The sequence below is a fragment of the Ancylobacter defluvii genome, assembly GCF_018390605.1.
Lineage (GTDB): Bacteria > Pseudomonadota > Alphaproteobacteria > Rhizobiales > Xanthobacteraceae > Ancylobacter > Ancylobacter defluvii.
Window position 1 is genome coordinate 1 of the sequence record NZ_JAHBGD010000010.1, and the last position, 55668, is coordinate 55668.

General features: G+C 69.5%; 55 protein-coding genes (1 of these 55 only partly in view). 30 read left to right on the top strand and 25 right to left on the bottom strand.

Annotated features, from left to right (window positions below; all coding sequences use genetic code 11):
- Window positions 1–339 precede the first annotated feature (339 nt).
- The 9 genes from KHC24_RS06960 to KHC24_RS07000 all read right to left on the bottom strand — a co-directional run bounded on the left by KHC24_RS06960 (window position 340) and on the right by KHC24_RS07000 (window position 6054).
- On the bottom strand, window positions 340–1059 hold the full coding sequence (locus tag KHC24_RS06960) for a rhomboid family intramembrane serine protease (protein ID WP_213361533.1): 720 nt from the start codon (window positions 1057–1059) through the stop codon (window positions 340–342).
- 121 nt (window positions 1060–1180) lie between these two features.
- On the bottom strand, window positions 1181–1819 hold the full coding sequence (locus tag KHC24_RS06965) for a glutathione S-transferase family protein (protein WP_213361534.1): 639 nt from the start codon (window positions 1817–1819) through the stop codon (window positions 1181–1183).
- Window positions 1820–1845: 26 nt separating this feature from the next.
- Entirely contained in the window at window positions 1846–2427 is a 582-nt protein-coding gene (locus KHC24_RS06970) for a cob(I)yrinic acid a,c-diamide adenosyltransferase (protein WP_213361536.1), read from the bottom strand.
- Between the two features lie 8 nt (window positions 2428–2435).
- A complete protein-coding gene (locus KHC24_RS06975; protein WP_213361538.1) occupies window positions 2436–2639 on the bottom strand; it encodes a twin transmembrane helix small protein in 204 nt (67 codons plus the stop codon).
- A gap of 50 nt (window positions 2640–2689) precedes the next feature.
- Window positions 2690–3166, bottom strand: coding sequence for a TspO/MBR family protein (locus KHC24_RS06980; RefSeq protein WP_213361540.1), 477 nt, complete (start codon window positions 3164–3166; stop codon window positions 2690–2692).
- 238 nt (window positions 3167–3404) lie between these two features.
- A complete protein-coding gene (locus tag KHC24_RS06985) occupies window positions 3405–3860 on the bottom strand; it encodes a baeRF12 domain-containing protein (protein ID WP_213361543.1) in 456 nt (151 codons plus the stop codon).
- 107 nt (window positions 3861–3967) lie between these two features.
- Window positions 3968–4651: a GNAT family N-acetyltransferase gene (locus tag KHC24_RS06990; RefSeq protein ID WP_213361550.1), complete on the bottom strand. Its 684-nt coding sequence runs from the start codon at window positions 4649–4651 to the stop codon at window positions 3968–3970.
- Window positions 4648–5139 carry a MarR family winged helix-turn-helix transcriptional regulator gene (locus KHC24_RS06995; protein ID WP_213361552.1) on the bottom strand — a complete coding sequence of 164 codons (492 nt, stop codon included), beginning with the start codon at window positions 5137–5139 and terminating at the stop codon, window positions 4648–4650. The genes KHC24_RS06990 and KHC24_RS06995 overlap by 4 nt, the downstream gene beginning before the upstream one ends.
- Before the next feature lie 84 nt (window positions 5140–5223).
- Window positions 5224–6054 (bottom strand): YihY/virulence factor BrkB family protein, encoded by an 831-nt coding sequence (locus KHC24_RS07000; protein WP_213361695.1) that lies wholly within the window; start codon window positions 6052–6054, stop codon window positions 5224–5226.
- 285 nt (window positions 6055–6339) lie between these two features.
- Between KHC24_RS07000 and KHC24_RS07005 the strand changes: the two genes are divergently transcribed.
- The 7 genes from KHC24_RS07005 (at window position 6340) to KHC24_RS07035 (ending at window position 12930) form a co-directional block, all read left to right on the top strand.
- The gene (locus tag KHC24_RS07005) at window positions 6340–7638 is read left to right on the top strand and encodes a glutamate-5-semialdehyde dehydrogenase (protein ID WP_213361554.1); all 1299 of its coding nucleotides are present in this window, start codon (window positions 6340–6342) and stop codon (window positions 7636–7638) included.
- 50 nt (window positions 7639–7688) lie between these two features.
- On the top strand, window positions 7689–8336 hold the full coding sequence (locus KHC24_RS07010; protein WP_213361700.1) for a nicotinate-nucleotide adenylyltransferase: 648 nt from the start codon (window positions 7689–7691) through the stop codon (window positions 8334–8336).
- Window positions 8337–8405: 69 nt separating this feature from the next.
- Window positions 8406–8861 (top strand): ribosome silencing factor, encoded by a 456-nt coding sequence (gene rsfS / locus KHC24_RS07015; protein ID WP_213361560.1) that lies wholly within the window; start codon window positions 8406–8408, stop codon window positions 8859–8861.
- A 17-nt stretch (window positions 8862–8878) separates the two neighbouring features.
- The gene (gene rlmH, locus KHC24_RS07020) at window positions 8879–9361 is read left to right on the top strand and encodes a 23S rRNA (pseudouridine(1915)-N(3))-methyltransferase RlmH (RefSeq protein WP_213361562.1); all 483 of its coding nucleotides are present in this window, start codon (window positions 8879–8881) and stop codon (window positions 9359–9361) included.
- A gap of 70 nt (window positions 9362–9431) precedes the next feature.
- Entirely contained in the window at window positions 9432–10895 is a 1464-nt protein-coding gene (locus tag KHC24_RS07025) for a murein hydrolase activator EnvC family protein (RefSeq protein WP_246546312.1), read from the top strand.
- Entirely contained in the window at window positions 10892–12241 is a 1350-nt protein-coding gene (locus KHC24_RS07030) for a S41 family peptidase (protein WP_213361565.1), read from the top strand. Before KHC24_RS07025 ends, KHC24_RS07030 begins: the two co-directional genes overlap by 4 nt.
- Before the next feature lie 281 nt (window positions 12242–12522).
- Window positions 12523–12930, top strand: coding sequence for a hypothetical protein (locus tag KHC24_RS07035; RefSeq protein WP_213361566.1), 408 nt, complete (start codon window positions 12523–12525; stop codon window positions 12928–12930).
- A gap of 26 nt (window positions 12931–12956) precedes the next feature.
- On the opposite strand, the gene KHC24_RS07040 is transcribed toward KHC24_RS07035, so the two are convergent.
- Window positions 12957–14003 (bottom strand): alpha/beta hydrolase family protein, encoded by a 1047-nt coding sequence (locus tag KHC24_RS07040; protein ID WP_213361568.1) that lies wholly within the window; start codon window positions 14001–14003, stop codon window positions 12957–12959.
- 232 nt (window positions 14004–14235) lie between these two features.
- On the opposite strand from KHC24_RS07040, the gene KHC24_RS07045 reads away from it, so the two are divergent.
- From KHC24_RS07045 to KHC24_RS07060, 4 genes are all read left to right on the top strand, one after another.
- Complete coding sequence (locus tag KHC24_RS07045; RefSeq protein WP_213361569.1) at window positions 14236–14754, top strand: RNA pyrophosphohydrolase; 519 nt, start codon at window positions 14236–14238, stop codon at window positions 14752–14754.
- A 193-nt stretch (window positions 14755–14947) separates the two neighbouring features.
- Complete coding sequence (locus KHC24_RS07050) at window positions 14948–15664, top strand: TetR/AcrR family transcriptional regulator (protein WP_213361571.1); 717 nt, start codon at window positions 14948–14950, stop codon at window positions 15662–15664.
- Window positions 15661–16920, top strand: coding sequence for an efflux RND transporter periplasmic adaptor subunit (locus KHC24_RS07055; RefSeq protein ID WP_213361572.1), 1260 nt, complete (start codon window positions 15661–15663; stop codon window positions 16918–16920). Before KHC24_RS07050 ends, KHC24_RS07055 begins: the two co-directional genes overlap by 4 nt.
- A complete protein-coding gene (locus KHC24_RS07060) occupies window positions 16920–20099 on the top strand; it encodes an efflux RND transporter permease subunit (RefSeq protein WP_213361575.1) in 3180 nt (1059 codons plus the stop codon). The genes KHC24_RS07055 and KHC24_RS07060 overlap by 1 nt, the downstream gene beginning before the upstream one ends.
- Before the next feature lie 78 nt (window positions 20100–20177).
- Here KHC24_RS07060 and KHC24_RS07065 read toward each other — a convergent pair whose 3' ends face one another.
- From KHC24_RS07065 to KHC24_RS07075, 3 genes are all read right to left on the bottom strand, one after another.
- The gene (locus KHC24_RS07065; protein ID WP_213361576.1) at window positions 20178–20849 is read right to left on the bottom strand and encodes an LON peptidase substrate-binding domain-containing protein; all 672 of its coding nucleotides are present in this window, start codon (window positions 20847–20849) and stop codon (window positions 20178–20180) included.
- Window positions 20850–20931: 82 nt separating this feature from the next.
- Window positions 20932–21858, bottom strand: a complete 927-nt coding sequence (gene trxA / locus KHC24_RS07070) for a thioredoxin (protein WP_213361579.1) — start codon at window positions 21856–21858, stop codon at window positions 20932–20934.
- Window positions 21859–21929: 71 nt separating this feature from the next.
- Window positions 21930–22469: a prolyl-tRNA synthetase associated domain-containing protein gene (locus KHC24_RS07075; protein WP_213361580.1), complete on the bottom strand. Its 540-nt coding sequence runs from the start codon at window positions 22467–22469 to the stop codon at window positions 21930–21932.
- A gap of 111 nt (window positions 22470–22580) precedes the next feature.
- Here KHC24_RS07075 and KHC24_RS07080 point away from each other — a divergent pair, with 111 nt between their 5' ends.
- Entirely contained in the window at window positions 22581–23132 is a 552-nt protein-coding gene (locus KHC24_RS07080) for a DUF1801 domain-containing protein (protein WP_213361581.1), read from the top strand.
- Window positions 23133–23230: 98 nt separating this feature from the next.
- A complete protein-coding gene (locus KHC24_RS07085; RefSeq protein ID WP_213361582.1) occupies window positions 23231–24031 on the top strand; it encodes a gamma-glutamyl-gamma-aminobutyrate hydrolase family protein in 801 nt (266 codons plus the stop codon).
- Between the two features lie 10 nt (window positions 24032–24041).
- Here KHC24_RS07085 and KHC24_RS07090 read toward each other — a convergent pair whose 3' ends face one another.
- Complete coding sequence (locus KHC24_RS07090; RefSeq protein ID WP_213361586.1) at window positions 24042–24716, bottom strand: GntR family transcriptional regulator; 675 nt, start codon at window positions 24714–24716, stop codon at window positions 24042–24044.
- 190 nt (window positions 24717–24906) lie between these two features.
- Here KHC24_RS07090 and KHC24_RS07095 point away from each other — a divergent pair, with 190 nt between their 5' ends.
- Window positions 24907–25128 carry a Trm112 family protein gene (locus tag KHC24_RS07095; protein ID WP_213361588.1) on the top strand — a complete coding sequence of 74 codons (222 nt, stop codon included), beginning with the start codon at window positions 24907–24909 and terminating at the stop codon, window positions 25126–25128.
- A gap of 64 nt (window positions 25129–25192) precedes the next feature.
- On the opposite strand, the gene KHC24_RS07100 is transcribed toward KHC24_RS07095, so the two are convergent.
- Entirely contained in the window at window positions 25193–26458 is a 1266-nt protein-coding gene (locus KHC24_RS07100) for a ubiquinone biosynthesis hydroxylase (protein WP_213361590.1), read from the bottom strand.
- 83 nt (window positions 26459–26541) lie between these two features.
- Between KHC24_RS07100 and KHC24_RS07105 the strand changes: the two genes are divergently transcribed.
- From KHC24_RS07105 to KHC24_RS07150, 10 genes are all read left to right on the top strand, one after another.
- Complete coding sequence (locus KHC24_RS07105) at window positions 26542–27435, top strand: acyl-CoA thioesterase (RefSeq protein WP_213361592.1); 894 nt, start codon at window positions 26542–26544, stop codon at window positions 27433–27435.
- A 305-nt stretch (window positions 27436–27740) separates the two neighbouring features.
- Window positions 27741–28079, top strand: coding sequence for a P-II family nitrogen regulator (locus KHC24_RS07110; RefSeq protein WP_213361593.1), 339 nt, complete (start codon window positions 27741–27743; stop codon window positions 28077–28079).
- A 51-nt stretch (window positions 28080–28130) separates the two neighbouring features.
- Window positions 28131–29495 carry an ammonium transporter gene (locus KHC24_RS07115; protein ID WP_213361595.1) on the top strand — a complete coding sequence of 455 codons (1365 nt, stop codon included), beginning with the start codon at window positions 28131–28133 and terminating at the stop codon, window positions 29493–29495.
- A 355-nt stretch (window positions 29496–29850) separates the two neighbouring features.
- Window positions 29851–31122: an aminotransferase class I/II-fold pyridoxal phosphate-dependent enzyme gene (locus KHC24_RS07120; RefSeq protein ID WP_213361703.1), complete on the top strand. Its 1272-nt coding sequence runs from the start codon at window positions 29851–29853 to the stop codon at window positions 31120–31122.
- Between the two features lie 39 nt (window positions 31123–31161).
- A complete protein-coding gene (locus KHC24_RS07125; protein ID WP_213361706.1) occupies window positions 31162–33804 on the top strand; it encodes a DNA translocase FtsK in 2643 nt (880 codons plus the stop codon).
- A 97-nt stretch (window positions 33805–33901) separates the two neighbouring features.
- Entirely contained in the window at window positions 33902–34582 is a 681-nt protein-coding gene (locus tag KHC24_RS07130) for a LolA family protein (protein ID WP_213361597.1), read from the top strand.
- Between the two features lie 81 nt (window positions 34583–34663).
- Window positions 34664–35482, top strand: a complete 819-nt coding sequence (locus tag KHC24_RS07135; protein WP_213361708.1) for an exodeoxyribonuclease III — start codon at window positions 34664–34666, stop codon at window positions 35480–35482.
- Between the two features lie 95 nt (window positions 35483–35577).
- Complete coding sequence (gene lptM / locus KHC24_RS07140) at window positions 35578–35802, top strand: LPS translocon maturation chaperone LptM (RefSeq protein ID WP_271180634.1); 225 nt, start codon at window positions 35578–35580, stop codon at window positions 35800–35802.
- A 48-nt stretch (window positions 35803–35850) separates the two neighbouring features.
- Window positions 35851–37122, top strand: a complete 1272-nt coding sequence (gene lysA / locus KHC24_RS07145; protein ID WP_213361598.1) for a diaminopimelate decarboxylase — start codon at window positions 35851–35853, stop codon at window positions 37120–37122.
- A 177-nt stretch (window positions 37123–37299) separates the two neighbouring features.
- Window positions 37300–40113, top strand: coding sequence for a TIGR02302 family protein (locus KHC24_RS07150; protein ID WP_271180635.1), 2814 nt, complete (start codon window positions 37300–37302; stop codon window positions 40111–40113).
- Between the two features lie 344 nt (window positions 40114–40457).
- Here the strand turns inward: KHC24_RS07150 and KHC24_RS07155 are convergent, their stop codons facing one another.
- The 4 genes from KHC24_RS07155 to KHC24_RS07170 form a co-directional block, all read right to left on the bottom strand.
- Window positions 40458–41558 carry a cis-3-hydroxy-L-proline dehydratase gene (locus tag KHC24_RS07155; RefSeq protein WP_213361600.1) on the bottom strand — a complete coding sequence of 367 codons (1101 nt, stop codon included), beginning with the start codon at window positions 41556–41558 and terminating at the stop codon, window positions 40458–40460.
- Window positions 41559–41579: 21 nt separating this feature from the next.
- Window positions 41580–42581, bottom strand: a complete 1002-nt coding sequence (locus KHC24_RS07160; protein WP_213361602.1) for a 4-hydroxyproline epimerase — start codon at window positions 42579–42581, stop codon at window positions 41580–41582.
- Window positions 42582–42599: 18 nt separating this feature from the next.
- The gene (locus KHC24_RS07165) at window positions 42600–43838 is read right to left on the bottom strand and encodes an NAD(P)/FAD-dependent oxidoreductase (protein ID WP_213361604.1); all 1239 of its coding nucleotides are present in this window, start codon (window positions 43836–43838) and stop codon (window positions 42600–42602) included.
- A gap of 210 nt (window positions 43839–44048) precedes the next feature.
- Window positions 44049–44945, bottom strand: coding sequence for a dihydrodipicolinate synthase family protein (locus KHC24_RS07170; RefSeq protein WP_213361611.1), 897 nt, complete (start codon window positions 44943–44945; stop codon window positions 44049–44051).
- Between the two features lie 359 nt (window positions 44946–45304).
- Between KHC24_RS07170 and KHC24_RS07175 the strand changes: the two genes are divergently transcribed.
- Together KHC24_RS07175 and KHC24_RS07180 are read left to right on the top strand one after the other, a co-directional pair.
- On the top strand, window positions 45305–45988 hold the full coding sequence (locus KHC24_RS07175) for a GntR family transcriptional regulator (protein WP_213361612.1): 684 nt from the start codon (window positions 45305–45307) through the stop codon (window positions 45986–45988).
- Window positions 45985–46998, top strand: a complete 1014-nt coding sequence (locus KHC24_RS07180) for an aldose epimerase family protein (protein ID WP_213361614.1) — start codon at window positions 45985–45987, stop codon at window positions 46996–46998. Before KHC24_RS07175 ends, KHC24_RS07180 begins: the two co-directional genes overlap by 4 nt.
- Here the strand turns inward: KHC24_RS07180 and KHC24_RS07185 are convergent.
- Entirely contained in the window at window positions 46991–47887 is an 897-nt protein-coding gene (locus KHC24_RS07185; protein ID WP_213361616.1) for a LysR family transcriptional regulator, read from the bottom strand. The two genes, KHC24_RS07180 and KHC24_RS07185, sit on opposite strands and share 8 nt — an antisense overlap.
- Before the next feature lie 114 nt (window positions 47888–48001).
- Between KHC24_RS07185 and KHC24_RS07190 the strand changes: the two genes are divergently transcribed.
- Window positions 48002–49495 (top strand): CoA-acylating methylmalonate-semialdehyde dehydrogenase, encoded by a 1494-nt coding sequence (locus KHC24_RS07190; RefSeq protein WP_213361618.1) that lies wholly within the window; start codon window positions 48002–48004, stop codon window positions 49493–49495.
- Between the two features lie 320 nt (window positions 49496–49815).
- Here the strand turns inward: KHC24_RS07190 and KHC24_RS07195 are convergent, their stop codons facing one another.
- Window positions 49816–49959 (bottom strand): hypothetical protein, encoded by a 144-nt coding sequence (locus KHC24_RS07195; RefSeq protein ID WP_213361620.1) that lies wholly within the window; start codon window positions 49957–49959, stop codon window positions 49816–49818.
- A 103-nt stretch (window positions 49960–50062) separates the two neighbouring features.
- A complete protein-coding gene (locus KHC24_RS07200) occupies window positions 50063–50470 on the bottom strand; it encodes a hypothetical protein (protein WP_213361622.1) in 408 nt (135 codons plus the stop codon).
- 129 nt (window positions 50471–50599) lie between these two features.
- Here KHC24_RS07200 and KHC24_RS07205 point away from each other — a divergent pair, with 129 nt between their 5' ends.
- Window positions 50600–51343: a helix-turn-helix transcriptional regulator gene (locus tag KHC24_RS07205; RefSeq protein WP_246546317.1), complete on the top strand. Its 744-nt coding sequence runs from the start codon at window positions 50600–50602 to the stop codon at window positions 51341–51343.
- Between the two features lie 72 nt (window positions 51344–51415).
- Window positions 51416–51787, top strand: a complete 372-nt coding sequence (locus KHC24_RS07210; protein ID WP_213361624.1) for a VOC family protein — start codon at window positions 51416–51418, stop codon at window positions 51785–51787.
- Between the two features lie 59 nt (window positions 51788–51846).
- Here the strand turns inward: KHC24_RS07210 and KHC24_RS07215 are convergent, their stop codons facing one another.
- The 3 genes from KHC24_RS07215 to KHC24_RS07225 all read right to left on the bottom strand — a co-directional run bounded on the left by KHC24_RS07215 (window position 51847) and on the right by KHC24_RS07225 (window position 55040).
- Window positions 51847–52782, bottom strand: a complete 936-nt coding sequence (locus tag KHC24_RS07215; protein WP_213361627.1) for a prephenate/arogenate dehydrogenase family protein — start codon at window positions 52780–52782, stop codon at window positions 51847–51849.
- On the bottom strand, window positions 52772–53899 hold the full coding sequence (locus tag KHC24_RS07220) for a pyridoxal phosphate-dependent aminotransferase (protein ID WP_213361628.1): 1128 nt from the start codon (window positions 53897–53899) through the stop codon (window positions 52772–52774). Before KHC24_RS07220 ends, KHC24_RS07215 begins: the two co-directional genes overlap by 11 nt.
- A gap of 205 nt (window positions 53900–54104) precedes the next feature.
- The gene (locus KHC24_RS07225) at window positions 54105–55040 is read right to left on the bottom strand and encodes a chorismate mutase (RefSeq protein ID WP_213361631.1); all 936 of its coding nucleotides are present in this window, start codon (window positions 55038–55040) and stop codon (window positions 54105–54107) included.
- A gap of 162 nt (window positions 55041–55202) precedes the next feature.
- Between KHC24_RS07225 and metX the strand changes: the two genes are divergently transcribed.
- Window positions 55203–55668 carry the 5' end (the start) of a homoserine O-acetyltransferase MetX gene (gene metX / locus KHC24_RS07230; protein ID WP_246546321.1) on the top strand. The gene runs 932 nt beyond the window's last position, so the window shows 466 of its 1398 coding nt (coding positions 1–466); its start codon is at window positions 55203–55205; its stop codon lies off the right edge, out of view.

Consider the following 55668-nt stretch of genomic DNA (forward strand, 5'->3'; position numbering starts at 1 on the left):
CGGATCTTAACGTTGTAGTCCACAACCCGCTTGACGGGCACAAGGATCTTCATCAGCCGGATCTCCCGCCGCCCGCGACAGGCAGGCCGGCAGTCTCATACTCCAGGAATGGCGCCGCGCGCGACGAGCGCGACCCCGCGAGGCGCCGGGGAAACTATGGACAGCCCCCCGGCCTGTCAACGTAACGATTCGACGGAAAGTCGAGGGCCGGAGCCGTTTTGCCGCTTATGGAATTGTGAAAATTCCGAAACGCCAGCTGCCGCCGCCGCTTCCGTCTTCCGGAACGGGATGTGGGCCGGGACATCGGCCGTGACATGGGCCTGCCGGCGGACCAGCGGATCAGATCGGCGGATGGCCGTCCGGGGTGCCGTCGCGGGTGGTTACCCACAGCGGCACGCCGGGCCGGCGCAGGAACACCGCCAGCACCGCGCCGGTGACGAGGCCGCCGACATGCGCCCACCAGGCGGTATCGGCCTCCCCGGCGCGCAGGGCGCTCCACAGCTGGAAGCCGATCCAGGCGCCGAGCGGCCAGATCGCCGGCACCCGCAGCGGGATGCGCAGGAACATCAGCACCCAGATCCGCACATTGGGATGCAGCATGAGATAGGCGCCGACCAGCCCGGAAATCGCCGCCGACGCCCCGACCAGCGGCGAGGCCGAATCCGGCACCGCCATGGCATGGGCGAGGCCGCCGGCCACCCCGCAGGCGAGGTAGAACACCAAATAGCGTGCATGGCCGAATGCATCCTCGACATTGTCGCCGAACACCCAGAGGAAGGCCATGTTGCCGGCGAGATGCAGCCAGCCGCCATGCAGGAACATGTAGGAGATCAGCGTCAGCTCGGCCGGCAGCCGCGCATACTCGGCCGGCAGCACCGCCGCATGGTTCACCACCGCCGGGATGGCGCCGTAGCCGAAGGCGGTGGCGATGTCGATCTCCGGCCGATAGCCGTGCTGCACCAGCACGAAGATGGCGATGTTCACCGCGATCAGCGCCCAGGTGACATAGGCGTGGGTAATGCCCTCGAGCGGATTGTCGTCGTTGATCGGCAGCAGCATGGCGGGCGACAGTCTGGGGATCGGGCGAATCGCGGCGCGGGCACCGGCGCTCCGCGCCCACAGGATGCCGCGTTGCGGCGAAACGCGCCACAGGCTTGACGGCGCCGGGAGGCCGCGGGGCTCATCCGCTCCGGCCGACCGCCATGGACGGCCGGACGGCGAGGCGGGACCACCAGGCGGCGAGGGCGGGGAATTCGCCGATCATCGCCGCGCCTTCCTCTGCCTTGAGGAAATAGTCGAGCATCGGCGCCAGATGCAGATCCGCCAGCGAGAGGCCCTCGCCGGCGAGCCAAGGCCCCTCCCCCATGAGATCCGCCAGCGCCTTGAGGCAGAGGCGGGCCGGCGGCAGAGCGGCCGCGAGGACCGCCTCGTCGGCGATGCCGCCGCGTGCCGGCTTCTCCACCCGCTCGACATAGACGCCCCAGACCAGCGCCGGATAGCCGTAGGAATCGGCGATGCCGATCAGCTGGTTCATCCGCGCCCGTGCCCGCGGATCGGCGGGCTGCAGCGCCGGCCCGGCGAAGGCTTCGTCGATGTAGCGGGTGATGGCGCCGGTCTCGTAGAGGGCGAAGCCGTCATGCTCGAAGGCGGGGATGCGGCCGAAGGGATGCCGCGCCTGATAATCCGGCGGCGGGCCCTCAGTCGCGAACACATCGACCGGCACCAATTCGCAGGCGACGCCCTTCTCGGCCAGCACCAGCCGGACGATGCGGACATAGACGCTGTAGCTGGCGCCGAACAGAAGCGGACGCATGCTCATGGCAACGCGCTCATTGGCGGCCCGGCCTATTCCCGCCCCGCCGCCGGCACCCACAGCACGTCGCCGCCGGCGCTCGCATTGGCGGCGCGGCTCATGACGAACAGCAGGTCCGACAGGCGGTTGGCATATTTGATCGCCGCCGGCGAAACGACCTCGCCGTCGCGGCCGGCCAGCTCGACCATGATCCGCTCGGCGCGCCGGCACACGGTGCGGGCGACGTGCAGATGCGCCGCCGCCGGACTACCGGCCGGCAGCACGAAGGAGCGCAGCGGCTTCAGCCCGGCGTTCAACGCGTCGATGTCGCGCTCGAGCCGGTCGACCTGCGAGGCGACGATGCGCAGCGGCTCGAAGCCGCGGTCGATGCCGTCATCGGGGGTGGCAAGATCGGCGCCGAGGTCGAACAGGTCGTTCTGGATGCGGGCCAGCATCGAATCCATGTCGGGATGGGCGGCCAGATGCAGCCGGGCGACGCCGATCAGCGCGTTGGTCTCGTCCACCGTGCCATAGGCGGCGATGCGCAGATCGTGCTTCGGCCGGCGCTCGCCGGAGCCGAGCGCCGTGGTGCCGTCGTCGCCGGTGCGGGTGTAGATGCGGTTGAGCACGACCATGGGCGATCTCAGCCCCGGTGCATCAGGATGACGGTGGCGAGCACGAAGCACAGCGCCACCGCCTGCAGCAGCACGCGCCATTGCATGAGCTTCTGCGAGCGCAGCGGCGAGCCGCCGCGCACCATGTTGGCCAGGCCCATGATCAGCACCACCGCCACCGCCCCCAGGGCGATCGGCAGCACCACGAACTTGGCGAGGAAGAGGATGTCCATGCACGGCCTCCCGGTGCGATGCGGCGAGGCGCCGAATAAGATGCGTCCGCTCAGTTCATCGCCACAATGGCAGCGTTCAGCGCCGTCGCATAGGCGATCCACAGGAGATAGGGCGCCAGCAGCCACGCCGCGATGGTATCGAGGCGGGCGCTCGCCACGATGGTGGCGCCGACGGCACCGATGAGCAAGATGATGACGGCGAGCGCGGCGCCGGTCGCTTCCAGCCCGAAGAACACCGGCGACCACAGCGCGTTGAGCGCCAGCTGCACGAAGAACAGCACCACCGCCAGCCGCCGCGCCGGCGAGGGCGGGTGCAGATGCCACAATCGCCACAGCGTCACCGCCATCAGCACGTAAAGCGTGGTCCACACCACCGGGAACACCGCATCGGGCGGGGTCCAGGACGGCTTGGCGAGGCCGGCATACCAGGTGGGGATCTTCGGCGTGGTGGCGAGCGAGCCTATGGCCCCGACCGCCAGGCACAGGCCGACGCTGACCACGAGACGAAAGAAGGAAAGCGTCTTCAAGATCGGTCCTCCGGCGGCGGCGACACCGATGTCGGTGGCGCGCCCATTACGGAGGAGCCGCGGGCGCGGATCAAGTCGCCCGGCGCCACATCGCCGCGACGGGCGGTCGCCGAGGCGGCGCCGGCCCGGATTACTGCATGGATTGCCGGCTGATCGCCGGATGATTTGCCCGGCTTGCCGCCGGGATCCGGGCGCGGAAGATCTCGACCGGGCGACCGGAATCCCTGCGGCGCGCCGGTCACGCGGCGAGGTGCTTCTCGATCTCGTAGACCGGCAGCTTCACCATGTCGCGACAGACCTCGCCGATCAGCGCCTCCTGCACCGCGCGGCCATAGAGCGGGCGCAGCACCCCGAGCGCGCGCGGCGACGCCACCACCACCAGCGCCTTCGCCTCGCCGGCGGCCAGCAGCGCCTCCAGCCGGGCGGCGATCCGGCGCAGGAAGGCGGCTTCGGCCTCATCGTGGAAATCGGTCACCTCCACCGCCGAGCGGGCCGAGCCGGCCGATTGATGCACGCGGCCGGGCGCGTCGGTGCCCTGCGCGGCGGTCGGCGGATTGTCCTGCTCATGCACCTCGTAGGTGCGCAGGTTCGGGAACGCGCCGTCGCCCTCGTTGCGCAGGATCAGGGCCTTGCGACCGTCGCACACCGCGACGAGCACCCCGGCCGGAAGCCGGATCTTGTCATGGTGGGTCATATGCCGGATCTCCTCTTGCTGTCCGGCGCCATCCGACACCCTTGCCGGGGGCGGCGCCTTGACCACGGTCAAGGCGCGGAGGCCCGCGAAGGTTCCGCCCGCCGCGCTCAGGCGGCGCGGCTGGCGACCACGACCTTCATCTGACGGCGCAGGCGGAAGCCGATCGATTCGTACAGGCCGATCGCCGCTCCATTGCCGGCATAGGCGTGCAGGTAGGGCGTGTCTCCGCGCGCAACGATTTGGGCGGCGACATGAAGCGACAGCGTCCGGCCAAGCCCGTGGCCGCGCCTCTCGGGATGGGCGCACACGCCGCTCAGCTCGGTGAAGCCGGGCTGCCGCATGCGCTCGCCAGCCATCGCCGCCAGCCGGCCGTCGATGCGGATGCCCCAGAAGCGGCCCAGACTCAGCGCCTTCAGGCTGAACGGCCCCGGCCGGGTAAGCGTCGCCAGTTCCAGCATCTCCGCCGCATCGGCGGCGGTCAGGGGCCGGATGCGGGGATCGTCGACCGCCGCCGGCGGCGTCGCCGCGATCATCTGCACCGCTTCGGCGACCGAGACCGCCGACAGTTCCTGCGGCAGCACGACACTTTCCGCCTCGGCGAGGACGACGGTCTCGCCGGGTGCGACCAGCGCGGCGAGGGCGCGGCGCGATTCGGCGCGGTCATCCGCCATGGCGGCGAAGGGGACGATGTCGGCGGGATAGCGCCGGGCGAGGACGCCACCCTCGGCGAGCGGCGCCTGAAGGCTGGTCAGCGCGGTCCAGACCGGGCGGTCGAGCGGGTGCGGGTTCATTGAATGCCGTCCCTCTGCCGTGCGGCGCGCCGATGCAGCGGCTCGCTCGCCAGCCGGTCCTCGATCGCCGTCAGCTGCGCCAGCAGCGGTCCAGGCAGGTCGCGGCACAATTCGGCGACCGCGGCATCGATGCGCGGCCACAGATCGCCTTTGGCGGTCTCGACGAGCTGCCGCCCGGCGGCGGTGAGCGACACGATCTTCTGCCGCTGGTCCTCGGGACCGGGCTTCGCCTCGGCCAGACCGCGTTCGACCAGCCGCGCCACCGTGCGGGTGACGCCGGGCTGCGAGACGCCGAGCGCCTGCGCCAGATCGCCGACGGTGAGCGGCCCCAGCCGGTCGAGCGCGGCGAGGAAGGGGTGCTGGCCGGACGGCACCGCGGGATCGAGCGCGTCCAGCAGCGCCTGGGTGTCGGATTGCAGCTGCTCGCCGAGCCGCTTCAGCCGGCTGCCAAGCGCGAGATGGCCGAGCGCGCGCAATATGTCGTCCATCGTCGAAGCCTCCGATAACATCACATGTTATATAACTTGTTATGTTATCGGAGGCAAGGCGGCATCGCCAGGGCAGCCGCGGGGTTAGTAGGCGGCTTCCCGCGCCCGGCGGATGGCGGCGTTGAGTTCGCCGCCATACACGAAGATCGAGGCGGTGGTGTAGAGGAACACCAGCGCGATCATCACCGAGGCGAGGCCGGCATAGGTGGTGACGTAATTGCCGGCGAAGGCGGCGAGATAGCGCCCGAAGGCGGCGCCGGCGCCGAGCCACAGCGCCAGGGTGACGAGAATGCCGGGCGCCACGTCCGACAGCCGCCGCCGCCCGGCCGGCAGCCACATATGCGCCACCACCAATGCGACGATCAGGATCACCGAGGTGGCAGCGTAGCGCAGGAAGGTGATGACCGAGCTGAACGGCTCCAGCGCCGGCAGGAACCGCACCACCCCGAACCACAGCACCGGGCCGAGCACGACGAGGAACGACAGCGCCAGCAGCCCGGCGGCGCCGACCAGCACATAGCCGATGGATTCGAGGCGCAGCCAGTACCAGGAACGCATCTCCTTCACGCCATAAGCGCGGTTGAGGCCGATGCGCAGGCTTTCAATGCCGTTGGAGGAGAAGTAGATCGCCAGCACCACGCCGACGGTCAGCGCATCGGTGCGCACATGGGTGAGCACCGAGGAAATCTCGCGGCCGATCGGCGCGGCGACCTGCGAGGGCCACGCCTCCAGCATCAGCTGCACCGTCTCCTTGGCCAGATCCTGGAAATCGAAGAAGGCGGCCAGCGCGGTGACGAAGATGAGGAAGGGGAACAGCGACATCAACGCCGACAGCGCGATGTGGCTGGCGATCGCCCAGCCATCATCCTCGACGAAGCGCCAGAACGCATCCCAGCCAATATCGTAGGCACGCAGGAAAATGCTCGTGTCTCCCGGGATGGTGGCGCGATGCTCCGCACGACATCGGATGTCGGAGCGGAAATGGCAAGCCTTGCCGCACGGATTCTTGCCAAGTGAATTCCAGGTGACCCAAGCGAATTCCAAGTGAATTCCAAGTGAATTCCGGCGATACGGTTAAGGCGGGGCGGCGATCCGGCACGGGATCTTGGCGCACCCGCGACGGAATGTGCTAGAAGGACCGCCCTGTTTCGTCCGACGATCGCCTATCCGTCCACCGTTCCACCACCACGAGTGAATGTCATGTCCGCCGGCCAGCTGCGCGCCGTCACCGAAGCCGAAACCGATGTCCGCACGCTGATGCGCGCGCTGGGGGCCCGCGCCCGCGCCAGCACCCGCAAGCTCGCCCTCGCCCCGGCGCCGGTGAAGCAAGCGGCGCTGATGGCGGCGGCGGCGGCGATCCGCGCCGATGCGGACGCCATCCTCAGGGCTAATGAGGAGGACGTGGCGCGTGCCAGCGCCGCCGGCCTCTCGGAATCGATGATCGACCGGCTGACGCTGACCCCGGCGCGGCTGGAGGCCACCGCCGCCGGCGTCGCCGAGATCGCCGCCCTGCCCGACCCGGTCGGCAAGGTGACGGAGAGCTGGGAGCGGCCGAACGGCCTGCGGCTGGAGCGGGTGCGCACCCCGCTCGGCGTGGTCGGGGTGATCTATGAGAGCCGGCCCAACGTCACCGCCGATGCCGGCAGCCTGTGCCTGAAGGCCGGCAATGCGGTGATCCTGCGCGGCGGCTCCGACAGCTTCCAGTCCAGCCGCGCCATCCACGCGGCAATGGTGAAGGGCCTCGTCTCGGCCGGCCTGCCCGCCGATGCCATCCAGCTGGTGCCGACCCGCGACCGCGCCGCCGTGGGCGAGATGCTGACCGGGCTCGACGGCAACATCGACGTCATCGTGCCGCGCGGCGGCAAGAGCCTGGTCGCCCGCGTGCAGAGCGAGGCGCGGGTGCCGGTGTTCGCGCATCTGGAAGGCCTCGTGCACATCTATGTCGACAAGGCCGCCGATCTCGACAAGGCGCTGACCGTGGTGAAGAACGCCAAGCTGCGGCGCACCAGCGTCTGCGGTTCCGCCGAGACGCTGCTGGTCGACCGCGCGGGAGCCGAGCGCTTCCTCGCCCCGCTGGTCACCATGCTGCTCGATGCCGGCTGCGAAGTGCGCGGCGACGCCGCCACCCAGGCCGTCGATGCGCGGGTGAAGCCGGCCACCGAGGAGGACTGGGACACCGAGTATCTCGACGCGGTGATCGCGGCCAAGGTGGTGGACGGGCTCGACGCTGCCATCGACCATATCGAGACGCATGGCTCGCACCACACCGACGCCATCCTCACCGAGGACGCCCAGGCGGCGGAGCGCTTCCTCGCCGAGGTGGATTCGGCGATCGTGGTGCACAACGCCTCGACCCAGTTCGCCGATGGCGGCGAATTCGGCTTCGGCGGCGAGATCGGCATCGCCACCGGGCGCATGCATGCGCGCGGGCCGGTCGGCGCCGAGCAGCTGACCTCGTTCAAGTACCGGGTGCGCGGCACCGGCCAGATCAGGCCGTGACATTCGACGTGCCGCCCGCCGAACTCCGCATCCCGCCCTCGGCGCCGGGCATGCGGATCGGCCTTTATGGCGGCTCGTTCAACCCGCCGCACGCCGCCCATCGCGCCGCCAGCCTGCTGGCGCTGAAAAAGCTCGGGCTCGACCGGGTATGGTGGCTGGTGACGCCCGGCAACCCCTTGAAGGACAATAACGGCCTCCCCCCGCTCGCCGAGCGGCTGGCGCTCGCCCGCCAGGTGGCCGACCATCCGGCGCTGGTGCCGACCGGTCTGGAGGCCGGGCTCGGCACCCGCTACAGCCACGACACCGTGGCCGAGCTGGTCCGCCGCCGCCCCGGCGTGCGCTTCGTCTGGCTAATGGGCGCCGACAACCTCGCCAGCTTCCACCGCTGGCAGCGCTGGCGCGACATCGCCGCCCTGGTGCCGATCGCGGTGATCGACCGCGCCGGGCTGAGCCTCAACGCCACCGCCGCGCCGGCAGCACGGGCGCTCGAGCGCTGGCGGCTCGACGAGCGGCTGGCGAGCCGGCTGGCGGACGCGCCGGCACCGTCCTGGGTGTTCCTGCACGGGCTGAAATCGCCGCTCTCCTCCACCGCGCTGCGCTCGCATGCACGCCATAAGTCGCCGCACGGAATGATGCCGGATGACGCATCCGCGAGCCTGCGTGCGGCGCAATATGGCGAGAATATCGGCAAAGCTTGAAAAGACGGGGCGTTCCGCGATATCTTAAGGAAGCATTGACGGTGGGGAAAAGCCCCCCGGGATGCCATCATGAGAGGATCCGGACCCCTGTCCAGCTTGGCGCTTTCCGCAGCCGCCCCCACCAGCCCGGCCGCTGCCCCGGTCTCCGAAGCGCGTTACGACGCCGACGAGATCCTGGCCCTCGTTCTTGCCCGTCTCGACGACGACAAGGCCGAGGACGTCATTTCCATCGACCTGCGCGGCAAGACCACCATCGCCGACCACATGGTGGTGGCGTCCGGCCGTTCGCAACGTCACGTCGGCGCGCTCGCCGATCACCTCGTCGAGGCGCTGAAGCAGCGCGGCGTCAAGGGCATCCGCGTCGAAGGCCAGCCGGCCTGCGACTGGGTGCTGATCGACGCCAGCGACGTGATCGTCCACCTCTTCCAACCAGAGGTGAGGGCGTTCTACAACATTGAGAAGATGTGGGCGGGCGGGCGTCCCGACGCTGCCGGATCCACGTCGGCCAAGTCCCCGCGCGGCTGAACACGGGGTTTTGGCGGGTGCGTCTCATGATTGTCGCGGTGGGCCGGCTGAAGGCCGGGCCCGAACGCGAGTTGTGCGCCCGCTACATCGACCGCACCGTCAAGGGGGCGCGGGCGCTCGGGCTTTCCGGCCCCGACACCGTCGAGATCGGCGAAAGCGCGGCACGCCGGCCGGACGACCGCATGGCGGAGGAAGGCGCCGCCATCCTCGCCGCCCTGCCCGAGGGCGCGGCCGTGATCGCCCTCGATCCGCGCGGCGTGCAGATTTCCTCCGAAGAGATCGCCGAGGACATGGCGGCGCGGCGCGATCGCGGCACCCGCGCGCTCGCCCTGCTGATCGGCGGCGCCGACGGGCTGAGCCCGGCGGTGCGCGCCCGCGCCGACAAGCTGCTGGCGTTTGGCCGCGCCACCTTTCCGCATCAGCTGGTTCGTGTGATGCTGGCGGAACAGCTCTACCGGGCGACCACCATTCTCGCCGGCCACCCCTATCACAAGGGATGAACGGGGATTGCGGGGAAACGGCCGCCGCCGGTTAAGCGCGCGTTAACCAGCTTGCCGCTCTGCTCACCCGATGCCCGCATCTGCTCACGACATCTCCCCGCGCCTGCGCGTCCGCCATGCCATGGCGGCGGTGCTGGCGCTCGCGCTCGCCGCCGCGACGATAACGGGGACGGCGCGCGGACAGGAGCCGGAGCAGCTTCGGTCCTTCGCCCCGCAGGAAGCCCCACAAGCTCAAGAAGCCCAGGAAGCTCAAGCGCCGGCCGCCCGGCAGCCCGATCAGCAGGCCGCCCCTGCAGCGCCCCGGAGCACGCCGGCCGCCAGCGGCACGACGGCGCGGGCGCAGCAGAAGCAGCGCATGGAGCAGCTCGAGACCGACATGCAGGGCAGCACCGCCGAGCAGGCACGGCTCGCCGGCGAGATCGAGGCCTTGAAGGGCGACCGCGCCAAGCTCAACGCCGCGCTGATCGACACTGCCACACGAGTGCGCGAGGTCGAGGACAAGCTCGATGCCAGCGAGCAGCGCCTCCTCGCCCTCGAGCGCGAGGAGGCCGATATCCGCGAATCGCTGGATTCGCGCCAGGACGAGATGGCCGAGGTGCTGGGCGGCCTCGCCCGGCTCGGCAATCACCCGCCGCCGGCCCTGCTGGTGCGCCCGGACGACGCGCTGCAATCGGTGCGCTCGGCGATGCTGCTCGGCGCGGTGCTGCCGGAGCTCAAGGCCGAGACCGAACTGCTCGCCAGCGAGCTCGCCGCGCAGGAGCGGGTGCGCAAGGAGGTGGCCGCCGAGCGCGACGCTCTCGCAGAATTGAAGGCCACGCTGGGGGAGCAGCGCCGCCGCACCGCCGCCCTGATCGCCGAGCGCCAGAGCTCGGTGGAGCGCAGCGAGACGGCGCTGGCGGCCGAGCGCGAGCGGGCCGCCGCCTTCGCCGCCGAGGCCAGCAATGTCCGCGACCTGCTGAAGCGCATGGAGACCGAGATCGCCGCCGCCCGCAAGGCGGCCGACGCCGCCAAGGCCTTGACGAACAAGACGAACCAGACATCGGCGCAACGTCTGGCCGCCCTGAGCAATCCCGGACGCATGACGCCCGGCGTGGCGTTTTCCGAGGCCAGGGGCCTGCTGCCGCTGCCGGTCGGCGGCAGCGTGTTGAAGAATTTCGGTGCCGAGGACGGCTATGGCGGCGCCGAGAAGGGCATGTCCTTCGGCACCCGCCGACAGGCACAGGTGGCGGCGCCGAGCGACGGCTGGGTGGTCTATGCCGGGCCGTTCCGCTCCTATGGACAACTATTGATCATCAATGCCGGTGGCGGCTACCATATTCTCTTGGCCGGTATGGATAAGATAACGGTCGAGTTGGGACAGTTCGTATTGTCCGGGGAGCCGGTGGGGGTGATGGGCGACGGCCCCCAATTGGTGTCCTCGGTCGGCCTTGGAACCGCCCAACCCATTCTCTATGTCGAGTTCCGCAAGGACGGAATTTCGATTGACCCGACCCCCTGGTGGGTGACGAGCGAGAGCGAGAAGGCACGCGGATGATGCGTAGGACGTCTGTATTTCTGATGGGCGCGGCGGTCGGCGCCATCGTCGCCGTTGGCGCTGCGCAGCCCCGCCTGCTGCTCGAGCCGGCCACGGCGATGGCAGCGGCCTCCGATACCTACCGCCAGCTGAACCTGTTCGGCGACGTGTTCGAGCGCGTGCGCGCCGACTATGTCGAGAAGCCCGACGACGCCAAGCTGGTCGAGGCGGCGATCAACGGCATGCTCGCCTCGCTCGACCCGCACTCCACCTACATGGACGCCAAGGACTTCCGCGACATGCAGGTGCAGACCCGCGGCCAGTTCGGCGGGCTCGGCATCGAGGTCACCATGGAGGACGGCCTGGTGAAGGTCGTCGCCCCGATCGACGACACCCCGGCCGCCAAGGCCGGCGTCCAGGCTGGCGACCTGATCGCCAAGCTGGACGACGAGGAAGTCAAGGGGATGACGCTCAGCCAGGCGGTGGAGAAGATGCGCGGCGCCGTCGCCACGCCGATCAAGCTCACCGTGATCCGCAAGGGCCAGGACAAGCCGCTCGAGCTGACGCTGACCCGCGACATCATCAACATCAAGTCGGTGCGCTCGCGCGTCGAGCAGGACGACATCGCCTATATCCGCGTCACCTCCTTCAGCGAGAACACCGCCGAGGGCCTGAAGAAGGCCATGGAGGACATGACCAAGCAGATCGGCGAGGACAAGCTCAAGGGCTTCATCATCGACCTGCGCAACAATCCGGGCGGCCTGCTCGACCAGGCGATCGAGGTGTCCGACACCTTCCTCGACCGCGGCGAGATCGTCTCCACCCGCGGCCGCAACGCCGACGAGATCGAGCGCCGCAACGCGCGGCCGGGCGACCTCGCCAAGGGCAAGCCGGTGATCGTGCTGGTGAATGGCGGCTCGGCCTCGGCGTCGGAGATCGTCGCCGGCGCGCTGCAGGACCACAAGCGGGCCACCATCCTCGGCTCGCTGTCCTTCGGCAAGGGCTCGGTGCAGACGGTGATCCCGGTCTCCGGCAATGCTGCGATCAAGCTGACCACGGCGCGCTACTACACGCCGTCGGGCCGCTCGATCCAGGCCAAGGGCATCTCGCCCGACATCGAGCTGGTGCAGGACGTGCCGCAGGAAGTGAAGGAAAAGGCCGAGGCGGCCGGGGTGGAAACCACCCGCGGCGAAGCTTCGCTGAAGGGCCACCTGAAGAACGGCGACGACGAGAAGACCGGCTCGCCGGCCTATGTGCCGCCGGATCCGAAGGACGACACCCAGCTTAAGCTGGCGATCGACCTGATGCATGGCGTGCAGAAGAACGCCGCCTACCCGGCCGACCCCAAGGCCGCAGTGCCGAACTGATCCGTTCCGGCCGGCAACGGGCGGACATCGCCGACAAGACCCGAACCCCGCCGCGAGGCGGGGTTCCTGTTTCCGGGCCGTACCGACCGGCGTCGCCCCCCGCATCTTCATCCCCGCATCGCGACGACGTTGCGGCGCCCGATGCCGCGATCCAGCTTTTGCCCGCCCTCCGCTGTGGCATCCGGGCAACAGGCACCAAACATCGTAGATCCACTCGCTTTTTCCGCTTCGGTATCCTGGCTTGCCGCGATGCTGCCTTGGTCGGGTTCGACAAGATTCGCATGAAGATGCTTCGCCCGCCACCGGCCGCCGCGCCGGTCTTCCCGCCGAACATCCTGACCGAGGTCGAGGAGACGCTCGGACGCGATCTCGGACGCGACAGCGACCTCAATCGCGCCGCGGTGGCGATCTTCGGCCTTGCGGGACTGGCCATCGTCGCCGTCGCCTCGACCTGGCTGATGCTGCGGGGCGAGGCACCATCGACGGCACGGTCCAGCGAGCCGCTGCTCAGCGGCAGCTTCGAGCATGAAAATGCGGCGGTGGCAGCGGATGCGCCGATGCTGCGCCCGGCCTCGCCGATCGACGACGGGCCGAGCCCCGGCGCCTTCACCCTGATGGATGCGGCCACCGGCCTGCGCGAAGTGGTGGAAGTGCTGCCGCCGGGCGGCGCCCCCGTCGTGGCGCGCTAGACACCTTTCGATCGCCCTGCGCCCTTTCAGCTGCCGGACGGCGCGAACAGATCCAGCGCCAGCGCCGCGACGCGGGCATGGATCGCCGCGCGGTCGATGCCCGGCGCATCGATGCAGATCGCCGGCTCGGCGCGACAGGCCTCCGGCGTGCATTCGCCCAGGAACACATAGTGGCCGACATCGGCGCCGAGCGGCACCAGGCGGCTCGCCGGGATGAGGCCGTGCAGCCACCCGGCGCCGGCCTCGCCAGGCGCCTCGCGATCGGCGCCGCCGACGGTGAGCAGCACCGGCACGCCGATGGCCTCAAGGCTTTCCGGCGTGAAACCGCGCACGGTCGGCGCCGGTGCCATCACCAGCGCGGAGCAGATGCGCGGATCGCGGAAGCACAGCGACTGCCGCTGCCACGAGGCGCGGAAGGCCGGGCTTTCCGCCAGCAGCGGCACGATGCGATCGGCAAGATCGGGGAATTCGCGCGGGCCGCGTCCGAAGGGCCGGCCGGCAGCCCAGCCGAGAAAACGCGGCATCTCGGTGATCCCGCCGAGCAGCGCCAGCGCCGCATGGCCGCCGAGCGAGAAGCCGGCGACATGGAGGCGTGCGGCATCGATACCGCCGGCGAAGCGCGGATCGGCGAGAAGATGGTCGGCGAGCCGCGTGAGGTCGCCGGCACGCTCCCACCAGCACAGGAAGCCCTCCGGCCGATAGGCCTCGCGCGCGGTATTGCCGTGATGATCGACGCCGGCGACGACAAGGCCGCGCGCCGCCAGCCGGTGCGCCAGCCAGCCGAGCCCGGCGACCGTGCCGCCGGTGCCGTGCGAGAGCAGCACCAGCGGCAGCGCGCCGGCACGCCCCGCGAGCCGGGCATCGCGGCACAGCGGCAGCGGCCGGAAAGTGGGCGCCAGGACGCTGTCGCCGGCCGCATCCGCGGCTTGCATTGTCGCCGCCTCCCACACGGCGTCGTCGGTCGGATACCAGGCCGACCAGCGGATCGGGCGCGCGCCCCCGCCCGACCAATGCGGGCGGACCGCATCGGCGAAGACGCCTTCGGTGAAGCCGACATTGCAGCCCGCCACCATGCCCGGCCTCCCTCCATCCGCTCCCGGCAGGGGACGCGAGCGGCGACGCGCCTGTCAATGCCGGCAGCGGCTGTGCCGCCGCCGCGCGCCTGCGGAAACGGCCGGGCCGTGACGCGCCGGTTCCCGGCCCGGTAAGCATAAATCCATCGCGGCCTACGATCCGTCATCGCCTGCGCTTATGATCATCGGACGGCAACGATGCCGCGTGATGTCCCGCGATCCGGCTCCTGCGATGATTCCGTTCGAACAGCTTCCCTATCGCCCCTGCGTCGGTGTCGTGCTCGTCAATCGCGACGGGCTGGTGTTCGTCGGCCGCCGCGCCGACAGCGGCAACGAGCCGGTCGACGCCGGCCATGCCTGGCAGATGCCGCAGGGCGGCATCGACGAGGGCGAAAGCCCCGAGGAGGCGGCGCTGCGCGAACTCTATGAGGAGACCAGCGTCCGCTCGGTGGAGCCGCTGGCGGTGGCGCCGGACTGGTTCGCCTATGACCTGCCCGAGCCGATCGCCCGCAAGGCGTGGAAGGGGCGCTATCGCGGCCAGATGCAGAAATGGGTGGCGCTGCGCTTCACCGGCCCCGACAGCGAGATCGACGTGCTGCGTCCGGGCGGCGGCAAGCACAAGCCGGAATTCGCCGCCTGGCGCTGGGAGCGGCTCGGCAACACCCCCGGGCTGATCATCCCCTTCAAGCGTCCAGTCTATGAGCGGGTGGCCGAAACCTTCGCGCCGGTGGTGGCGCCACAGGCGCGTTGAAGGGCGGCAAGGATGCCGCCGGAGCGGGCGAACGGCCCGATGGCGCGCCGCATTTCCACCATCGTCTTACGTAAGGGTATTTTTGCGAACGAACGTTCGTTCTTGATCTTCTTCACCTCTCGCAGTAATGAGAACGAACGTTCGCTCTCATTTTGAAGGACCCTGCGCGGGTCCTTCCCAGCTGGATCACCGCATGGCCGCCGCGTCCCCCACCGCAACCAGCGCCGAGAGGCTTGCCGAGGCTGTCGTGCCCGCGGCACGCAAGCCGACGCAGCACGAGCCGACGCCGCAGAAGCCGGCGGCACGGCCGCGCAAGGCCGATCCGCGCCGGCGGGTGCTCGACGCCGCCGCCGCCTGCTTCACCCGCGCCGGCTTCCACGCCACCTCGATGCAGGAAATCTGCGCCGAGGCCGGCATGAGCCCCGGCGGGCTGTATCGCTATTTCCCGTCCAAGGACGCCATCATCCTCGCCATCGTCGAGGAAGAGCGCAGCGCCCGCATGAAGATGCTCGAGCTGCTGCACGGCGCGCCCAGCTTCGCCGCCGGCCTCACCGCCATGGGTCAGGCGCTTTTCTCCGGCGAGATGCCGATGGTGTGCGCCGATCTCGGACCGGAAATTGCCGCCGAAGCCGCGCGCAATCCCAAGCTCAAGGTCAAGTTCGACGAGGTCGACGAGGAGATGGGCAACGCCATCCGCGACGCCCTCCTCGCCGGGCAGAAGCGCGGCGAGATCGACCCGGCCATCGACCCCGACATCGCCATGACGCTGATCGACGCCATCGGCGACGGGCTGCTGCTGCGCCGGCGCCTGCAGCCGGACCTGCCGCTCGCCGCCATGATGCCCGGCTTCGGCGATCTCATCGCCCGCATGCTCGCCCCCGTCAAACCCAGCACGGTCGACCCGACATGAAGCTCGCTCCTTCCAGCCTGCGCGGAAGAGTAACCCTCGCCCTCGTCATGACCGTTCTCGTGGTGGGGGTCGGCGGCTATGCGCTGCGCGACCGCATTCCCTTCGGCCTCAGGCTCGGCGTGGCCGACACGGCGCAGGCGACAACCGCCCCCGAGCCGCAGGCGGCGCGCGGTGTCACCGTCAGCGTGGTGCCGGCCGCCCCGCGCGAGGTGATCGAGCGCCTGCCGGTCACCGGCACGCTGGCCGCCCGCGAGGAGATCATGGTCGGGCCGGAGATCGACGGCTTTCGCATCACCGAAATCCTGGTCGAGGAGGGCGACCGCGTCGAGAAGGGCGCGGTGCTCGCCCGGCTGTCACGCGACATGATCGAGACGCTGCTCGCCCAGAACACCGCCAACGCCGCCAAGGCGCAGGCCGCCATCGCCCAGCAGAAGGCGGCGCTGGAGCAGGCCAAGGCCCAGCTCATCGAGGCGGAAGCATCGGTCGAGCGCGCGCGCACGCTGATCAAGACCGGCGCCACCTCGCAGGAAGTGCTCGACCAGCGCGAGCGCGCCGTCAGCGTCGCCAGCGCACAGGTGACCGCCGCTGAGGAAATGGTGACGGCGGCGCAGGCGGATGCCGCCCAGATCAAGGCCAATCGCGACGAAATCGAGGTGCGGCTGGCCCGGACCGAGATCCGCGCGCCGGAAGCCGGCATCGTGTCGTCCCGCGCCGCGCGTCTGGGCGCCATCGTGCTCTCGGCTAATGCGGAGCCGCTGTTCCGCATCGTCAAGGACGGCGCCATCGACCTCGACGCCGAAGTGCCGGAATCGGCGCTGCCGCGCATCAGGCCCGGCCTGCCGGTCGAGGTGACGCCGGCGGGATTCAGCCAGCCCTTCGGCGCCAAGGTGCGCCTGGTCGGCGCCAAGGTGGATGCCAGCACCCGCCTCGCCCGCGTCGCCGTCGCCCTGCCGGACGATCCGCGGCTGCGCCCCGGCGCCTATGCCCGCGGCGACATCGAGCTCGCCCGCCATACCGGCCTCGCTTTGCCGCTCTCGGCGGTGCAGTTCGACAAGGAAGGCGCCTTCGTGCTGGTGGTCGAGAGCGACACCGTGCAGCGGCGCCCAGTGAAGACCGGGCTGATGGGCGAGGGCTTCGTCGAGATCACCGAGGGCATGAAGGACGGCGAGAGCGTGGTCGCCCGCGCCGGCGGCTTCCTGCGCGACGGCGACCGGGTGAGCCCGGTGCCGCTCGCCGACGCGAAAGGCGGCGTGTGATGGCGCTCAATATCTCCGCCTGGTCGATCCGCTCGCCGATCCCCTCGATCGTGCTGTTCGTGGTGCTGACCGCGCTCGGCCTCTACACCTTCGACCGGCTGCCGGTGACGCGCATGCCGAACATCGACGTGCCGATCGTCACTGTCACCGTCACCCAGCCCGGAGCCGCCCCGAGCGAGCTGGAAACCCAGGTGACCAAGCGGATCGAGACCGCCATCGCCGGCACCCAGGGGGTGAAGCACATCACCTCCTCCATCACCGAGGGCGCCTCGGTGACCACGGTGGAATTCCAGCTGGAGACTCAGGTCGACCGCGCGGTGAACGACGTGCGCGACGCGGTGACCGGCATCCGCTCCGAACTGCCGCAGGATATCGAGGAGCCGCTGATCCGGCGCGTCGATGTCGAGGGCATGGCCATCGTCACCTATGCCGCCTCGGCGCCGCAGATGACGCCGGACGAGCTGTCCTGGTTCGTCGACGACACGGTGATCCGCGCGCTGCAGGGCGTGCGCGGCGTCGCGCAGGTGAAGCGCGAGGGCGGTGTCGACCGCGAGATCCGCATCTCGCTCAACCCGGACAAGCTCGCGGCACTGGGCGTGACCGCCGCCGACGTCAACCGCCAGCTGGTCGCCACCAATGTCGACCTCGCCGGCGGCCGCGGCGAAATCGGCACCCAGGAGCAATCGGTGCGCACGCTGGGCGGCGCATTGACCGTCGCCGACCTCGCCGAGACCCGCATCTCGCTGCCCGCGACCGCCACCAGTTCCTCGCGGCAGGTGCGGCTCGCCGACCTCGCCACCGTCACCGACGGCGCCGCCGAGCCGCGCATCTTCGCCCAGCTCGACGGCAAGCCGGTGGTCGCCTTCGGCATCTACCGCGCCAAGGGCTTCTCGGATGTCGACGTCGCCAACCGGGTGGAGGAGGCGCTGCGCCAGCTCGAGGCGGCGCATCCCGAGGCGACGATCACGCTGATCGATTCGATGGTGCGCTACACCGAGGCCGACTACACCTCGGCGATGCACACGCTGATCGAGGGCGCGGTGCTCGCCATCATCGTGGTGCTGCTGTTCCTGCGCGACTGGCGGGCGACCATCATCTCCGCCACCGCCATCCCGCTCTCCATCCTGCCCACCTTCTGGGTGATGGACATGCTCGGCTTCTCGCTCAACGGCGTGAGCCTGCTGGCGGTGACGCTGGTGACCGGCATCCTGGTCGACGACGCCATCGTCGAGATCGAGAACATCGTGCGCCACATGCGCATGGGCAAATCCGCCTATCGCGCCGCCATCGACGCCGCCGACGAGATCGGCCTCGCCGTGGTGGCGACGACGCTGACCATCGTCGCGGTGTTCGCCCCGGTGAGCTTCATGGGCGGCATTGCCGGGCAGTATTTCCGCCAGTTCGGCATCACCGTCGCCGTGGCGGTGCTGTTCTCGTTGCTGGTGGCGCGCCTGCTCACCCCGATGCTGGCGGCGTATTTCCTGCGCGATCATGGCCACCGCGAGAAGCCCGACAGTGCGCTGATGCGCTTCTATATCCGGCTGCTGCGCGCCAGCGTGCGCCACCGCTTCGTCACCGTGGCCGCCGGCATCCTCTTGTTCATCGGCTCGATGTGGCTCTCCACGCTGCTGCCCTCCGGCTTCATCCCCAATGCCGACGTCTCGCGCTCGGTGCTGGCGCTGGAACTGCCGCCGGGTTCCACGCTGGATTCCACCCGCCGGGTGGTCAACGAGGTCACCGTGCTGCTGGAGAACCAGCCGGAGGTGGCGAGCGTGTTCGCCACCGGCGGCGGCGGCGTGGCGGCCGGCCCGGTGAGCGCTGCCGGCGAGGTGCGCAAGGCGACGATGATCGTCAACCTGAAGCCGCGCGCCGAGCGCACCGACACCCAGAAGCAGTTCGAGGCGCGGATGCAGCACGAGATCGCCCGCATCCCCGATTTGCGCTTCAATTTCGGCGCCTCGGGCGGCGCCGGCCCCGGCGGGCGCGAATTCACCATCATCCTCTCCGGCTCGGACGGCGCGGCGGTGGAGAAGGCGGCGCTGGAACTGGAACGCGAGATCCGCGCCGACGTGAAGGGGCTGACCAATGTGGTGACGTCGGCGGCGCTGGAGCGGCCGGAGCTGCGGGTGACGCCGCGCCTCGCCGAATCGGCGCAGCTCGGCGTCTCCGTCGCCGACATCGCGCAGACGGTGCGCATCGCCACCATTGGCGACATCTCGCAGAACCTTGCCAAATTCTCCGCCGGCGACCGACAAGTGCCGATCCGCGTGCAGCTCGACCAGAATGCCCGCGCTGATCTGTCCACCTTCCGCACGCTGAAGGTGCGCACGGCGGCCGGGGCGGCGGTGCCGCTCGACGCGGTAGCCGACATCTCCTTCGCCACCGGGCCGACCAGTCTCGACCGCTACGACCGGGCGAGGCGCATCGCCATCGAGGCCGACCTCACCACCGGCACCCAGCTCGGCGAGGCGCTGGCCGAGGTCTACGCGCTGCCGGGGGCGAAGAACCTTCCCGCCGGCGTGACGCTGAAGGAGGCCGGCGACGCCGAGATCATGGCCGAAGTGTTCGGCGGCTTCGCCACCGCCATGGGTGCAGGCGTGATGATGGTGCTGGCGGTGCTGGTGCTGCTGTTCGCCAACCTGCTGCAGCCGATCACCATCCTGGTGGCGCTGCCGCTGTCGGTGGGCGGTGCCTTCGTGGCGCTGCTGATCACCAACAACGCCATGACGCTGCCGGTGGTGATCGGCTTCCTCATGCTGATGGGCATCGTCACCAAGAACGCCATCCTGCTGGTCGATTTCGCCATCGAATCGGTGAAGGCCGGGCAGGATCGCACCGCCTCGCTGATCGAGGCCGGCCGCAAGCGGGCGCAGCCGATCGTGATGACCACCATCGCCATGGCGGCGGGCATGGTGCCCTCGGCCATGGGGCTCGGCGAGGGCTCGGATTTCCGCGCGCCGATGGCGATCGCGGTGATCGGCGGCCTGCTGGCCTCGACGCTGCTGTCGCTGGTGTTCGTGCCGGCCGTGTTCACGCTGATGGACGATCTCGGGCGCCTGCTCGCCCGCATCTTCGGCCGCTTCGTCGGCGCACGCGACGAGCCGGACGAGCCTGGCTCGACCGCGGCACCCGCCGCGACGCTGCACACCATGCCGCGCCCGCCAATGGCGGCCGAGTGAGCGAAGCCGCAAGCGCCAGACGCATGAAAAACGGCCAGATCGATGATCCGGCCGTTTCCTTGCGGATATGGGACCCGACTACTGTAGCGGCGTCTCGCTTTCGCCGCTCGGGCCGCGGGCAAGCGCCATCTCGGTCACCGCGATCAGCATCTCCGCGCGGGCGGCAAGGTCCGACGCCTCCAGCAGCGCCTGCTTCTCGCGCGCGCCGAAAGGCGACATCATCGCGAGCGCATTGACCAGCGCCTCGTTGGGCGCGTCCTTGATGCTCTCCCAATCCGCTTCCAGCCGATTGGCGTCGAGATAGGCGGCGAGCGTCTTCAACAGCCGCCCGCGATCCACCGCATCGGCGCCGAGATTGGGGGTGAAATCGTCCTCGAAACCGGAAAAGCCGATCCGCGCCTGCCGGTAAAGCGTGGCGGCGGCGACTTCCTCGACCAGGCGGAAACGGGCGACGCCGGTCAGGGTGATGATGTAGCGCCCGTCGCCGCTCTCGGCGAATTCGGTGATGCGCCCGAGGCAACCGACGCCCTGCAGCGCCGGGCTGGCGGTGGTGACCAGCGCCGGAACCGGCTGGACGATGCCGATGATCCGCTCGCCCTTGAGCGCGTCGTCGATCATGGCGAGATAGCGCGGCTCGAACACATTGAGCGGCAGCTGGCAGCGCGGCAGCAGCAGCGCGCCCTCCAACGGGAACAGCGGCACCGCGGAGGGAAGCTCCGCCGGCCCGCCATAGGGGCGATTGATCGCCATCAACCCTCCGAAGCGCCGGCCCGGTGGGCCGGCCGTCATTCACGCGAAAAGACGAGGACTGGACCCGGCTCCGGGCCAGCCGTCAGGCGAACAGGATGGACGAGAGGCGGCGGCGGCCGAGCACCGTCATCTCGTCGGTCGGGCCCCAGGCCTCGAAGAACTGCACCAGCTGCTTGCGGGCGCCGTCCTCGGCCCACGTGCGGTCCTTGCGCACGATGGTCAGCAGCTGGTCGATCGCCTCTTCCCGCTTGCCGCGGGCATTGAGCGCCAAAGCGAGGTCGAAACGCGCCTGATGGTCGGCGGCATTGGCCTCGACCTTCGCCTCCAGCTCCTTCACGTCGCCGAGGGCGACCGCGGCCTCCTCCAGCTCGATGGCGGCACGGACGGCGGCGACCGCCGCGTCATTGACGCCGGCGGCCGGCACCAGATCCAGCGTCGCCTTGGCCTGGGCGAGATCGCCGGTGGCGAGATGGGCGCGGGCGATGCCGGCGAACGCCTTCACATTCTCCGGCTCCTCGGCGAGCACGTGGGCGTAGAGCTCGGTGGCGCCGGCGGCATCGCCCTCGGCCAGGGCGGCATCGGCGCTGGCGAGGATCTCGGCGAGGTCCGGCCCGCCGCCACCGCCGGCGGCGACCAGGCGATCGACCAGCGCCTGCACCTGCGATTCCGGCTGGGCGCCCATGAAGCCGTCCACCGGCTGGCCGTTGACGAAGGCGTAGACGGTCGGCAGCGACTGGATGCCGAGCTGCTGGGCGACGGAGGGGTGCTCGTCGGTGTTCATCTTGGCGAGGCGCACCTTGCCCTTGGCACCGCGCACCACCTTCTCGATCACCGGGGTGAGCTGCTTGCAGGGGCCGCACCACGGCGCCCAGAAATCGACCAGCACCGGGCGGCGCTTCGATTCCTCCACCACGTCCTGCATGAAGCTGCGGGTGGTGGTGTCGATGATGACGTCGTCACCGGCCGCAGCGCCCTGCGGGGCCGGTTCGGCGGACTGGTTGAGCAGCATGTGGCGTCCTCGGAACGGATCGGTATTCGGTCGGTGACTAAAATGGTCCGTCAGGCGGCGATTGCAACCGCTCAGGCGACGCCGGATGCCGTATCGGCATCGGCTTCCTGCCGGCGCGGTACTGCAAGGATGCGCGGCTCATGGCCGGTCGCGCGCAGGAAGCGGACGAGATCGTCGCGGGCAATGCTGGTGGTGGCGGTATTGACCAGCGGGTGGCAATTGATGGTCTGGTGATCCATCAGCCCGGCATCGATGATCACCCCGACCCGGCCGCCGGTGTCGTTGACCGGGCCGAAGGCGGTGACCGAGCCGGGCTTCACCCCCAGTACCTCCTCCAAAAGCTCGGCGCTGCCGAAGGACAGGCGGCTGGCGGCACCGAGCGGCCCGTGCAGGCTCTTGAGGTCGACCGGCACGTCCTGCCCGACGACGACGAGGAACAGATTGCCCTTCTTGTCCTTAAGGAACAGATTCTTGGTGTGGCCGCCCGGCAAGGCCTCGATCACCGCCTGCGATTCCGCCACGGTGAACACCGGCGGGTGCTCGACGGTGCGGGTCTCGATGCCAAGCTCGGCAAGGCGGGCGAACAGTTCGGCGGGCGTCAGGGCGGGCATGGTCAAATCCTTCGGCAGCCCGCCGGTTGCAGACCCTGTCGGCGACATGGCCTGGTGCGGGCCTCTGCGCTCCGCGGCAGGATGCGCGCGGCAAGAAGGGAGCAGGCGAGGATGTCGTATCAAAAGCCGACCGCCGGGAGCAAGGGACCGGCCGAAAGACCGGCGAAGGGATCGGCGAAGGGATCGACGAAGACGGGCGCACCGGCCGGGCGACCCGACGGCGAAGCCGCCCCGGCCAGTGCGGGAAAAGCCGGCAAGACCGTCACGCTGCTGTCCGGCGGCAACCCGCAGATCGCCAAGGCCGATGGCGACGCGCCGGTGCAGGACTACATCGCCGCGATGCCGGGCTGGAAACGCGATGTCGGCCGGCGTCTCGATGCGCTCATCGTCGGCTGCGTGCCCGAGGTGGCCAAGGCGGTGAAGTGGAACTCGCCGCTCTACGGCATCGAGGGCCGGGGCTGGTTCCTGTCTTTCCACGTCTTCACCCACTACATCAAAGTCACCTTCTTCCAAGGCACCTCGCTGCAACCGCTGCCGCCTGGCGGCACGGCGCGCAGCGGGGCTGCGCGCTGGATCGACATCCGCGAAGACGAGCCGTTCGACGAGGCGCAGATGGCCGGCTGGATCAGGCAGGCGGCGGCACTGCCCGGCTGGGTTCCTTAGCCGCCCCCGCCGCGCCAGCAGGCGTGATGCAACGGACCCGTTGACAGAAGCGGGGCGGCAATCCCACATCTGGGCGACCAACCGGGAAAGTGATCACAATGCGTCCTGTCATCGGCGTCATCTGCGACGTGAAGGCTTCCGGCGGGCATGTCCTTCACGGCGTCACCGAAAAATACATCTATGCGGTCGCCAATGGCGCGCAGGCGCTGCCGGTGCTGCTGCCGGGCACCGTTTCGGCGGTCGATGCCGCCATGGCGCCGGAACGGCTGGTGCTGGACGAGATCTTCGACCTCGTCGACGGCATCTTCCTGCCGGGGAGCCCCTCCAACGTCGCGCCGCATTTGTATGGCGACGCGCCCTATGAGCCGCCGCTGCCCTCCGATCCCCACCGCGACGACCTGTCGATCCCGCTGATCCGCGGCGCGATCGAGCGCGGCGTGCCGCTGTTCGGCGTCTGCCGCGGCTTTCAGGAGATGAACGTCGCGCTGGGCGGCTCGCTGTTCCAGAAGGTCTACGAGCAGCCCGGCCATTTCGACCATCGCGAGGATTCCAGCCTCGACATTGCCGGCCAGTACGCGCCGGTGCACGACGTGGTGCTGGAGCCCGGCGGGCTGTTGGCAAGCCTCGCCGGCGCGCCGCGCTGGAAGGTGAACTCGCTGCACGGCCAGGGCATCAACCAGCTGGCGCCGGCACTGACGGTGGAGGCGCGCGCCGAGGACGGCCTGGTCGAGGCGTTCCGGGTGACCGATGCGCCGGGCTTCACGCTGGCCATCCAGTGGCACCCGGAATGGCGCTTCTGGGACGACCGGCTGTCGACCGCCGTGTTCACCGCTTTCGGCGCCGCCGCGCGCCTTCGGGCCGAGCGGCGGGGCGGACGGGCGCTGAAGGCGGCGGAGTAACCTTCCCCGCTCAGCCGAGCTGGGCGCGCAGATGGCCGATGCCGTCGCGGATATCGGCTTCGATCGCCGCGCGCAGCGCCGCCTCGTCGCCGGCGGCCAGCGCCGCGAGCGCTTCCTGGTGGCGGTCGACGCGGTAATGCTCCTCCAAATCGGCCAGAGCGAGGCGCATGAAGGGCCCGATCTGCAGCCACACCGATTCGATCAGCGGCATCAGCACCGAATCGGCGCGGGTGCCGTAGAGCGCCGCGTGGAAGGCAAGATTGGTCTCGATCATCGCCTCGATGTCGCCCTGCTTCCACGCCGCATCCGACCGGCCGTCGAGCACGGCAAGGCGTTGGCGGAACCCCGCATCGGCATAGGGCAAGGCGCGGGCGGCGGCTTCGCTCTCCAGCAGCGTGCGGGCGGCGAACAGTTCGTCGAAGCGTTGCGCCGTCATCTCCGGCACCCGCACCCGACGATTGTCGAGCAGCACCAGCGCCCGCTCGGCGACCAGCCGCCGCAGCGCCTCGCGCACCGGCATGGCGGAGACGCCGAGCGCCTCGGCGAGGCCGCGTATGGTCACCGCCTGGCCGGGCGGGAAGCGACCGCTCATCACCGATCGCCGCAATCGGCGGAAAACCCATTGCTGCACGGTCTCGCCAGGCAGGCGCGGTTCATCGGCAAGGGCGAAAGAGGCGGTGTTCATAGGCGGTTGGCAGATCCGGAACACGCGGTGGCGGGATGGGCTAGAGGCGGCGCGCCGCGTCGCGTGCACGGGGCGGCCACATTCTTCTGACATGCTGACGCGCGATTGTCAGGATCGCCCCCTACAACGCCGCTCCGCGTCGGCTATAAGCGGGCGTCCCGCGCTATCGCACACGTCACGGAATCGACACATGACCGAGACCGCCACCCACCGCACCGGCTATGAGCTCGACCCCAAGCTGCTGGAAATCCTGGTCTGCCCGGTCACCAAGGGGCCGCTGGACTATGACCGGCAGGCGCATGAGCTGATCTCCCGCGCGGCGCGCCTCGCCTACCCGATCCGCGACGGCATCCCGATCATGCTCGCCGACGAGGCGCGGACGCTCAGCGAGGAAGAAGCCGCCAAGGGTTGAGCCGGGGGCCTACCGGGGCCGAGCCCCGACGCCCTTCGAAGCCGAGCTCCCGGCACTGCTTGCCTCAGAGCGCCTCGCCCCTGAGCAGGCGCGGCGGCTGGCCGCCGAGACCGGCGGCGCCGCGAATGAGATGGCCCTTCAGCCCCGGCAGGCGATCGACAAAGCCCATGCCGATGTCGCGGGCCAGCCGCAGCACATCCGAGCGCTGGCCGAACAGCCGGTTCAGCCCGTCGGTCGCCACCCCCATGGAGACGGTGTCGAAGCGCCGCCAGCGCTGGTAGCGCTCCAGCACGTCCGGCCCGCCAATGTCGAGCCCGAGCCGGGCGGCATCGGTGACCGCCTCCGCCAGCGCCGCGACGTCGCGCAGGCCCATATTGATGCCCTGGCCGGCGATCGGATGGATGGTATGGGCGGCGTCGCCGACCAGAGCCAGCCGGTCGGCGATGAAGCGCCGAGCCATCTGGAAGCCGAGCGGGAAGGCCTTCGGCTCGTCGAGAATCTCCAGCGCGCCGAGTTCGAGGCCAAATCGCTGCTCCAGCTCGTCGAGCAGCAGCACCCGCGGCAGCGCCAGCAGCCGCTGCGCCGTGGCGCTGGCCTCGGTCCACACGATCGAGGAGCGGTTGCCGGCGAGCGGCAGCCGGGCGAAGGGGCCGGCGGGCAGGAAATGCTCCACCGCCTTGCCCTCATGCGGCCGTTCATGCCCGACCGTCATCACGATGGCGGACTGGTGGTAGGACCAGCCGACGGTCGCGATGCCGGCAAGGCTGCGCAGCCGCGAGCGGCCGCCATCGCAGGCGGCGAGCAGCGCCGCAGTGACATGGGCGCCGTCGCCCAGCGTCACCGAGACGCCGGACAGGCCGGCGGAATAAGCCTCGACCCCCGCCGGCAGCAGCACGATGCCCGCCGCGCGGGCGGCCTCGGTCAGCGCGTCCTGCAACAGCGCGTTCGGCACCATATGGGCGAAGGGCTCGCCCGGCTCCACCTCGCCGTCGAAGGAGAGGAACACCGGGCGGGCGGCGTCGCCGAGCCGGCTGTCGGTGATCTCCATGGCGAGCATGGGCTGCGCCTCGCCGGCCACCCGCGCCCACACGCCGACGGTCTCCAACAGCCGGCGGGCGCCGGCGGCGAAGGCGGAGGCACGCATGTCGGTGCTGCGTCGCGCGGGCGCGGCAAAGGCCGGGTCGGCCACCGCCAGCCGCGCCGTGTCGCCGAGCCCGTGGCGCAGGGCGAGGGCCAGCGACAGGCCGGCAAGCCCGCCACCGGCGACGACGACATCGAAGCTGGCGCCGCTGGAACCGCTGATCCGGGCGCGTTCGGCTTGCTGCGGCATGACGACCCTTCCCTCGTGGCACTGTACCGGAGCCCTCTTATGCCTTAGCTACTGAGCAAAGAACACCGTGCGGGAATGCGGACATGTCGCCCATCGCCGAACTCGTCCAGCTGCTCGATCTCGACGTGCTGGAGGTCAACCTGTTCCGCGGCCACAACCCGCCGGAATCCTGGCCGTTCCGTACCCGGGTGTTCGGCGGGCAGGTGCTGGCACAGGCGCTGGTGGCGGCGCAGCGCACGGTGGAGACGGCAACCGCCCACTCCATGCACGCCTATTTCATCCTCGCCGGCGACCCGCAGATTCCCATCGTCTACCAGGTCGAGCGGGTCCGCGACGGCCGCAGCTTCGCCACCCGGCGGGTGGTGGCGGTACAGCATGGACGGCCGATCTTCATCATGTCGGTGTCTTTCCACATCGCCGAGGAAGGCCTCGACCACCAGATGGCGATGCCCGAGGGCGTGCCGCCGCCGGAAGAAGTTCCCTCGGCGCGCGACCTGCCGCCGGAACTGCTGGATTCGCTGGCGCCCTCGGTGCGCAACTACTGGACGCGGCCACGGCCGGTGGAATTGCGGCCGGTGAACCTGATGCAGCGGCTCGCCGCCGGCAATACCGCGCCGCCGACCGAGCCGCAGCAGAAGGTGTGGTTCCGCGCCGACGGCATGCTACCGGATGACCCGGCCTTGCATCGGGCGGTGCTCGCCTACGCCTCCGACATGACGCTGCTGGAGACGACCACGGTGGTGCACGGCACCAGCGTGCTCGGCGACCGCATCCAGGCCGCCAGCCTCGACCATGCGCTGTGGCTGCATCGTCCGCTCAAGGCCGACGACTGGTTGCTCTACGTGCAGGACAGCCCCAACGCCCATGGCGCGCGCGGCCTGGCGCGCGGGCTGATCTATGACCGGGCCGGACGACTGGTCGCCTCGGTGGCGCAGGAAGGGCTGATCCGCCCGGTAGCGCCGCCGCCCGCGGCATAGAGCACATTATTTAGGCATGTTCTGCTTAAGATTCGTACCGGCCCGAAGCGCCCGAACCCGACAGATCAAGAATTAAGCAGCATCACAACCCTGCCATAATGTCGTTTGGCGCCCGAGCATCGGCGCCACACGCTGTCCGGGTGGGTTGATTGCCCCGCAACGCATTGCCGTTGCACGGTTGGCACGCGACTTGATTCCTAGGCGTCGGCTTGTCCTTGGGGTTGGGAAACCCGCCTGGCCGAGTCCGACATTAAAACGCCCGGGATCCGCGTGTTGCGATCCGGGGCCAAGCGGGGACAGGAACCATGAAGATCGTCATGGCTATCATCAAGCCTTTCAAGCTTGAGGAGGTCCGGGATGCGCTCACCGGTATCGGAGTGCACGGACTGACCGTTACGGAAGTCAAGGGATACGGCCGGCAGAAGGGCCATACCGAGATTTACCGCGGCGCCGAATACGCGGTGAGCTTCCTGCCGAAGCTCAAGATCGAGGTGGCAGTGGCCGCCGACCAGGTCGCCAAGGTGATCGACGCCATCTCCACCTCGGCCAAGACCGGTCAGATCGGCGACGGCAAGATCTTCGTCTACGCGATCGACCAGGCCGTGCGCATCCGCACCGGCGAGACCGACGCCGACGCCCTCTAAGCCCGCGCCATTGATCCCGACATCGTACGTTTCCGACGGAGCACTCAACCCATGACGATCAAGAACTGGATGCGCGCGGGACTTCCCGCGCTGGCGACGACGGCGCTGTTCGCCGCCGCCGCCCTGGCGCAGGACGCGCCGGCAACGGGCGCTGAAGCCACCGCCGAGGCCGCCGCCGCAGTCGCCACCGTGGACAAGGGCGACATCACCTGGATGATGGTCTCCACCATCCTCGTGCTGTTCATGACGGTCCCCGGCCTGGCCCTGTTCTATGGCGGCCTGGTGCGCGCCAAGAACATGCTGTCGGTGCTCATGCAGGTTACCGTCATCGCCGCGGTGATGATGCTGCTTTGGGTGTTCTACGGCTACTCACTCGCCTTCACCTCGGGCAATGCCTTCATCGGCGGCTTCGAGAAGGCCTTCCTCGCCGGCGTGACCACCGAGAGCCTCGCCGACACCTTCTCGGCCAATGTGAAGATCCCGGAATACGTCTTCATGGCGTTCCAGATGACCTTCTCGGCCATCACCCCGGCGCTGATCATCGGCGCCTTCGCCGAGCGCATGAAGTTCTCGGCCATCCTGCTGTTCTGCATCCTCTGGGTGACGCTGGTCTACTACCCGATCGCCCACATGGTGTGGTTCTCCGAGGGCTACCTGTTCGGCCTCGGCGCGCTCGACTTCGCCGGCGGCACCGTGGTGCACATCAATGCCGGTATCGCGGGCCTCGTCGGCTGCCTGCTGGTCGGCAAGCGCACCGGTTTCGGCAAGGAACTGATGCCTCCCCACTCGCTGCCCTTCGCCATGGTCGGCGCCAGCGTCCTGTGGGTCGGCTGGTTCGGCTTCAACGCCGGCTCCAACCTCGAGGCCAATGCCGGCACCACGCTGGCGCTGGTGAACACCTTCGTCGCCACCGCCGGCGCCATTGTCGGCTGGTCGCTGATCGAATGGCTGGCCAAGGGCAAGCCCTCCATGCTCGGCGCCATCTCCGGCATGGTCGCCGGCCTCGTCGCCATCACCCCGGCCGCCGGCCTCTCCGGGCCGATCGGCGCCATCGTGCTCGGCTTCATCGCCTCGATCGTCTGCTTCTTCTTCTGCACCACGGTGAAGAACGCGCTCGGCTATGACGACAGCCTCGACGTGTTCGGCGTCCACGGCATCGGCGGCATCGTCGGCGCCATCGGCACCGGCGTCGTCGTCGCTCCCGCGCTCGGCGGCCCCGGCATCGCCGACTACGCGATGGGCCACCAAGTGTGGGTGCAGATCCAGGCGGTCGCCATCACCATCGTGTGGGGCGGCGTGGTCTCTGCGATCCTCTACAAGATCGTCGACGTCATCGTCGGCCTGCGGCCGTCGGTGGAGAAGGAGCGCGAGGGTCTCGACATCGTCGAGCACGGCGAGCGCGCCTATCACAGCTGACCGGCACGCCGGTTCCGGCGCGGGGGTGCCTCGCCCGCGCCGCTTTCCCCAGCCTCGGCTGGCTCGCAACCCCGGCTTCGGCCGGGGTTTCTCGTTTTCGGGCCATGCGACATCGGCACCGAGGCTCCTGCAGTGGGTATCGCCCGTCGGCGACGATGCCGATCCGGCACGCATCACCGGGGCCGTATCCGTCATCCGAGACACCGGCATCACGCCCCGCGCCGCCGCATCACAGGCGGCGAATCGGCCTCGCCGCGGCCGATCGGCGCGATCGGTCGGCCGCCGCCCTGCTGTGGTCATGGTTAAGAGCGCCTTTACCCGCTGGCGCTATCTTGAATCGCTAACCATGATGGACATGACCCCCGTGCCCGCCTCGAAGTTCGACGTCACCGATGAACGCCCGCCGCTGCCGGAACCCTCCCGGCCGGATCCGGGACCGGCGGCGCGTTCGCCTTTCATCCGCCTCGGCGAGCTGCTGGCCGACATCGAGCCGGGCAAGCCGCCGCTGAGCCTCGCGGTCGGGGAACCCCGCCACGCGCCGCCCTCCTTCGTCGGTGCGGTACTGGCCGCCCATCTCGACGGCTTCGGCCGCTACCCGGCCGGGAAGGGGCTGCCGGAGTTCCGCGCCGCCGCCGCCGCCTGGTGCGCACGCCGCTATGCGCTGCCTCGCCCGCTCGATCCCGAGCGCGAGGTGCTGGTGCTGAACGGCTCGCGCGAAGGGCTGTTCCTGTCCGCCATCCTCGCCCGCCGCCTGGTCTCACCCGCCAAGGCGAGGGCCATCGCCGAAGCCGGCGGCCCGGCCATCCTGCTGCCCAACCCGTTCTACGCCGCCTATGGCGCCGGTGCCGAGGCGGCCGGTTGCGAGAGCGTATCGCTGCCGCTGCCCGCTTCCGGCGGCTGGCTGCCCGACCTCGACGCGCTGGATCCGCGCCTGCTCGCCCGCACCGTCGCGCTCTATTTCGCCTCGCCGGCCAATCCGCAGGGCACCATCGCGCCGAAGGCCTATCTTCAACGGCTGGTGGCGATCGCCCGCGCCCACGAGATCCTCGTCTTCGCCGACGAGTGCTATTCAGAGATCTGGCTCGGTGCCGAGCCGCCGACCGGCATTCTCGAAGTCGCCGGCCCCGACTATGCCGGGGTGGTGACGTTCAACTCGCTGTCGAAGCGCTCCAGCCTGCCAGGGCTGCGCTGCGGCTTCTGCGCCGGCGACGCCGGCTTCATGGCCGCCTTCGCCGATCTGCGCAATGTGGCGGCGCCGCAGGTGCCCGAGCCGCTGCAGCATGTCGGCATCGCCGCCCTCGCCGACGAGGCGCATGTCGAGGAAAGCCGCGCGCTCTATCGCGCCAAGTTCGACATTGCCGACCAGATTTTAGCCGGCCGCTTCGGCTATGAGCGGCCGGATGGCGGCTTCTTCCTGTGGCTCGACGTCGCCAGCATCGGCGGCGGCGAGGCGGCGGCGCGCAAACTCTGGCAACGCGAGGGGCTGCGCACCGTCCCCGGCGGCTATCTGTGCCGCTCGGAAGCCGACGGACGCAATCCGGGCGCGGATTATCTGCGCCTCGCACTGGTGCAGGACCTCGCCACCACGCGGGCGGCACTGCCGCGCGTGGTGGCCGGATTGAGCTGAGCCGGGCCCTTGGGTGGCAAGCGGGATCGAGGCGGGATGATGGGCGGGCAGACACAGTCGACGGGCCGGACGCCGCGGACGCGGCAGGGACAGCCTCGCGCCGCCAGCCCCGACGCCGCGCCGCCGCGCCCGGCCCAGAGGTCGCGGGCCGGCGCCTCGGTGCGCGGCCGCGGCGCCCGCCGCCGGCTGCTGCCCGAGGAAGTGCGCAACGTGCTGCACCGGCGCGCCGCCGAGCTCGGCGGCCTCGTCCTCGTCGGCCTGTGCGGCCTGATGCTGGCGGCGCTGGCGAGCTGGTCCGCCAACGACCCCAGCCTGTCGCGCTCCAGCGCCGCCGAGCCGCACAATTTGCTCGGCGTGCCCGGCGCGGTGGTCGCCGACCTGATGATGCAGCTGTTCGGCGTCGCCTGCCTCGCGGTGGTGCTGCCGGTCGGCGTGTGGGGCTGGCGGCTGCTGACGCATCGCCCGCCGCACCGGATGCGGGCGCGGATCATCGCCCTCGCCGCCGGCACCGCCTTCGCGGCCGGATTCGCCGCCTGCCTGCCGCGCTTCGGCACCTGGCCGCTGCCGAGTGGCCTCGGCGGCGTGCTCGGCGAGGCGATGCTGATCCTGCCCTCGCTCATCCGCTCCGGCTGGCTGACCTCCTTCGACTACGCGGTCGCCGGGGCCCTGTGCCTGTTCGGCGCGGTGATGACCCTGCCCCTCGCCTTCGGCGTCGGCCTGAAGCGCCAGGAAACCGCGGCGGAGGACGACGACGCCGGTGCCTTCGAGGATGACGAGCCGGCCCGCTTCGGGCTGCTGTCCATGGGCGCCCTCGCCCATTGGTGGCTGACGCTGAAGGCCTGGATCCTGCCCGGGCGCACCGCCTATCCGCGCCGCCGTCGCGGCATGATGGCGCGCCTCGGCTCGCTTTTCGGCATCGAGGACGAGGATGAGCTGATGCCGCGCGGGCTGCGCCGCGAGCCGAACTTCCGCGGCGAGGACGATGAAGATGCCGGCGGATGGGATGCCGACGAACGCGACGAGGCCGGCTTTCTCGATGCGCCGGATGACGACCTGCCGCCGGCGCACCCGGTGCCGGAGAAGACCCGCACCGGCCGCCGGCCGCCGCTGCGCTCGATCCGCGGCGGCCGCGCCGAGCGTGACGAGGAGCGGCTGCGCTATGCGCATCCCGGCCTCGACCTGCTCAGCCCGCCGCCGGCTCGCCTGGGCCCGGCGCTCGACGACGAGGCGCTGGAGCAGAACGCCCGCGATCTCGAAAGCGTGCTCGACGATTTCGGCGTACGCGGCGCCATCGTCAATGCCCGCCCCGGCCCGGTGGTCACGCTCTACGAACTGGAGCCGGCACCCGGCATCAAGTCCAGCCGCGTCATCGGCCTCGCCGACGACATCGCCCGCTCGATGAGCGCGGTCTCCGCCCGCGTGGCGGTGATCCCCGGCAAGAACGCCATCGGCATCGAGCTGCCCAATCCCAAGCGCGAGAAGGTGCTGCTGCGCGAGATCATCGCCGCCAAGGACTTTGGCGAGGCGGCGCACAAACTGGCTTTGGCGCTCGGCAAGACCATCGGCGGCGAGCCGGTGATCGTCGACCTCGCCCGCATGCCGCATCTTCTGGTCGCAGGGACCACCGGCTCCGGCAAGTCGGTCGCCATCAACACCATGATCATGTCGCTGCTCTACCGGCACCGGCCGGACCAGTGCCGGCTGATCCTCATCGACCCGAAGATGCTGGAGCTCTCCGTCTATGACGGCATCCCGCATTTGCTCTCCCCCGTCGTCACCGACCCGAAGAAGGCGGTGGTCGCCCTGAAATGGGCGGTGCGCGAGATGGAGGAGCGCTACCGCAAGATGTCGAAGGTCGGGGTGCGCAACATTGACGGCTTCAATGCCCGCATCCTCGAGGCGCAGGCCAAGGGCGAGCAGATCGTGCGCACGGTGCAGACCGGCTTCGACCGCGAGACCGGTGAGGCGATCTATGAGCGCGAGGAGATGGACCTCACGCCGCTGCCCTATATCGTCATCGTCGTCGACGAGATGGCCGACCTGATGATGGTGGCCGGCAAGGACATCGAGGGCGCCATCCAGCGCCTCGCCCAGATGGCCCGCGCCGCCGGCATCCACCTGATCATGGCGACCCAGCGCCCCTCGGTCGACGTGATCACCGGCACCATCAAGGCCAACTTCCCCACCCGCATCTCCTTCCAGGTAACCTCGAAGATCGACTCGCGGACCATCCTCGGCGAGATGGGCGCCGAGCAGCTGCTCGGCCAGGGCGACATGCTGTACATGGCCGGCGGCGGGCGGATCTCGCGCGTGCACGGCCCCTTCGTTTCCGACCAGGAGGTCGAGCGCGTCGTCGAACACCTGAAGACGCAGGGCCAGCCGGATTACCTCGACGCCGTCACCACCGACGAGGACGAGGGAGAAATCGGCGAGGAAGGCGCGGTGTTCGACAAGGGCGCGATGGGTGGCGGCGAGGGCGGCGGCCTCTACGAGCAGGCGGTGGCGGTGGTGATGCGCGACCGCAAGGCCTCGACCAGCTACATCCAGCGCCGGCTGCAGATCGGCTACAACCGCGCCGCCTCGATCATGGAGCGCATGGAGAATGAAGGTCTCGTCTCCGCCGCCAACCATGCCGGCAAGCGCGAGATCCTGGTGGAACCCGACGACGCGCGCGCCGGTTGACGCAGCGGCGGCGGCGCAGCCTTATCCTCGCCACAGCGAACGCCTACCGCCTAGACGCACGACCCGACGCCCCGCCCGCGCCCGACGAGAGTGCCCAATGCGCCCGATCCTGTCTGCCTCCCTCTGCATCGCTCTCGCCCTGCTCGCCGCCCCGGCGCTCGCGCAGCAGCCGAACGGCGTGCCGCTGCCGCCCTCGGTGCAGGGCGACACGCCGGACGCGGCACCGGTGCAGGTGGCCGCCGCCGCGGGCCAGCGCGCCGCGCAGCAGACGGTCCAGCGCATCAACACCTATTTCAACAGCTTCAAGAACATGACCGGCAACTTCGTGCAGGTCGACCCGGACGGCACCCGCCGGCAGGGACAGTTCTATATCCTGAAGCCCGGCCGCGTGCTGTTCGAATACGATCCGCCGAGCCGGATCGAGCTGGTCGCCGACGGCCGCTCGGTGGCGGTGCGCGACAAGAAGCTGAAGACGCAGGACATCACCCCGCTCTCGGCCACCCCGCTGCGCTTCCTGCTGTCGGAGAATTTCGATCTGGCGCGCAACGCCAACGTCACCGGCGTCTACCAGGACGACGTGTTCGCCACCGTGGTGCTGGAAGAGAAGCAGCCCATGGTCGGCACCTACCGGCTGATGATCATGTTCGACGCCAAGACCATGCAGCTCAAGCAGTGGACGGTCACCGACCCGCAGGGCTTCGACACCACGGTGGCGGTCTCCAACCTCGACACCTCCGAGCGCCCGGACCCGATGCTGTTCGTCATCAACCGGAATTGACGCCGGCAAATCGGGCGGTTCAACTTCCCGACGACATGCTTTAGGGTCCGGCACCTTATCGATCTCGAGGTGCCCTCCCCCGTGCCGCTCTCCATCGCCACCTGGAACATCAATTCGGTGCGCCTGCGCATCGAACTCGTCGCCCGTCTCGCCGCCGAACTCCAGCCGGACGTCATCTGCCTGCAGGAGACCAAGACCCCGGACGACCGCTTCCCGCTGAAGGACGCGGCGCGGTTCGGCTATCCGCATGCGGCGATCCATGGTCAGAAGGGCTATCACGGCGTCGCCATCCTCTCGAAGCGGCCGTTCGAGAGCGTCAGCCGGCAGGGTTTCTGCGACATGGGCGACGCCCGGCACATCAGCGTGGTGCTGGGCGAGGAGGCCGGGCTCGCCGCGCCGCTGACCGTGCACAATTTCTACATCCCTGCCGGCGGCGACATTCCCGACCCCGAGCTCAACCCCAAGTTCAAGCACAAGCTCGCCTTCCTCGACGAGGCGACCCAATGGGAAACGCTGCACCCGACCGCGCCGGGCGCCCGCTCGGTGCTGGTGGGCGATCTCAACATCGCGCCGCTGGAAACCGATGTGTGGAGCCACAAGCAGCTGCTCGACGTGGTGAGCCACACGCCGATCGAAGTGGAGCGGTTCGGCCGGTTGCAGGCGGCGGGCGGCTGGGTCGACGTGATGCGCAATTTCGTGCCGCCGGAGGAGAAGCTCTACACGTGGTGGAGCTACCGCGCCGCCGATTGGGCGGCCTCCAACCGCGGCCGCCGGCTCGACCATGTGTGGGCGAGCCCGGCGCTGGCGCCGACCGCCACCGCCATGACCGTGCTGCGCGACGCCCGCGGCTGGGAGCGGCCATCCGACCATATCCCGGTGATGGTGACCTTCGACGCCTGAGGCGTAACGCCCTACAAAGGCATGGCCTTCGCCGGTCTCGCCTTTCGCCGATTCGCCGTTATAGTGCGCTCGCCCACTTCGTCCGAGGAAGCTCCGTGCCCCGCCCGAACCGACTGCCGCCGCTGCCTGCCGCGCTCCGCCTCCTCCCCGCCTTGCTCGCGCTCGGCGGCGCGCTCGCTGTTGCCGGCTGCGGCGTCAAGGGTCCGCTGGAGCCGCCGCCGGGTACCGCGCTCGGCACCCCCGGCCCGGACGGCAAGATGCCGAAGGACACCGGCCCGGTGAAACCGAACAAGCCCTTCTTCCTCGACGGCCTTCTCTAATAAACGGGCTTCTCCGGCCTTCCGGCTTCGCCAAACTTCAGGCTCGCCATGCACCACTTCACCTATCGCGACGGCGTCCTCCATGCTGAGGACGTCAGCCTCGCCGACATCGCCCGCGAGGTCGGGACCCCGGTCTACGTCTATTCGACGGCGACGCTGGAGCGGCATTACACCGTGTTTGCCGAGGCCTTCGCCGATACCCGAGCGACCGTGTGCTACGCGCTGAAGGCCAATTCCAACCAGGCGGTGATCCGCACTCTCGCCCGGCTCGGCGCCGGCGCCGACATCGTCTCCGGCGGCGAGCTCAAGCGGGCGCTGGCGGCCGGGGTGCAGCCGCACAAGATCGTGTTCTCCGGCGTCGGCAAGACCCGCGAGGAGATGGCGGCGGCGCTCGACGCCGGCATCATGTGCTTCAATGTCGAGAGCGAGCCGGAGCTGCTGACCCTCTCGGAAGTGGCGGTCAGCCACGGCGTCGCCGCGCCGGTATCGATCCGGGTCAATCCCGACGTCGACGCCAAAACCCACGCCAAGATCTCCACCGGCAAGTCGGAGAACAAGTTCGGCATCCCGGTGTCGCGCGCCCGCCAGGTCTATCGCCACGCCGCTTCGCTGCCGGGAATAAGGGTGACCGGCGTCGACATGCATATCGGCAGCCAGATCACCGATCTCGAACCCTTCGACAACGCCGCCGCGGTGCTGGCCGAGCTGGCCCGCGACCTGCTGGCGGAGGGCTTCCCGCTGACGCATCTCGACCTCGGCGGCGGGCTCGGCGTGCCCTATGTCGCCGGTGAGCCGGACCCGCCGCTGCCCTCCGCCTATGCGGCGCTGATCAAGCGGCACACCCACAATCTCGGCCTCGGCCTCGTCTTCGAGGTCGGGCGGCTGATCGTCGCCAATGCCGGCGCGCTGGTCTCCCGCGTGCTCTATGTGAAGGAAGGCGAAGGCAAGACCTTCGTCATCGTCGACGCGGCGATGAACGATCTCATCCGCCCGACGCTCTATGACGCCCATCACGAAATTTTGCCCGTGCGGGCGGCGGCGGCCGGCGGCGGCGGGGAAATGGTCGCCGACGTGGTCGGGCCGGTGTGCGAATCCGGCGATTTCCTGGCGCTGGGGCGGCGGCTGCCGGGGCTGAAGGCCGGCGACCTCATCGCGGTGATGACCGCCGGCGCCTATGGCGCGGTGCAGGCCACCACCTACAATACGCGGCCGCTGGTTCCCGAAGTTCTGGTGCGGGACGGCGACTACGCCGTGGTGCGTCCGCGCATGGACGCCGAGGCGCTGATCGCCCTCGACAAGGTGCCCGCCTGGCTCGGCTGAGCCGGGAGTGCCATCATCGGCCGCCACAATCTCGGCCGGTGGCGCCATCGGCCGTTCACGCAGCGATGAACGTATGGGCATGCCTGCTTTTGCGGCGGGGGTAGCGTCCGCGCGCGTAGCTGTTAAGGTGACGCTGGGGCGTGGCTGACGGGGTTGGTGTGTCGGAGGCTTGAGCGCGTGACGGCGACACCGGAAGAACATTCGCAATCCACCGGCGGCGAGACGCGCCGCGCGGCGATCGTCGAACGCGCCGAGGCGCGGCTGGCGAGTGCCCTGCGCCGCGCCGGCGCGGCGCTGATGTGGGAACGCATCTGGCCGGTCTTCGCTACCGCGCTCGGCGCGCTCGGCATCTTCCTCATCGTCTCCTGGCTCGGCCTGTGGCTGATGCTGCCGACCTATGCCCGCCTCATCGGGCTGATCCTGTTCGCGCTGCTGTTCGTGGCGGCGCTCCTGCCGGCGCTGCGCATCCGCCGTCCCTCCGAGGACGAGGCGCTGGCACGGCTCGACCGCACCAGCGGCATCACCCATCGCCCGGTGACCGCGCTGGCCGACCATCTCGCCTCGCGGCCCGACGACCCGGTGGCGGCGGCGCTGTGGCGCGCGCATCTGAACCGCGTTGCCGGACAGCTCGGCGCCCTGAAGGCCGGCCTGCCGTCGCCGCGCCTCGCCGCACGCGACCCGCGCGCCTTCCGCGCCCTGGTGCTGCTCGGCGTCATCGCCAGCTTCTTCATCGCCACGGGCGAGCATATGCGGCGCATCGGCGCCGCCTTCGACTGGACGGCGGTGGTTCAGCCCAGCCCGTACCGTATCGATGCCTGGGTGAACCCGCCGGCCTATACCGGCCGGCCGCCAGTGATCCTGCCGGGGCTTCGCTCCGAGGAGAGCCGCGACACCGCCGCCGCCGCAACGACGGAACCGCAGACCCACGGCGCGGCGGCGATGAGCGTGCCGGCCGGCAGCGAGCTGGTGGTGCGGGTGACCGGCCTTGCCGGCTCGCCGCTCTCGGTTTCCGGCGGCATCAATGTCCCCGAACCGGAAGAGGACGAACAGGCGGCCGCCGCCGGCACGGCGCCGCAGACCGCCGGGCAAGGCAACGCCAAGCCCGCGGATGCCAAGCCCGCGGATGCCAGCCCCGCGAATAAACGTGCGGATGCCAAGCGCCCGGACGCCGGCGAGCAGCGCTTCGTGATCGACAGCGACGGCTCGGCGCGCATCGCCGGGCCGGATGGACGCAGCCTGACCTGGCAGTTCACCGTGGTGCCCGACAAGCCGCCGACCATCTCCTTCGCCAAGGAGCCGGGCGCCTCCGGCCGCACCGGCCTCGTGCTTGCCTACAAGGTGGAGGACGATTACGGCGTCACCGGCGCCGAGGCACGCTTTGTGGCGGTGCCGGAGCCGGCACCTCTGTTCGCGCTGAAGAATGCGCCGGCGCGGCCCGAGCCCCATCCGCTGGTGGAGGCGCCGAACTTCCCGCTGCCCTTGCCGGGCGGACGACCGAAATCCGGCACCAGCCAGACCACCAAGGACCTCACCGAGAGCCCGTGGGCCGGCACGCGGGTGATGCTCACCCTGGTCGCCCGCGACGACGCCGGCAATATCGGGTCCACGGCGCCGAAGAGCGTCACCCTGCCGGCCCGCGCCTTCAACAACCCGCTCGCCCGCGCTTTGGTCGAGGAGCGGCGGGTGTTGGCCTTCGATGCCAACCGGCGCCAACGGGTTTCGGCGGCGCTGGAGGCGCTGGCGATCGCCCCGGAACGCTTCACGCCGGATCCGGCGCATTATCTCGGCCTGCGCACCGCCTATTGGCGGCTGGAGGCCGCGCGCAACGACGACGAGCTGCGTGGCGTGATCGATTATCTGTGGGAGGTCGCGGTCCGCATCGAGGATGGCGACATGTCGGATGTCGAGAAGCGGCTGCGCGACGCCCAGCAGGCGCTGCAGGACGCGCTGGAGAACGGCGCGAGCGACCAGGAGATCCAGAAGCTGGCGCAGGAACTGCGCAAGGCGATGGAAGACTTCATGAAGGCGCTCGCCCAGGAGGCGCAGCGCAATGGCGAGATGGCGGACGCGCCGCCGGACCCGAACGTCCGCACCGTCCGGCCGCAAGACCTGCAGAAGATGCTCGACAACATCGAGAACATGGCCCGCAACGGCGCCCGCGACGCCGCGCGGCAGATGCTGAGCGAATTGCAGAACATGCTGAACGGCCTGCAGGCCGGTCGCCAGCAGCAGCGCCGCCCGGGCCAGAGCCAGATGTCGCAGGCCATGGACCAGCTCGGCGACATGATCCGCCGCCAGCAGCGCCTGCGCGACCAGACTTTCCGTCAGGGACAGCAGGGACAGGAAGGTCAGGAAGGTCAGCAGGGCCAACAGGGACAGCAGGGCGAAGGCCAGCAGGGCCAGGACTTCGGCCAGTTGCAGCAGAACCAGCAGCAGCTGCGCGACCAGCTGAAGCAGCTGCGGGAAAAAATGCAGCAGGCGATGCGCAATCGCGGTCAGCAAGGCCAGCAGGGTCAGCAAGGGCAACAGGGCCAGGGGCAGCAAGGTCAGGGTCAGCAGGGCCAGCAAGGCCAAGGGCAGCAGGGGCAGGGCATGCCCGGCGAGGGCGGCCTCGCCGAGGCGGAACAGGCAATGCGCGAGGCCGAGCAGGCGCTGGGCAATGGCGACGGCACCGGCGCGGTGGACGCCCAGAACGAGGCGCTGCAATCGCTGCGCCGCGGCGCCCAGCAGATGGCCGAGGCCATGCAGCAGCAACAGGGGCCGGACGGCGGCCCCGGCTCGCCCTCCGGCCAGCAGGCCGAACGCACCGATCCGCTCGGCCGGCCGCTGCGCTCGCGCGACTATGGCGACGACACCACCGTGAAGGTGCCGGACGAGATGGACGTGCAGCGCGCCCGCCGGGTGCTGGAGGAGCTGCGCCGCCGCTTCGGCGATCCGCAGCGCCCGCAGCTGGAACTCGACTATCTGGAGCGGTTGCTGCGCGACTTCTGAGCGGCGGTGGTCACGGGTCGTAAGGCCGGCCCGGCCATCACCATCAGAGCCGCTGCGGCGGCAATGCAACGCGATCCGTGTCGGAAATGGCGTGAGAGCACCGACGCTGATCCTGCCGTGCTGCTCCAGGGTCTGCTGCCAGAGCGGCCAGGGAGCTTCGGTCCTTTGAGCGACGAATTCCTCTCCCCGTGCCGAACGCGACTGTAGCCGGGTTCGGCATTTGGCAAACCGAGACTGGATACATCCGATCCCGGTAGAGAGGGTTGGGGTGAGGGGATGTCGCCGCTTCGCCCCTCATCCGGCGGCTGCGCCGCCGCCTTCTTCCCAATGGGGAGAAGGAAATCTCATACCACCAGCACCGGCTCGCCCAGCGCCGGGAAGATCGGCGTGATGCCGAGGCCGGGGGAATCCGGCGCGGTCATGAAGCCGTCGACGCGCCTGGGTGCGCCTTCGGCGATGTCGACGGTGCCGTAGCTGTTGAAATCGGTGGCGGAGAAGCAGAACTCCTCCGGCGTCGAGCGGGCGAGATGGGCGATGGTCGCGGTGACGATGTCGCCGCCCCAGGTGTCCTCCATGGTCATCGGCGTGCCCGACGCCACGCAGATGTCGCGCATCAGCCGCGCTTTGGTCAGCCCGCCGACCTTGGAGATCTTCAGGTTGATGATGTCCATGGCGTCGTCGGCCAGCGCCTTCATCAGCGTGGGGACACCATCGATCACCTCGTCGAGCACGAAGGGACGCGCGGTACGGCGGCGCACCGACAGGCACTCCTCATAGGTCGGGCAGGGCTGCTCGATAGTGACGTCGAGATCGGCCACGGCGGCGGCGATGCGCGCGGCTTCCGCCCGCGTCCAGCCGGTATTGGCGTCGGCGACCAGGATGTCGCCTGGGTCGAGAATGTTGCGGGTGATCCGGATGCGGTCGATGTCCTGGTCGGCATCGCCGCCGACCTTGAGCTGAAACTTGGTGTAGCCCTGCGCCTTGTAGCCGGCGATCTTGGCGGCCATCGCCTCCGGCGCCTCCTGCGAGATGGCGCGGTAGAGCGCGATCCGCTCCTGCGCCGCGCCGCCGAGCAGCTTGTAGACCGGAAGTCCCGTGGCCTTGCCGAGGATGTCCCAGCAGGCGATGTCGATCGGCGCCTTCACATAGGGATGGCCGCGCAACACCGAATCCATATGGCGGTTCAGCACGTCGAGCTCGGTGGGGTCGAGGCCGATCAGCTTCGGGCCGATCTCGGCCAGCCCGGCGCGCACCCCGGCGGCATAGGCCGGGAGATAGGCCGAGCCGAGCGGGCAGCATTCGGCATAGCCGGTGAGGCCGGCATCGGTCTCCACCGCCACCACGGTGGAATCGAACACCTCGACGAAATTGCCGTTCGACCAGCTGTAGCGGCCTTCCTTGAGCGGCAGATCGACCTGCCAGGCCTTGATGCCGGTGATCTTCATGGGAACGCCTTTCCAAAAGGATCAGGTGACGATGAAGCCGTGCGCGAAGGGGTCGCGATCGTCGATGAAGATGGTGTTGTAGCCGGTCATCCGCGCCCAGCCGCCGATGGAGGGGATGATGCCCTCCCGGTCGCCGACCGTCGCCGCCGCCTCGACCCGGCCCTTGAACAGCGAGCCGATGATGCTCTCATGCACGAAAGCGTCGCCGACCTTGAGCTGGCCCTTGCCGGCGAGCTGCGCCATGCGGGCCGAGGTACCGGTGCCGCAGGGCGAGCGGTCAATGGCCTTGTCGCCATAGAACACCGCGTTGCGGGCATGGGCTTCGGGATGGCGCGCCTCACCGGTCCAGAGGATGTGCGACAGGCCACGAATCTCCGGCTTTTCCGGGTGGACGAACTCATATTTGGCGTTCAGCGCCGCGCGCAGGCCGGGGCTCATGCGCACGAGGTCGCCGGCGGTGAAATCGGCCATGTCGCGATAGGCCGCCTGCGGCTCGACGATGGCGTAGAAGTTTCCGCCATAGGCGACGTCGACGGTGATCTCGCCGAGGCCGGGGCACTCGGCGGTCAGCCCGGTGGAGTGCAGGAAGCCGGGCACGTTGGTAAGCCGCACCTCCTCGACATACTGCCCCTCCTGCCGGTACTCGGCGACGACGAGGCCGGCAGGGGTGTCGAGCCTAAGCACGCCCGGCGTCTTCGGGGTGACGAGACCGTGCTCGATGGCCATGGTCACCGTGCCGATGGTGCCGTGCCCGCACATGGCGAGGCAGCCGGAGGTCTCGATGAACAGGATGGCGACGTCGCAGTCCGGCCGGGTCGGCGGGTAGAGGATCGAGCCGGACATCATGTCGTGGCCGCGCGGCTCGAACATCAGACCCTTGCGGATCCAGTCATACTGCTCAAGGAAATGCGCCCGTTTCTCGATCATGGTGGCGCCGACAAGGTTCGGCCCGCCGCCGGCCACCAGCCGCACCGGGTTGCCGCAGGTGTGGCCGTCTATGCAGAAAAAGCTGTGTCGCGCCATGATGATGAGCTCTGGGGATTAGAAACGGTCGGCCCGCAGCGGGGCGATGTCGAGGGAAGGCGTGCGATCGGCCAGGAGATCCGCCACCAGCCGCCCGGTCGCGGCGGATTGCGTCAGGCCGAGATGGCCATGGCCGAAGGCATAGACGATATGCCGGCTCGCCCGCGAGGGGCCGATCACCGGCAGGGAATCCGGGATGGACGGGCGGAAGCCCATCCATTGCGCACCGCCGCCGGTCCTCAGCCCCGGCAGGAAGGCCGCGGCCTTGTTCAGCATCGCCTCGGAGCGCCTGAAATTCGGTGGCAATTTCAGCCCGCCCAGTTCCACCGCGCCGCCGACGCGAATGCCGGTGGAAAGCGGGGTGACGACGAAACCGTGGCCACCGAAAGTGAGCTGGCGGCGCAGGTCGAAGGCGCCCGGCGGCAAGGTGGTGTTGTAGCCGCGCTCGGTCTCCAGCGGGATGGCATCGCCGAGCCGGGCGGTAAGCGGACGCGACCAGGCACCGCCGGCGAGAACCGCCCGCGCGGCGTCCAGCACCGTGCCGTCGCGCAGCGTCACCCGCACGCCTGGTTCGGTTGGGGAAAGCTCCGTCACCTCGCCATGGGTGATGGCGGCGCCACGCGCCATCACCCCGTCGAACAGGGCGAGCGCGAAATGATAGGGATCGTCGACGGTCTTCCAGTGCGGTGTGAAGGTGCCGGCGACGAAGCGCGGCGACAGGCCGGGCTGCAATTCGGCCAGCCGCCCGCCGCGCACATGCTCGAATTCGATGCCGGCACCGGCGCGCTGGTCCCAGCCTTCCTGCGCGGCAGCGAGTTCCATTTCGCTTTCATAAAGCTGCAGGTTGCCGTCGGCACGCACATGGCCGCCGAGCCCTGCCTCGCGCACCATCGCCTCCATCGCCGCAGCGGCGACGCGCATCAATTCGCCCTGGACGACGAGGCTGCGGCGATAACGATCCGGCCGGCTGGCCCGCCAGAAGCGAAACAGCCAGGGCGCGATGGAGGGTAGATAGGAAGGCGGGATGGCAAGCGGCCCGAGCGGGTCCATCAGCCATTTCGGCGCCTTGCGCAGCATGCCCGGCGAGGCGAGCGGCAAGATGTCGGTGAAGGCAAAGGCACCGGCATTGCCGCGGCTGGCGCCATCGGCGACCGCGCCGCGCTCGACGAGGCGCACCCGGCGCCCCTCGCCCTGCAGGTGAAACGCAACGGCGAGACCGACAATGCCGGCCCCGACGATCACCACCTCGTCGCTCATGATGCCTGTTTTCTCATGGTCTCTCCCGGTCGAAGCCTCGCTTCGATGGGAGACACGTCCTGCCTGCTTTCTTCTCCTCTCGCCATTTGGGAGGGGAGGCCCGCGAAGCGGGTCGGTGAGGGGCAACGACATCGGGATGCGTCGAAGCCCCCTCACTCCATCCCTCTCCCCGACGGGGAGAGGGAGCCGGGTCGCTCCGCCTGACGAGCCTCACGCCGCCTTGGCGAGCAGCGGGCGGTTGGCCAGCGCCTCGGCGACCAGCTTTTCGACCTCGGCGCGGCGAGCGCCTTCCAGCGGCAGGCGCGGCGCGCGCACCATCTCGGTGGTGCCGGTGACCAGCGCCTCGACCAGCTTCAGGTTCTGCACCAGATAGGTCGAGACATCGAGGTCGAGCAACGGCCGGAACCAGCGATAGAGGGCGAGCGCCTCGTCATAGCGCTTGGCCTTCATCAGCCGGTAGATGGCGACGGTCTCCTCCGGGAAGGCGACCACCAGACCGGCCACCCAACCCACGGCGCCGGCGGCCAGCGCCTCGAAGGCGAGGTTGTCGACGCCGGTGAACACGTCGTAGCGGTCGCCGAAGCGGTTGATGATCTCGGTAGTGCGGCGGATGTCGTCGGACGACTCCTTGATCGCCACGAAGCGCTTGTCGGCGGCGAGTTCGTCCATGATCTCCAGCGTCACGTCGACCCGGTAGGCGATGCGATTGGAATAGATCATCACCGGCAGGTCGGCCGCCGCCGCGATGGTGGAGAGCGTGGCCACCGTTTCCTTCGGATTGGTGTGGTAGACGAGGCTCGGCACGATCATCAGCCCGGTGGCGCCGGCCTTGGCGGCGCGCTCGGCGAGGCTGGCGCAGTCACGGGTGGCGGCGTCGGCGATGGTCATCAGGACGGGACGGCCGCCGGCGACGCTCTTGGCCACATGCAGCACGTCGAGCCGCTCGTCATGCGAGAGCATCGGGCCCTCGCCGAGCGAGCCGTTGACGATGATTCCGTCGACGCCGGCCGAAATCTGGTAGGCGAAGCAGCGCTCCATCTCCTTGATGTCGAGCGTGTCGTTCGGCGTGAACTTGGCGGTAACGGCGGGGAGGATGCCAGACCACATGGCGGTGAAACTCCTGTCGGACGTGAAATTCAAAGGACGGATTCGAGGAAGACCGTGGTTTCCGGCTGTCGCGGAGGGCCGATCGTCAGGCCGTTGGCCCGATCGCGTGGGTCTTCCCCAGTGAAACATGCGGCCCGAGCGGAGACTTCGCGGGGCGCGGGCACGGGCGATACGGATCATCGACACCCCCTCGCCCACAGCAAGAGCTTCCAATTTTTGGATCCAAGATGCAATATCCTTTTCGTCGCCACGCTGCGGGATTATTGGGCAGCTCGAGGGACGGCAGCCGCCGGCGCGGATTGCGGGTCCATGCGGCAGCGGGTAGAGCGAATGGGCGGATGGGTGGGAGGCGGCAGCTGGTGAAAGTGAAGGCAACCGACATCGCGCAGATGCCATCGCCTGCCGACGTGATCTTCGATGCGCTGCGCGAGGCGATCGCCAAGGGCGATATCTCCGAAGGCCAGGTGCTGCGCCAGGATCACATCGCCCGCATGTTCAACATCAGCCGCATACCTGTGCGGGAAGCTCTCACGCGCCTCGAGGAACAAGGCCTGGTCTCCACCCAGCGTTATCGCGGCGCGGTGGTGACCACGCTGTCGATCGCGGAGATCCGCGAGGTGTTCGAGTTCCGCGCCCTGCTGGAACCGGAGATCCTGCGCTATTCCATCGAACGCATGTCCCCGGAAGCGCTTGAGCACGCCAAGGAATTCGCCCACGCCTTCGCCACCGAGCCGGAATCTTCGCGCTGGGGCGATCTCAACCGGCGCTTCCACTACAGTCTCTACGAGCCGGCCGGGCGGCCCTATTATCTGCAGACCATCTCGACCGCGCTCGACCGCGTCGACCGCTATCTGCGCGCCCAGCTGGTGCTGACCGACGGCATGGCGCGGGCGCGGCGCGAGCATCAGGGCATTCTCGACGCCTGCATCGCCGGCGATTCCGAGATGGCGGTCCGGCTCACCCGCGAGCATATTCTGGGCGCCGCCGATTCGCTGGTCGCCTTCCTGATCCGAACCCGCGCGCAGGAGAATTCAGAGCGATGACGCTTTCCGACAACGTCACCCGCATCGGCAGCGTCGATGGCGATGAACTCTACGAGGTCGCCCTCACCGCCGCCTCCGGCGCCAAAGCGCGGGTGCTGAGCTGGGGAGCGACGCTGCGCGAATTGCGGGTGCCGGGGCCGGACGGCTCGCTGCATCCCGGCGTGCTCGGCTTTACCGAGCTCGACCGCTATCTCGCCAACCCCTCCTATCTCGGCGCCACCTGCGGCCGGGTCGCCAACCGCATCGGCGGCGGGCGCTTCACCGTGGAGGACCGGAGCTACGAACTCGCCCGCAACGAGCGCGGCGTCACCCATCTGCATGGCGGCACCCGCGGCTTCTCGCACCGGCCGTGGAAGATCGCGACGGTGGCAGCGGACGCCGTGACCTTCACTCGCACAGCGCCGGACGGTGAGGAAGGCTATCCGGGAACGCTTGATCTTTCATGCACTTACCGGCTTCTGCCGCCGGGCGTGCTGCGGGTGGAGATGGAAGCGCGCACCGATGCGACAACGCCGGTGAACCTCGCCCACCACTCCTATTTCACCCTCGATCCCGGCCGCTCCTCGCATGAGCTCACGGTGGAGATCGCCTCCAGCCGCTACACGCCGCTCGATGCGCTGAAGGTGCCGACCGGCGAAATCGCTCCCGTCGAGGGCACCGGCTACGACCTGCGCACTCCGCGCCGGCTCGGTGACAGCGGCATCACCTACGACATTAATTTCGCGCTCGATCAACCACTTGGCGAGCTGCGCTTCGCTGCCCGCGTGGCGAGCCCGCAGAGCGGCCGTACGCTGGAGGTTTGGACCACCGAGCCGGGCCTGCAGCTCTACGACGCCTCGATGCTGGCGGTGACCGACAAGGGCCTCGACGGCCTAACCCATGGAAAACACGCTGGAATCTGTCTTGAGGCGCAGAATTTCCCCGACGCGGTGAACCATCCGGGCTTCCCTTCTCCCTGGCTGAAGCCGGGCGAGCTGTACCGCCAGGTCACCGAATATCGCTTCAGCTGACAGGCTCGGCGACGAAGCCGGCGCGGGCACCCCGCACCGCCTCGACGATGAAGCTCTCGACCTCGCGGATGCGGCGCAGCTCATGCACATCGGCATGGGCGACCAGCCAGTAGGAACGGCGAAAGCTGTGCTCCGGCAACAGCTTGACGAGTTCGGGGTGCCGTTGCGCCGCGTAGTCGTGCAGGATGCCGACCCCCGCCCCGGCCCGCACCGCCTCCATCTGCCCGACCACGCTGGCGCATTCGATGCGTCTTGCCTCGATGGCGCGGAAGGTCTCGAAATAGTCGAGGGCCGGCGAGTACAGCAGGTCCTCGACATAGGTCACCAGCGTGCGTCCAGTGAGTGCGGTGAGGTGTAGCATGGGACCAGTCCGGGCCAGATAGTCCGACGAGGCGTAGATGCCGAGGCTGTAATCGGTGAGCTTGCGAGCGATCAGCCGCCCCTCATGCGGCCGCTGCAGGGTGACGGCGATATCGACCTCGCGCTTGGGCAGCGAAAAACTTCGCGGCAGGGGGGCGAGCTGGATGGTGAGGCCGGGATAGCGCTCGGCAAGCTCGCCCAGCCGGGGGGCGAGGAAATACACCCCGAAGCCGTCCGGCGCGCCGATGCGCACCGTCCCCGACAGCGCGAGATTGGCGTTGCCGAGCGCCGACTGCGCCTGCAGCAGCTCGGTCTCGATCCGCTCGGCATGTTCGAGCAGCCGCTCGCCGGCCGGGGTGAGTGCGCTGCCGGTGGTGCGGCGCTCGATCAGCTTCGCCCCCAGCCCGGTCTCCAGCGCGCCGATGCGGCGGCCGACGGTGGCGTGGTCGAGCCCCAGCTGGCGCGCCGCCGCCAGCATCTGGCCGGCCCGCGCCACCGCGAGGAAGACGCGCAGATGGTCCCAATCCATGGCCGCAACCCAACTTATGGAAATTTTGCACAACGGATGCGGAAATATCGTCGTTGAGTTGATCCGATTTCGCAAGCACAACAGCGCCCGAACAAGGCTCCAGAGGAGGCATCCATGGCGGTGATCGGGCATTATATCGGCGGCAAGCGGGTGGAGACGGCAGGGCGTTCGGCCCCGGTGTTCGATCCCTCGACCGGCGCGCAATCGGGCGAAGTGCTGCTCGCCTCCACCGCCACGGTGAACGAGGCGGTAGCCGCCGCCAAGGCGGCGTTCCCGGCCTGGGCCGACACGCCGACGCTGGCCCGCGCCCGCATCATGTTCAAGTTCAAGAACCTGCTCGACCGCGACATCGACGCGCTCGCCGCCGCCATCACCAGGGAGCACGGCAAGACCTTCGAGGACGCCAAGGGCGAAGTCACCCGCGGCATCGAGGTGGTGGAATTCGCCTGCGGCATCCCGCATCTGCTACGCGGCGACTTCACCGAGCAGGTGGCGCGCGGCGTCGACGTGTTCTCGGCCCGCCACCCGCTCGGCGTCGTCGCCGGCATCACCCCGTTCAACTTCCCGGTCATGGTGCCGATGTGGATGTTCCCGGTGGCGCTGGCCTGCGGCAACACCTTCGTGCTGAAGCCCTCGGAGAAGGACCCGACCGCCTCGCTGATGCTGGCCGAGCTGCTGGCCGAGGCCGGCCTGCCCAAGGGCGTGTTCGGCGTGGTGCAGGGCGACAAGGAAGCCGTCGACACGCTGCTGACGCATCCCGATGTCGCGGCGGTGAGCTTCGTCGGCTCCACCGCCATCGGCGAATATGTCTACAAGACCGCCTGCGCCCACGGTAAGCGCGCCCAGGCGCTGTGCGGCGCCAAGAACCACCTGGTGGTGATGCCCGACGCCGACCTCGACAAGACCGTCGACGCGCTGATGGGCGCCGGCTACGGCTCGGCCGGCGAGCGCTGCATGGCGGTCTCGGTGGCGGTGGCGGTCGGCGGCGTCGGCGACGCGCTGATGGAGAAGCTGGTGCCGAAGGTGCAGGCGCTGAAGGTCGGGCCCGGCCTCGACCCCGACAGCGAGATGGGTCCGCTCGTCACCAAGGAGCACCTCGCCAAGGTGCGCGGCTATGTCGATGACGGTGTCGCCGCCGGCGCCAAGCTGGTGGTGGACGGGCGCGGCCTCAAGCTGCAGGGCTATGAGGACGGCTATTTCCTCGGCGGCTGCCTGTTCGACGACGTCACCACCGACATGAAGATCTACAAGGAAGAGATCTTCGGCCCGGTGCTCTCGGTGGTGCGGGTGCCGGACTATGAGGACGCGCTCAAGCTGGTGAACGACCACGAATATGGCAATGGCGCCGCCATCTTCACCCGCGACGGCGACGCAGCCCGCGCCTTCGACCGCGACGCCAAGGCCGGCATGATCGGCATCAACGTGCCGATCCCGGTGCCGGTGGCGTTCCACTCCTTCGGCGGCTGGAAGCGCTCGGTGTTCGGCGACCGCAACGTCTACGGCATGGAAGGCGTCGGCTTCTACACCAAAATGAAGACCACCACCGCCCGCTGGCCGACCGGCATCCGCGCCGGCGCCCAGTTCGTCATGCCGACGACGGGCAGCTGAGCCGGGGCAGCTGAGCCGCGACGGCGAAAGCCCGGATGCGAATCCGGTCAAGCAATGCAAAATGCCCGGCGATGAGCCGGGCATTTTTGTTCGGGGTCACCCCCGATGGAGCGCCGGCCGGCCGGCAAACAAGCGCCCGCGCCCGGGCGCACCGTCGGACTGGAGGAAAACGGCCGGGCCTCTCCCATCCCCGAGCCTCCCTCTCCCCGTCGGGGAGAGGGCTGGGGTGAGGGGTCTTCTGCGCCTTCCCATGACGTCTCCCCTCAACCGGCCCGCGGAGCCTGCCTCGGGCGCGCCGAAGGCGAGGCCCGTGGGCGGCCTCACTCGCCCTGCGTGACGGGGCTCGCTCCGGTGGAGCCGCCATTGCGGCTGAAGGTGACGGCAATGAGCACGCTGCCGGCCACGGCGATGACCAGCAGCGCCATCGCGCCGATGAAGAAGCTCTTGCGGAGATGTGCCTGCACCTGATGCCTCATTGTTCGGCCGGATCGCACAGCGCGCCGGCCGCCGGACCTTCCGCCGCCTCGTGGTGATCCGATGGTCATCGATCCCCGCTCGCCCCCCGTCCTAGCGTTTCATGTCCGGGCAGACATAGGGAACCTTGGCGAGGCTGTAGCGGTGTTCCACCACGTCCTTGCCCGCCTGGACCTTCAGCGTCAACTGCGTCGGCGACACCGACTGCACCTTCGCGGTGAGCCTGGCGCCGTCCTCGTCCCAGGCGATGGCGTCCGGCGCCGTGCGGCTCCATTTGCGCAGCGCATAGGTCTCCCAGCACGAATCCATCAGCAGCGTGCCGTCGGGCAGGAACACCAGCATTGTGCCGGGCAGATCGGACGCCGGCCTGGTCTCCACCCAGACGCGGCCGACCAACGGATCGGCGGCAGCGGCAACCGGCTTGGTGGCGGCGGAAGCGGCGCCGGCACCGGCAAGCGACAGGCCGAGCACGAGAAGGGCGGCCCTGAAGGGGTTCGGCATGCTTGTCTCCTGTTCGGCAAAGGTGGGGCCGGGCGCGCACCGGCGCAAGGCGGATCGGCAGCCGCCCCGCGCGTGAATCATCGACACTACTGCCGCTATCCGTCAGCAGGGCTGCGGCTATAATGCGGCATGTCCCGATCCGAACGCCTGTTCGACCTGTTGCAGGTGCTGCGCCGCCACCGCCGTCCGGTGAGCGGGCGGGCGCTTGCCGGCGAGATCGGCGTCAGCCTGCGCACGCTGTATCGCGACATTGCCAGCTTGCAGGCGCAAGGCGCCACCATCGAGGGCGAGCCCGGCGTCGGCTATGTGCTGCGGCCCGGCTTCCTGCTGCCGCCGCTGATGTTCACCCCCGAGGAGATCGAGGCGCTGGTGCTCGGCTCGCGCTGGGTGGCCGGGCGTGCCGATGGGCGGCTGGCCGAGGCGGCGCTCAGCGCGCTGGCCCGCATCGGCGCGGTGCTGCCGCCGGATCTGCGCGAGGAGATGGAGGGCTCGTCGCTGTTCATCGCGCCGGGAGCGCCGATCCCGGCCGACGCCATCGACCCGGCCGTGCTGCGCAAGGCGATCCGCACCGAGCGCAAGCTGCTGTTGAACTATAGCGACGCCAATGCCGCGGCGAGCGAGCGGGTGGTGTGGCCGTTCGCGCTGGCCTTCTTCGACCAGGTGCGGCTGCTGATCGGCTGGTGCGAGCTGCGCGGCGATTTCCGCAGCTTCCGCACCGACCGCATCGCCACCGCCGATATGCTGGAAGCGCGCTACCCCATCCGCCGCGCCGAGCTGGTGACGCGGTGGAAGCAGTGGAAGCACGCGCAGCGCGAGGGCGAGGCGGGCGCCGCCCCCGCCCACTTCGCCGAAGAGCCGCACGACGCCGCATGATGCTGACGGAAATTGGCAGCACGGGATCGTAATCTCCCCGCCTTCACCACATGGCTGAATTGGGGGGCGATCATGATCGACGCCAGCAACCTGTTTCTTTACGTGAACGATCCCCGCGCGAGCGCCCGTTTCTATGGCGAGGTGCTGGAGCGCGCGCCGGTCGAGGCGGACGCCGGCTTCGCGCTGTTCGCGCTGTCGCCCGGCCTCGGGCTCGGGCTGTGGCGGCGCGACGGGGTGAAACCGACGCCGCATCTGCGCTCCGGCGGCAACGAGATCGGCTTCAAGGTGGCGGACGCCGCCGCCGTCGACGCCACCTATGAGCGCTGGGCGAAGAAGGGCATTCCCATCGCCCTGCCGCCGACCGACCTCGATTTCGGCCGCAGCTTCGTCGCGCTGGACCCCGACGGCCACCGGCTGCGGGTCTATGCCAAGGCGGAGGGGTGAGGCACACCCTCCTTCCATCCCTCTCCCCGACGGGGAGAGGGGGCTCGCCGTGCCGGACTTCAGCCCCGCTCGCGGCCAAAGTCCGGCGCGGCGGTTTCCTGGCCGATCTCGATGATCGAGCGGCGGATGGCGCGGGTGCGGGTGAACAGGTCGAACAGCGTCTCCCCCTGCTCCCAGCGGATCGCCCGCTGCAGCGCGATCAGGTCCTCGGTGAAGCGGCCGAGCACCTCGATCACCGCCTCGCGGTTGTTGAGGAACACGTCGCGCCACATGGTGGGGTCGGAGGCGGCGATGCGGGTGAAGTCGCGGAAGCCGCCGGCGGAGTATTTGATCACCTCGGAGGAGGTGACCTTCTCCAGGTCCGCCGCCGTGCCGACGATGTTGTAGGCGATCAGGTGCGGCACATGCGAGGTGATCGCCAGCACCAGGTCGTGGTGCTCGGCGGTCATGGTCTCGACATTGGCGCCCAGCGCCGTCCACAGCGCCGTGACCGCCTGCACCGCCTCCGCATCCGCGCCTTCCGGCGGGGTGACGATGCACCAGCGGTTCTTGAACAGCGTGGCGAAGCCGGCATCCGGGCCGGAATATTCGGTGCCGGCCACCGGATGCGCCGGCACGACGTGCACGCCTGAAGGCAGATGCGTGCGCAGGGCGTTCAGCACCGCGCCCTTCACCGAGCCGACATCGGAGACGATGGCGCCGGGCTTCACATGCGGGGCGATGGCCTGCGCCACCGCGCCCATGGCGCCGACCGGCACGCAGAGGACGATGATGTCCGCGTCCTTCACCGCCTCGGCCGGCGAGGATGCCACCTCGTCGGCGATGCCGAGCTCGGCGACGCGGGCGCGCACCGCCGGCTCCGCATCATAGGCGACGCTGACCTCGGCGAGCCGGCGGGCATCCGCCGCGCGCAGGATCGAGGAGCCGATCAGGCCGAGGCCGATGACGACCAGCCGGCCGATCATCGGCCGGGGAAGCGGCGGATCAAGCACCATGGCCGGCTTCCTTCTTGCCGAGGAACTCGGCCAGCACGGCGACCAGCAGGCGGTTGGCCTCCTCGGTGCCGATGGTGAGGCGCAGCGCGCCGGGCAGGCCATAGGCATCCATCCGCCGCAGGATTAGGCCCCGCGCGGAGAGGAAGGCATCGGCATCCGGGGCGCGCCTGCCGTCGGCATCGGGGAAATGCACCAGCACGAAATTGGCGACGCTCGGCGTCACCACGAGGCCGAGCGCGGTCAATTCGGCGGCCACCCAGGCCAGCCACCGGTCGTTATGGGCGACGGCGGCCTCGACATGGGCGGTGTCGTTGATGGCGGCGGTGCCGGCGGCGATGGCGGCGGCATTGACGTTGAAGGCGCCGCGGATGCGGTTCACCGCGTCCACCACCTCGGCCGGGCCATAGAGCCAGCCGACGCGCAGCGCCGCCAGGCCATGGATCTTGGAGAAGGTGCGCAGCATGGCGACGTTGCGGGTGGTCGCCACCAGCTCGATGCCGGACTCGTAGTCGTTGCGCCGCACATATTCGGCATAGGCGGCGTCGAGCACCAGCAGCACCTGCGGCGGCAGGCCGCGCTGCAGCCGGCGCACCTCGTCGAACGGCAAATAGGTGCCGGTCGGGTTGTTGGGATTGGCGAGGAAGACGATGCGGGTCTTCGCCGTCACCGCCGCCAGTATGGCGTCGACATCGGTGGTGAGGTCGCGCTCGGCGGCGATCACCGGGGTGGCCCCGGCCGCCAGCGTGGCGATGCGGTACACCAGGAAGCCGTATTGCGAATAGATCACCTCGTCGCCCGGACCGGCATAGGCGGCGGCGATGAGGGTGATCAGCTCGTCCGAGCCGGTGCCGCAGACCAGCCGGGCGGGATCCAGCCCATACGCCGCGCCGATGGCCTCGCGCAGCCGGGTCGAGGACCCGTCGGGATAGAATTCCAGCGCGTCGGCGGCGTGGAAGGCCTCGCGCGCCCTGGGGCTGGCGCCGAGCGGATTCTCATTGGCCGAGAGCTTGTAGACCTTGGCGACGCCGCCCGCCTGCGCCTTGCCGGGCACATAGGCCTCGATCGCCAGCACGCCCGGACGCGGGACAGGACGATCGGAAACGGGGGTGGTCGACATGATGGAACTCCGGCAGCGGACGGGAAGGAATTGGCTTTGCCTAACGGTCGATATCTTGGAGCGCGGCGGACACTTCACCTCTCCCCACTGGGGAGAGGTGGCCCGCACAGCGGGTCGGTGAGGGGAGATGACATTGGGAGCCGCAGAGCCCCCTCACCCCACCCCTCTCCCCCACGGGGAGAGGGAGTCGCGTCGCGCAGCGTGATCACCGATCGGCTCCCATGGGCACATGGGTATAGCGGCGGGCATGCGAGCCGACGAGGGCGGCGGAGCGCACCGAGGCGCCGCAGGCCCTGAGCGCGCCGAGCACGGTATCGAGCCCCACCTCGGGCGTTCCCTCGCCCGTTCCCTGCCCCGCCAGCGGCAGCGAGACCAGCAGCGCCGCGCCGTCGAGGCCGCGATCCGGCACCGCCAGCGTATCGGCCAGCGGGGCGAGCGCCCGCGCCGCGCCGGCGTTCCAGCCGGCGACCCGCACGCTCCACATCTCGACCTCGGTCACCGCGCCGTCGGTCACCGGGTGGGCGATGCAGAAGGCCGGCAGCCCGGCGGGATGATCGGCCCGCTCGACGAAAGGCAGCCGGGCGATGATCTTCGGCGCGCTCTCGCTCTCCAGCCCGGTCCACCACGGCCCGGTGCCGGGCGGGGCGAAGGCGGGAACCAGACCAAGATCGCCCTTGGAGCCGGCGACCGCGCTCACCACCGCGCCGGCGCCCATATGGGCGACGAAGGGCACGGTGAAGCCGAAATGGAAGCGCGAGGTATCGCGCATCGCCGCCTCGCCGGAGGCAAGGTCGGCATGCACGGCATAGGGCGCCTGCACATAGGTGAAGGTGGAGATGATGACGCGCCAGATACCCTCGACGGTATCGAGCGGCAGGATGCCGCGATGCCGGTCGACGATCATCCGCATCATCGCCGCCTCGCGCGCCGGGCGGAAGGCCGAGCCGCCCTCGGCAGCGCGGGCGCGCTTCACCTCCACCAGCCGGTCGATGATCTCGCCGCGCTCGATCAAAAGCGCGTGCATGGCGGCGTCGATGCGGTCGATCTCGGAGCGCAGCCCGACCAGCGCCGCGGCGGGGTCCACGGCGGCGGGAACGGCGGCAGACAGGCTCTTCACGGATAAATCGTCGGGCGCGCTCATCGCCCGTTCTCCTAGACCCGCGCGGGCGCGGCGCAAACCAAAATCTGCATCGGCGCCGCGGAAGCGCCGCGAATCCGGGCCACGCTGCTATTGACAAGACGTAGCTGTGGGATCATCGGATCGTCCGTTATTCCGAACCCTTCGTCCGGTAAGACGGTTGAAATGCCCGACAGCGACAATGTGCACGTCCTGCGGCCGGCGGCGCGCCCGACAACGGGCGAGGCTACCAGCCCCGCCCAGGGATCGCAGGCCCAAGGACCGCAGACCCAAGGATCGCAGACCCAGGGATCTCAGACTCTGGGCCCGCAGCCCCAGGGACAGCAGCCCACCAGCCCGGCGAGCGGCAAGGCCACCGGCGAGCCGGTGGCCGGCGCCGAAACCCGTCCCGTGGGGCCGAGCCGTACCTATGAGGCGCTGGCGCGGGCGCAGGCGGATTTCCCGCAATCCGAACTGGTGCATTTCGGCGCCGACAAGCCGCTGACCCTCGACGCCGGCGTGACGCTCAGCCCGTTCCAGATCGCCTACCAGACCTATGGCAAACTGAACGCCGACAAATCCAACGCCATCCTGATCTGCCACGCGCTCTCCGGCGACCAGCATGCCGCCAATGTCCACCCGGTCACCGGCA

Bases quoted from the DNA above. Each gene is read 5' to 3' on its own strand.
- KHC24_RS07160 (WP_213361602.1), bottom strand. From the start codon at position 42,581: ATGGCGCGACACAGCTTTTTCTGCATAGACGGCCACACCTGCGGCAAC.
- KHC24_RS07165 (WP_213361604.1), bottom strand. From the start codon at position 43,838: ATGAGCGACGAGGTGGTGATCGTCGGGGCCGGCATTGTCGGTCTCGCC.
- KHC24_RS07100 (WP_213361590.1), bottom strand. From the start codon at position 26,458: ATGCCGCAGCAAGCCGAACGCGCCCGGATCAGCGGTTCCAGCGGCGCC.
- KHC24_RS07040 (WP_213361568.1), bottom strand. From the start codon at position 14,003: ATGGTGGCGGGCTGCAATGTCGGCTTCACCGAAGGCGTCTTCGCCGAT.
- KHC24_RS07210 (WP_213361624.1), top strand. From the start codon at position 51,416: ATGATCGACGCCAGCAACCTGTTTCTTTACGTGAACGATCCCCGCGCG.
- KHC24_RS07075 (WP_213361580.1), bottom strand. From the start codon at position 22,469: ATGCCCGCCCTGACGCCCGCCGAACTGTTCGCCCGCCTTGCCGAGCTT.
- KHC24_RS07035 (WP_213361566.1), top strand. From the start codon at position 12,523: ATGAAGATGCTTCGCCCGCCACCGGCCGCCGCGCCGGTCTTCCCGCCG.
- KHC24_RS07220 (WP_213361628.1), bottom strand. From the start codon at position 53,899: ATGTCGACCACCCCCGTTTCCGATCGTCCTGTCCCGCGTCCGGGCGTG.
- KHC24_RS07090 (WP_213361586.1), bottom strand. From the start codon at position 24,716: ATGAACACCGCCTCTTTCGCCCTTGCCGATGAACCGCGCCTGCCTGGC.
- KHC24_RS06965 (WP_213361534.1), bottom strand. From the start codon at position 1,819: ATGAGCATGCGTCCGCTTCTGTTCGGCGCCAGCTACAGCGTCTATGTC.
- KHC24_RS07025 (WP_246546312.1), top strand. From the start codon at position 9,432: ATGCCCGCATCTGCTCACGACATCTCCCCGCGCCTGCGCGTCCGCCAT.
- KHC24_RS07190 (WP_213361618.1), top strand. From the start codon at position 48,002: ATGGCGGTGATCGGGCATTATATCGGCGGCAAGCGGGTGGAGACGGCA.
- KHC24_RS07095 (WP_213361588.1), top strand. From the start codon at position 24,907: ATGACCGAGACCGCCACCCACCGCACCGGCTATGAGCTCGACCCCAAG.
- KHC24_RS07115 (WP_213361595.1), top strand. From the start codon at position 28,131: ATGACGATCAAGAACTGGATGCGCGCGGGACTTCCCGCGCTGGCGACG.
- KHC24_RS06995 (WP_213361552.1), bottom strand. From the start codon at position 5,139: ATGGACGACATATTGCGCGCGCTCGGCCATCTCGCGCTTGGCAGCCGG.
- KHC24_RS07200 (WP_213361622.1), bottom strand. From the start codon at position 50,470: ATGCCGAACCCCTTCAGGGCCGCCCTTCTCGTGCTCGGCCTGTCGCTT.
- KHC24_RS07170 (WP_213361611.1), bottom strand. From the start codon at position 44,945: ATGTGGTCTGGCATCCTCCCCGCCGTTACCGCCAAGTTCACGCCGAAC.
- KHC24_RS07205 (WP_246546317.1), top strand. From the start codon at position 50,600: ATGTCCCGATCCGAACGCCTGTTCGACCTGTTGCAGGTGCTGCGCCGC.
- KHC24_RS07085 (WP_213361582.1), top strand. From the start codon at position 23,231: ATGCGTCCTGTCATCGGCGTCATCTGCGACGTGAAGGCTTCCGGCGGG.
- KHC24_RS07130 (WP_213361597.1), top strand. From the start codon at position 33,902: ATGCGCCCGATCCTGTCTGCCTCCCTCTGCATCGCTCTCGCCCTGCTC.
- KHC24_RS06990 (WP_213361550.1), bottom strand. From the start codon at position 4,651: ATGAACCCGCACCCGCTCGACCGCCCGGTCTGGACCGCGCTGACCAGC.
- KHC24_RS07050 (WP_213361571.1), top strand. From the start codon at position 14,948: ATGGCCGCCGCGTCCCCCACCGCAACCAGCGCCGAGAGGCTTGCCGAG.
- KHC24_RS07155 (WP_213361600.1), bottom strand. From the start codon at position 41,558: ATGAAGATCACCGGCATCAAGGCCTGGCAGGTCGATCTGCCGCTCAAG.
- KHC24_RS07120 (WP_213361703.1), top strand. From the start codon at position 29,851: ATGACCCCCGTGCCCGCCTCGAAGTTCGACGTCACCGATGAACGCCCG.
- KHC24_RS07005 (WP_213361554.1), top strand. From the start codon at position 6,340: ATGTCCGCCGGCCAGCTGCGCGCCGTCACCGAAGCCGAAACCGATGTC.
- KHC24_RS07125 (WP_213361706.1), top strand. From the start codon at position 31,162: ATGGGCGGGCAGACACAGTCGACGGGCCGGACGCCGCGGACGCGGCAG.
- KHC24_RS06975 (WP_213361538.1), bottom strand. From the start codon at position 2,639: ATGGACATCCTCTTCCTCGCCAAGTTCGTGGTGCTGCCGATCGCCCTG.
- KHC24_RS07045 (WP_213361569.1), top strand. From the start codon at position 14,236: ATGATTCCGTTCGAACAGCTTCCCTATCGCCCCTGCGTCGGTGTCGTG.
- KHC24_RS07060 (WP_213361575.1), top strand. From the start codon at position 16,920: ATGGCGCTCAATATCTCCGCCTGGTCGATCCGCTCGCCGATCCCCTCG.
- KHC24_RS07030 (WP_213361565.1), top strand. From the start codon at position 10,892: ATGATGCGTAGGACGTCTGTATTTCTGATGGGCGCGGCGGTCGGCGCC.
- lysA (WP_213361598.1), top strand. From the start codon at position 35,851: ATGCACCACTTCACCTATCGCGACGGCGTCCTCCATGCTGAGGACGTC.
- KHC24_RS07080 (WP_213361581.1), top strand. From the start codon at position 22,581: ATGTCGTATCAAAAGCCGACCGCCGGGAGCAAGGGACCGGCCGAAAGA.
- KHC24_RS07225 (WP_213361631.1), bottom strand. From the start codon at position 55,040: ATGAGCGCGCCCGACGATTTATCCGTGAAGAGCCTGTCTGCCGCCGTT.
- KHC24_RS07180 (WP_213361614.1), top strand. From the start codon at position 45,985: ATGACGCTTTCCGACAACGTCACCCGCATCGGCAGCGTCGATGGCGAT.
- KHC24_RS07110 (WP_213361593.1), top strand. From the start codon at position 27,741: ATGAAGATCGTCATGGCTATCATCAAGCCTTTCAAGCTTGAGGAGGTC.
- KHC24_RS07065 (WP_213361576.1), bottom strand. From the start codon at position 20,849: ATGGCGATCAATCGCCCCTATGGCGGGCCGGCGGAGCTTCCCTCCGCG.
- KHC24_RS07215 (WP_213361627.1), bottom strand. From the start codon at position 52,782: ATGGTGCTTGATCCGCCGCTTCCCCGGCCGATGATCGGCCGGCTGGTC.
- KHC24_RS07055 (WP_213361572.1), top strand. From the start codon at position 15,661: ATGAAGCTCGCTCCTTCCAGCCTGCGCGGAAGAGTAACCCTCGCCCTC.
- KHC24_RS07105 (WP_213361592.1), top strand. From the start codon at position 26,542: ATGTCGCCCATCGCCGAACTCGTCCAGCTGCTCGATCTCGACGTGCTG.
- KHC24_RS06970 (WP_213361536.1), bottom strand. From the start codon at position 2,427: ATGGTCGTGCTCAACCGCATCTACACCCGCACCGGCGACGACGGCACC.
- rsfS (WP_213361560.1), top strand. From the start codon at position 8,406: ATGAGAGGATCCGGACCCCTGTCCAGCTTGGCGCTTTCCGCAGCCGCC.
- KHC24_RS07185 (WP_213361616.1), bottom strand. From the start codon at position 47,887: ATGGATTGGGACCATCTGCGCGTCTTCCTCGCGGTGGCGCGGGCCGGC.
- KHC24_RS07010 (WP_213361700.1), top strand. From the start codon at position 7,689: ATGCGGATCGGCCTTTATGGCGGCTCGTTCAACCCGCCGCACGCCGCC.
- trxA (WP_213361579.1), bottom strand. From the start codon at position 21,858: ATGCTGCTCAACCAGTCCGCCGAACCGGCCCCGCAGGGCGCTGCGGCC.
- KHC24_RS06960 (WP_213361533.1), bottom strand. From the start codon at position 1,059: ATGCTGCTGCCGATCAACGACGACAATCCGCTCGAGGGCATTACCCAC.
- KHC24_RS06985 (WP_213361543.1), bottom strand. From the start codon at position 3,860: ATGACCCACCATGACAAGATCCGGCTTCCGGCCGGGGTGCTCGTCGCG.